Annotated in this window: 57 protein-coding genes (1 of these 57 cut by a window edge); 37 read left to right on the top strand and 20 right to left on the bottom strand. The window is 61.5% G+C overall.

Annotation, left to right across the window (positions count from 1 at the left end):
• Both ileS and AC1RO0_RS30085 read left to right on the top strand, forming a co-directional pair.
• A protein-coding gene (gene ileS, locus AC1RO0_RS30090) for an isoleucine--tRNA ligase (RefSeq protein WP_498596186.1) crosses the window boundary here: on the top strand, positions 1 to 387 show its end. Its footprint begins 2,496 nt before the window's first position; only the last 387 of its 2,883 coding nucleotides appear in the window; its start codon lies beyond the left edge, outside the window; its stop codon occupies positions 385 to 387.
• A gap of 133 nt (positions 388 to 520) precedes the next feature.
• Complete coding sequence (locus AC1RO0_RS30085) at positions 521 to 1,153, top strand: hypothetical protein (protein WP_498596185.1); 633 nt, start codon at positions 521 to 523, stop codon at positions 1,151 to 1,153.
• 41 nt (positions 1,154 to 1,194) lie between these two features.
• Here AC1RO0_RS30085 and AC1RO0_RS30080 read toward each other — a convergent pair whose 3' ends face one another.
• Positions 1,195 to 1,653: a nucleoside deaminase gene (locus AC1RO0_RS30080; RefSeq protein WP_007699793.1), complete on the bottom strand. Its 459-nt coding sequence runs from the start codon at positions 1,651 to 1,653 to the stop codon at positions 1,195 to 1,197.
• 72 nt (positions 1,654 to 1,725) lie between these two features.
• Between AC1RO0_RS30080 and AC1RO0_RS30075 the strand changes: the two genes are divergently transcribed.
• The 3 genes from AC1RO0_RS30075 to AC1RO0_RS30065 are packed head-to-tail and all read left to right on the top strand — an operon-like array spanning position 1,726 to position 5,223.
• A complete protein-coding gene (locus AC1RO0_RS30075; RefSeq protein ID WP_498596184.1) occupies positions 1,726 to 3,765 on the top strand; it encodes a pseudouridine synthase in 2,040 nt (679 codons plus the stop codon).
• Positions 3,766 to 3,771: 6 nt separating this feature from the next.
• Complete coding sequence (gene rsmD / locus AC1RO0_RS30070; protein ID WP_498596183.1) at positions 3,772 to 4,338, top strand: 16S rRNA (guanine(966)-N(2))-methyltransferase RsmD; 567 nt, start codon at positions 3,772 to 3,774, stop codon at positions 4,336 to 4,338.
• An 18-nt stretch (positions 4,339 to 4,356) separates the two neighbouring features.
• A complete protein-coding gene (locus AC1RO0_RS30065; RefSeq protein ID WP_498596182.1) occupies positions 4,357 to 5,223 on the top strand; it encodes a patatin-like phospholipase family protein in 867 nt (288 codons plus the stop codon).
• A 98-nt stretch (positions 5,224 to 5,321) separates the two neighbouring features.
• Here the strand turns inward: AC1RO0_RS30065 and AC1RO0_RS30060 are convergent, their stop codons facing one another.
• On the bottom strand, positions 5,322 to 7,142 hold the full coding sequence (locus tag AC1RO0_RS30060) for a monovalent cation:proton antiporter-2 (CPA2) family protein (protein ID WP_498596181.1): 1,821 nt from the start codon (positions 7,140 to 7,142) through the stop codon (positions 5,322 to 5,324).
• A gap of 150 nt (positions 7,143 to 7,292) precedes the next feature.
• Here AC1RO0_RS30060 and AC1RO0_RS30055 point away from each other — a divergent pair, with 150 nt between their 5' ends.
• The 6 genes from AC1RO0_RS30055 (at position 7,293) to lpxK (ending at position 13,239) form a co-directional block, all read left to right on the top strand.
• Positions 7,293 to 8,642 (top strand): TldD/PmbA family protein, encoded by a 1,350-nt coding sequence (locus AC1RO0_RS30055; RefSeq protein WP_498596180.1) that lies wholly within the window; start codon positions 7,293 to 7,295, stop codon positions 8,640 to 8,642.
• An 80-nt stretch (positions 8,643 to 8,722) separates the two neighbouring features.
• Entirely contained in the window at positions 8,723 to 9,532 is an 810-nt protein-coding gene (locus AC1RO0_RS30050) for a 3'(2'),5'-bisphosphate nucleotidase CysQ (protein WP_498596179.1), read from the top strand.
• Positions 9,533 to 9,593: 61 nt separating this feature from the next.
• Positions 9,594 to 9,833, top strand: coding sequence for a DUF4170 domain-containing protein (locus tag AC1RO0_RS30045; protein WP_007699772.1), 240 nt, complete (start codon positions 9,594 to 9,596; stop codon positions 9,831 to 9,833).
• Positions 9,834 to 10,013: 180 nt separating this feature from the next.
• Positions 10,014 to 11,333, top strand: a complete 1,320-nt coding sequence (gene waaA / locus AC1RO0_RS30040) for a lipid IV(A) 3-deoxy-D-manno-octulosonic acid transferase (RefSeq protein ID WP_498596178.1) — start codon at positions 10,014 to 10,016, stop codon at positions 11,331 to 11,333.
• Between the two features lie 14 nt (positions 11,334 to 11,347).
• On the top strand, positions 11,348 to 12,076 hold the full coding sequence (locus AC1RO0_RS30035) for an HAD family hydrolase (protein WP_498596177.1): 729 nt from the start codon (positions 11,348 to 11,350) through the stop codon (positions 12,074 to 12,076).
• Positions 12,077 to 12,171: 95 nt separating this feature from the next.
• Entirely contained in the window at positions 12,172 to 13,239 is a 1,068-nt protein-coding gene (gene lpxK, locus AC1RO0_RS30030; protein WP_498596176.1) for a tetraacyldisaccharide 4'-kinase, read from the top strand.
• A gap of 3 nt (positions 13,240 to 13,242) precedes the next feature.
• On the opposite strand, the gene AC1RO0_RS30025 is transcribed toward lpxK, so the two are convergent.
• Positions 13,243 to 13,473 carry a DUF2093 domain-containing protein gene (locus tag AC1RO0_RS30025; RefSeq protein WP_047463639.1) on the bottom strand — a complete coding sequence of 77 codons (231 nt, stop codon included), beginning with the start codon at positions 13,471 to 13,473 and terminating at the stop codon, positions 13,243 to 13,245.
• 83 nt (positions 13,474 to 13,556) lie between these two features.
• Complete coding sequence (gene mutL, locus AC1RO0_RS30020; protein WP_498596175.1) at positions 13,557 to 15,374, bottom strand: DNA mismatch repair endonuclease MutL; 1,818 nt, start codon at positions 15,372 to 15,374, stop codon at positions 13,557 to 13,559.
• 344 nt (positions 15,375 to 15,718) lie between these two features.
• Here mutL and AC1RO0_RS30015 point away from each other — a divergent pair, with 344 nt between their 5' ends.
• Together AC1RO0_RS30015 and AC1RO0_RS30010 are read left to right on the top strand one after the other, a co-directional pair.
• Positions 15,719 to 17,461: a response regulator gene (locus AC1RO0_RS30015; RefSeq protein ID WP_498596174.1), complete on the top strand. Its 1,743-nt coding sequence runs from the start codon at positions 15,719 to 15,721 to the stop codon at positions 17,459 to 17,461.
• Between the two features lie 115 nt (positions 17,462 to 17,576).
• Positions 17,577 to 18,902 (top strand): putative bifunctional diguanylate cyclase/phosphodiesterase, encoded by a 1,326-nt coding sequence (locus AC1RO0_RS30010; protein WP_498596199.1) that lies wholly within the window; start codon positions 17,577 to 17,579, stop codon positions 18,900 to 18,902.
• Positions 18,903 to 18,920: 18 nt separating this feature from the next.
• Here the strand turns inward: AC1RO0_RS30010 and AC1RO0_RS30005 are convergent, their stop codons facing one another.
• Complete coding sequence (locus AC1RO0_RS30005; protein ID WP_498596173.1) at positions 18,921 to 19,388, bottom strand: Lrp/AsnC family transcriptional regulator; 468 nt, start codon at positions 19,386 to 19,388, stop codon at positions 18,921 to 18,923.
• A gap of 136 nt (positions 19,389 to 19,524) precedes the next feature.
• Between AC1RO0_RS30005 and AC1RO0_RS30000 the strand changes: the two genes are divergently transcribed.
• Entirely contained in the window at positions 19,525 to 20,745 is a 1,221-nt protein-coding gene (locus AC1RO0_RS30000) for an argininosuccinate synthase (RefSeq protein ID WP_498596198.1), read from the top strand.
• A gap of 57 nt (positions 20,746 to 20,802) precedes the next feature.
• On the opposite strand, the gene AC1RO0_RS29995 is transcribed toward AC1RO0_RS30000, so the two are convergent.
• The 5 genes from AC1RO0_RS29995 to AC1RO0_RS29975 all read right to left on the bottom strand — a co-directional run bounded on the left by AC1RO0_RS29995 (position 20,803) and on the right by AC1RO0_RS29975 (position 24,997).
• The gene (locus tag AC1RO0_RS29995; protein ID WP_498596172.1) at positions 20,803 to 21,417 is read right to left on the bottom strand and encodes a PRC-barrel domain-containing protein; all 615 of its coding nucleotides are present in this window, start codon (positions 21,415 to 21,417) and stop codon (positions 20,803 to 20,805) included.
• Between the two features lie 350 nt (positions 21,418 to 21,767).
• A complete protein-coding gene (locus AC1RO0_RS29990; protein WP_498596171.1) occupies positions 21,768 to 22,655 on the bottom strand; it encodes an SMP-30/gluconolactonase/LRE family protein in 888 nt (295 codons plus the stop codon).
• Positions 22,656 to 22,659: 4 nt separating this feature from the next.
• A complete protein-coding gene (locus tag AC1RO0_RS29985; RefSeq protein WP_498596170.1) occupies positions 22,660 to 23,295 on the bottom strand; it encodes a 2-dehydro-3-deoxy-6-phosphogalactonate aldolase in 636 nt (211 codons plus the stop codon).
• Positions 23,295 to 24,227, bottom strand: a complete 933-nt coding sequence (locus tag AC1RO0_RS29980) for a 2-dehydro-3-deoxygalactonokinase (RefSeq protein ID WP_498596169.1) — start codon at positions 24,225 to 24,227, stop codon at positions 23,295 to 23,297. Before AC1RO0_RS29980 ends, AC1RO0_RS29985 begins: the two co-directional genes overlap by 1 nt.
• The gene (locus AC1RO0_RS29975) at positions 24,227 to 24,997 is read right to left on the bottom strand and encodes an SDR family NAD(P)-dependent oxidoreductase (RefSeq protein ID WP_498596168.1); all 771 of its coding nucleotides are present in this window, start codon (positions 24,995 to 24,997) and stop codon (positions 24,227 to 24,229) included. The genes AC1RO0_RS29980 and AC1RO0_RS29975 overlap by 1 nt, the downstream gene beginning before the upstream one ends.
• A 177-nt stretch (positions 24,998 to 25,174) precedes the next feature.
• On the opposite strand from AC1RO0_RS29975, the gene AC1RO0_RS29970 reads away from it, so the two are divergent.
• The 12 genes from AC1RO0_RS29970 (at position 25,175) to AC1RO0_RS29915 (ending at position 37,318) form a co-directional block, all read left to right on the top strand.
• Positions 25,175 to 25,960, top strand: a complete 786-nt coding sequence (locus tag AC1RO0_RS29970) for an IclR family transcriptional regulator (RefSeq protein WP_498596197.1) — start codon at positions 25,175 to 25,177, stop codon at positions 25,958 to 25,960.
• Positions 25,961 to 26,290: 330 nt separating this feature from the next.
• Entirely contained in the window at positions 26,291 to 27,028 is a 738-nt protein-coding gene (locus AC1RO0_RS29965; RefSeq protein WP_498596167.1) for a helix-turn-helix transcriptional regulator, read from the top strand.
• Between the two features lie 618 nt (positions 27,029 to 27,646).
• Entirely contained in the window at positions 27,647 to 28,804 is a 1,158-nt protein-coding gene (locus AC1RO0_RS29960) for an Mrp/NBP35 family ATP-binding protein (protein ID WP_498596166.1), read from the top strand.
• A 410-nt stretch (positions 28,805 to 29,214) separates the two neighbouring features.
• Positions 29,215 to 30,192, top strand: coding sequence for a magnesium transporter CorA family protein (locus tag AC1RO0_RS29955; RefSeq protein ID WP_498596165.1), 978 nt, complete (start codon positions 29,215 to 29,217; stop codon positions 30,190 to 30,192).
• Between the two features lie 53 nt (positions 30,193 to 30,245).
• Positions 30,246 to 32,111: a potassium transporter Kup gene (locus AC1RO0_RS29950; protein WP_498596164.1), complete on the top strand. Its 1,866-nt coding sequence runs from the start codon at positions 30,246 to 30,248 to the stop codon at positions 32,109 to 32,111.
• A gap of 171 nt (positions 32,112 to 32,282) precedes the next feature.
• Positions 32,283 to 33,461 carry a cell wall hydrolase gene (locus AC1RO0_RS29945; RefSeq protein WP_498596163.1) on the top strand — a complete coding sequence of 393 codons (1,179 nt, stop codon included), beginning with the start codon at positions 32,283 to 32,285 and terminating at the stop codon, positions 33,459 to 33,461.
• A gap of 312 nt (positions 33,462 to 33,773) precedes the next feature.
• The gene (locus AC1RO0_RS29940) at positions 33,774 to 34,118 is read left to right on the top strand and encodes an AtpZ/AtpI family protein (protein ID WP_498596162.1); all 345 of its coding nucleotides are present in this window, start codon (positions 33,774 to 33,776) and stop codon (positions 34,116 to 34,118) included.
• A 79-nt stretch (positions 34,119 to 34,197) separates the two neighbouring features.
• Entirely contained in the window at positions 34,198 to 34,950 is a 753-nt protein-coding gene (locus tag AC1RO0_RS29935) for a F0F1 ATP synthase subunit A (protein WP_498596161.1), read from the top strand.
• Between the two features lie 68 nt (positions 34,951 to 35,018).
• Complete coding sequence (locus tag AC1RO0_RS29930; protein ID WP_004109844.1) at positions 35,019 to 35,246, top strand: F0F1 ATP synthase subunit C; 228 nt, start codon at positions 35,019 to 35,021, stop codon at positions 35,244 to 35,246.
• A gap of 81 nt (positions 35,247 to 35,327) precedes the next feature.
• Positions 35,328 to 35,921, top strand: coding sequence for a F0F1 ATP synthase subunit B (locus AC1RO0_RS29925; RefSeq protein WP_498596160.1), 594 nt, complete (start codon positions 35,328 to 35,330; stop codon positions 35,919 to 35,921).
• Positions 35,922 to 35,924: 3 nt separating this feature from the next.
• The gene (locus AC1RO0_RS29920) at positions 35,925 to 36,416 is read left to right on the top strand and encodes a F0F1 ATP synthase subunit B (protein ID WP_498596159.1); all 492 of its coding nucleotides are present in this window, start codon (positions 35,925 to 35,927) and stop codon (positions 36,414 to 36,416) included.
• A gap of 143 nt (positions 36,417 to 36,559) precedes the next feature.
• On the top strand, positions 36,560 to 37,318 hold the full coding sequence (locus AC1RO0_RS29915) for a phosphotransferase enzyme family protein (RefSeq protein ID WP_498596196.1): 759 nt from the start codon (positions 36,560 to 36,562) through the stop codon (positions 37,316 to 37,318).
• Positions 37,319 to 37,337: 19 nt separating this feature from the next.
• Here AC1RO0_RS29915 and rnhB read toward each other — a convergent pair whose 3' ends face one another.
• Both rnhB and AC1RO0_RS29905 read right to left on the bottom strand, forming a co-directional pair.
• Positions 37,338 to 37,994 (bottom strand): ribonuclease HII, encoded by a 657-nt coding sequence (gene rnhB, locus AC1RO0_RS29910; RefSeq protein WP_498596158.1) that lies wholly within the window; start codon positions 37,992 to 37,994, stop codon positions 37,338 to 37,340.
• Between the two features lie 105 nt (positions 37,995 to 38,099).
• On the bottom strand, positions 38,100 to 39,257 hold the full coding sequence (locus AC1RO0_RS29905; RefSeq protein ID WP_498596157.1) for a PA0069 family radical SAM protein: 1,158 nt from the start codon (positions 39,255 to 39,257) through the stop codon (positions 38,100 to 38,102).
• Positions 39,258 to 39,488: 231 nt separating this feature from the next.
• On the opposite strand from AC1RO0_RS29905, the gene AC1RO0_RS29900 reads away from it, so the two are divergent.
• Complete coding sequence (locus AC1RO0_RS29900; protein WP_498596156.1) at positions 39,489 to 40,007, top strand: glycosyltransferase family 2 protein; 519 nt, start codon at positions 39,489 to 39,491, stop codon at positions 40,005 to 40,007.
• Between the two features lie 182 nt (positions 40,008 to 40,189).
• A complete protein-coding gene (locus tag AC1RO0_RS29895) occupies positions 40,190 to 40,504 on the top strand; it encodes a hypothetical protein (protein ID WP_498596155.1) in 315 nt (104 codons plus the stop codon).
• 43 nt (positions 40,505 to 40,547) lie between these two features.
• On the opposite strand, the gene moaB is transcribed toward AC1RO0_RS29895, so the two are convergent.
• From moaB to AC1RO0_RS29875, 4 genes are all read right to left on the bottom strand, one after another.
• Positions 40,548 to 41,102: a molybdenum cofactor biosynthesis protein B gene (gene moaB, locus AC1RO0_RS29890; protein ID WP_498596154.1), complete on the bottom strand. Its 555-nt coding sequence runs from the start codon at positions 41,100 to 41,102 to the stop codon at positions 40,548 to 40,550.
• Positions 41,102 to 42,016: a 4-(cytidine 5'-diphospho)-2-C-methyl-D-erythritol kinase gene (locus AC1RO0_RS29885; protein WP_498596153.1), complete on the bottom strand. Its 915-nt coding sequence runs from the start codon at positions 42,014 to 42,016 to the stop codon at positions 41,102 to 41,104. The genes moaB and AC1RO0_RS29885 overlap by 1 nt, the downstream gene beginning before the upstream one ends.
• A gap of 8 nt (positions 42,017 to 42,024) precedes the next feature.
• Positions 42,025 to 43,881, bottom strand: a complete 1,857-nt coding sequence (locus AC1RO0_RS29880; RefSeq protein ID WP_498596195.1) for a tetratricopeptide repeat protein — start codon at positions 43,879 to 43,881, stop codon at positions 42,025 to 42,027.
• Between the two features lie 124 nt (positions 43,882 to 44,005).
• Entirely contained in the window at positions 44,006 to 45,022 is a 1,017-nt protein-coding gene (locus AC1RO0_RS29875) for a polyprenyl synthetase family protein (protein WP_153366510.1), read from the bottom strand.
• Positions 45,023 to 45,130: 108 nt separating this feature from the next.
• Here AC1RO0_RS29875 and AC1RO0_RS29870 point away from each other — a divergent pair, with 108 nt between their 5' ends.
• The 3 genes from AC1RO0_RS29870 to AC1RO0_RS29860 all read left to right on the top strand — a co-directional run bounded on the left by AC1RO0_RS29870 (position 45,131) and on the right by AC1RO0_RS29860 (position 46,778).
• Positions 45,131 to 45,361 (top strand): putative signal transducing protein, encoded by a 231-nt coding sequence (locus AC1RO0_RS29870; RefSeq protein WP_498596152.1) that lies wholly within the window; start codon positions 45,131 to 45,133, stop codon positions 45,359 to 45,361.
• Between the two features lie 10 nt (positions 45,362 to 45,371).
• Positions 45,372 to 46,148, top strand: a complete 777-nt coding sequence (locus AC1RO0_RS29865) for a tRNA1(Val) (adenine(37)-N6)-methyltransferase (RefSeq protein ID WP_498596151.1) — start codon at positions 45,372 to 45,374, stop codon at positions 46,146 to 46,148.
• 264 nt (positions 46,149 to 46,412) lie between these two features.
• A complete protein-coding gene (locus AC1RO0_RS29860) occupies positions 46,413 to 46,778 on the top strand; it encodes a hypothetical protein (protein WP_368511787.1) in 366 nt (121 codons plus the stop codon).
• A gap of 98 nt (positions 46,779 to 46,876) precedes the next feature.
• Here the strand turns inward: AC1RO0_RS29860 and AC1RO0_RS29855 are convergent, their stop codons facing one another.
• Both AC1RO0_RS29855 and AC1RO0_RS29850 read right to left on the bottom strand, forming a co-directional pair.
• Positions 46,877 to 47,500, bottom strand: coding sequence for a helix-turn-helix domain-containing protein (locus AC1RO0_RS29855; protein WP_047463586.1), 624 nt, complete (start codon positions 47,498 to 47,500; stop codon positions 46,877 to 46,879).
• Positions 47,490 to 47,669, bottom strand: coding sequence for a hypothetical protein (locus AC1RO0_RS29850; protein ID WP_498596150.1), 180 nt, complete (start codon positions 47,667 to 47,669; stop codon positions 47,490 to 47,492). Before AC1RO0_RS29850 ends, AC1RO0_RS29855 begins: the two co-directional genes overlap by 11 nt.
• Positions 47,670 to 47,929: 260 nt before the next feature.
• Here AC1RO0_RS29850 and AC1RO0_RS29845 point away from each other — a divergent pair, with 260 nt between their 5' ends.
• A complete protein-coding gene (locus AC1RO0_RS29845; protein ID WP_498596149.1) occupies positions 47,930 to 48,790 on the top strand; it encodes a S49 family peptidase in 861 nt (286 codons plus the stop codon).
• 16 nt (positions 48,791 to 48,806) lie between these two features.
• Positions 48,807 to 48,998 carry an NfeD family protein gene (locus AC1RO0_RS29840; RefSeq protein WP_007695172.1) on the top strand — a complete coding sequence of 64 codons (192 nt, stop codon included), beginning with the start codon at positions 48,807 to 48,809 and terminating at the stop codon, positions 48,996 to 48,998.
• Positions 48,999 to 49,043: 45 nt separating this feature from the next.
• Here AC1RO0_RS29840 and AC1RO0_RS29835 read toward each other — a convergent pair whose 3' ends face one another.
• Positions 49,044 to 49,358 (bottom strand): type II toxin-antitoxin system RelE/ParE family toxin, encoded by a 315-nt coding sequence (locus AC1RO0_RS29835; RefSeq protein WP_498596148.1) that lies wholly within the window; start codon positions 49,356 to 49,358, stop codon positions 49,044 to 49,046.
• A gap of 8 nt (positions 49,359 to 49,366) precedes the next feature.
• Positions 49,367 to 49,651: a hypothetical protein gene (locus tag AC1RO0_RS29830; protein WP_498596147.1), complete on the bottom strand. Its 285-nt coding sequence runs from the start codon at positions 49,649 to 49,651 to the stop codon at positions 49,367 to 49,369.
• Between the two features lie 119 nt (positions 49,652 to 49,770).
• Here AC1RO0_RS29830 and AC1RO0_RS29825 point away from each other — a divergent pair, with 119 nt between their 5' ends.
• From AC1RO0_RS29825 to AC1RO0_RS29810, 4 genes are all read left to right on the top strand, one after another.
• A complete protein-coding gene (locus AC1RO0_RS29825; RefSeq protein WP_007695169.1) occupies positions 49,771 to 50,730 on the top strand; it encodes a glycine--tRNA ligase subunit alpha in 960 nt (319 codons plus the stop codon).
• Positions 50,731 to 50,816: 86 nt separating this feature from the next.
• Positions 50,817 to 51,368 carry a LemA family protein gene (locus tag AC1RO0_RS29820; RefSeq protein ID WP_498596146.1) on the top strand — a complete coding sequence of 184 codons (552 nt, stop codon included), beginning with the start codon at positions 50,817 to 50,819 and terminating at the stop codon, positions 51,366 to 51,368.
• Between the two features lie 87 nt (positions 51,369 to 51,455).
• On the top strand, positions 51,456 to 52,712 hold the full coding sequence (locus tag AC1RO0_RS29815; protein WP_498596145.1) for a 3-phosphoshikimate 1-carboxyvinyltransferase: 1,257 nt from the start codon (positions 51,456 to 51,458) through the stop codon (positions 52,710 to 52,712).
• 88 nt (positions 52,713 to 52,800) lie between these two features.
• Positions 52,801 to 54,771 carry a DUF2207 domain-containing protein gene (locus AC1RO0_RS29810; RefSeq protein ID WP_498596194.1) on the top strand — a complete coding sequence of 657 codons (1,971 nt, stop codon included), beginning with the start codon at positions 52,801 to 52,803 and terminating at the stop codon, positions 54,769 to 54,771.
• Positions 54,772 to 54,970 lie beyond the last annotated feature (199 nt).

Raw genomic sequence — 54,970 nt, 5'->3', positions numbered from 1 at the left:
GCCGAGAAGTGGAAGAAGATCCGCGCCGTGCGCAGCGCCGTCACCGGTGCTCTGGAAATCGAGCGCAAGGACAAGCGCATCGGCTCCTCGCTGGAAGCTGCTCCCGTTGTCTACGTCGCCGATCCGGAGCTCCTGAAGGCGCTGGAAGGGCAGGATCTGGCCGAGATCTGCATCACCTCCGGCATCACCGTCAATGCTGGCGAAGGGCCTGCCGATGCCTTCCGTCTGGATGACGCCGCCAAGGTAAGCGTCGTGCCGGCGCTGGCCGAAGGCCGCAAATGTGCCCGTTCCTGGCGCATCACCACCGATGTCGGGTCCGATTCGCAATATCCCGACGTCTCCGCGCGTGACGCCGCGGCCCTGCGCGAGCTGGCGGCCGTCAACTGAAGAAAATTGCCGGGTGAATTGCCTTCGAGGCGTTCATCCGGTAAAAGCTGCCTGAAAATGGCCCGATTTTTGCGGCAGTTGGCATGAATTGGGGTCTGCGATAGTTGCACCGGCATGGCTGGGAAGGGTTTTCATGAGAGCGATGCATAAGGTTCGTGTTGGCGTCAGCTTGGCGGCACTCGTGGTTGGCTGCGGTCTGATGTCCGGCTGCTTGAGCAGCCCGAGCTACGGCACGGACAAGACCGCCGGCGTGCAGCTCTTGGACGACCTCGGCGACATCGCCTCTGTTTCGGCGGCTACGCCGAAGGACAAGGGTGTTGTTTATCCGAACCGCCCCGGCCTGGTTCTCCCCGCTGCAAACCAGAGGGAAGCCTTGACCGCGCCGCAGCAGACGCTGGCGAGCAAGGATAACCCGGCCTGGCTCGAATCGCCGGAAGACGCGCGCAAGCGCCTGGCTGAAGAAGCCGACCAGAACAAGAACGACGTCAATTATCGCTCTCCGCTCGCTCAGGCCGACAGCGGCCGCAACCGCAAGACGGAAGTAGAGCAGACGGCAGCCTATCGCGCCGCGCGCCAGGATCAGGCCGGCACCTACGATCAGCGCCGTTATCTGATCGACCCGCCGCAGCAATATCGCCAGGTTTCCGACCCGGCTGCGCTGAGCGATGTCGGCACGCCCGAAAGCAAGAAGGAAAAGCAGCGCAAGAAGGACGCCGAGGCGGCGCAGCAGTCCAACAGCAGCAGCTGGTGGAAGCCGTTCCAATAAGTCTTTCCGAGCATGAAGCGGCGGCCTGAACCGCCGCTTTTTTAGTCTTCCTGCCGTTTCAGCTGGAAGAATTCCCTGAGAATGTCGGCCGCATCCCGTTCGGCAATGCCCGAATAGACCTCCGGCGCGTGATGGCAGGTCGGCTGGCGGTAGAAGCGCACGCCATTGTCCACCCCGCCACCCTTCGGATCTTCCGCGCCGTAGTAAAGGCGGCGGATGCGGGCAAATGAGATGGCCGCGGCGCACATGGTGCAGGGCTCCAGCGTCACATAGAGATCGGCGCCCGTCAGGCGTTCCTGGCCGAGCGCCTCGCAGGCGATGCGGATTGCGGCGATTTCGGCATGGGCGGTGACGTCGTTGAGCTCGCGGGTGCGGTTGCCGGCCTTGGCGATAACGGCATTGTCGAGCACGAGGACGGCACCGATCGGCACTTCACCACGCGCTCCGGCGCTCCGTGCTTCGGCGAGCGCCAGCTTCATGAAGTGATTTGTATTCGCCATTTAAGATTTTCCACTTAACCGCAGGGGCGTGACCTGATAGGAACACGCCTTAAAAATTCAGGCAAACAACAAATGACAATGAATGACAAGCCCAAGCGGCCTGGGCCAAAACCCTTTACCCGCGACACCAAGACGAAGCCGGCGATGAAACGCGACGACGCCAAGCCGATGAAGGCCGCGCCCACCAGGGTGGCAGCCGAGACCGAAGGCGGCGATGGAAAGGCCGAGCGCATTTCCAAGGTGATGGCGCGCGCCGGCGTGGCGTCGCGCCGCGACATCGAGCGCATGATCATGGACGGCCGCGTGCGGCTGAACGGCGTGCTGCTGGACAGCCCGGTCGTCAACGTGACGCTCGCCGACAAGATCGAAGTGGATGGCATGCCGATCCGCGGCATCGAGCGCACGCGCCTCTGGCTCTACCACAAGCCGGCCGGCCTGGTGACCACCAATGCCGATCCGGAAGGGCGCCCGACCGTTTTCGACAATCTGCCGGAAGAATTGCCGCGCGTCATGTCGATCGGCCGCCTCGACATCAACACCGAAGGCCTGTTGCTGCTGACCAACGACGGCGGCCTTGCCCGCGTGCTGGAACTGCCGACCACCGGCTGGCTGCGCCGCTACCGCGTGCGCGCTCATGGCGAGATCGATCAGGACGCGCTCGACAAGCTGAAGGAAGGCATCGCCGTCGACGGCGTGCTCTATGGCTCGATCGAAGCGACGCTCGACCGCACGCAGGGCTCCAACGTCTGGATCACCATGGGCCTGCGCGAAGGCAAGAACCGCGAAATCAAGAACGTGCTCGGCGCGCTCGGTCTCGAGGTCAACCGCCTGATCCGTATTTCCTATGGCCCGTTCCAGCTCGGCGACCTGCCGGAAGGCCGGGTGCTGGAAGTGCGCGGCCGCACGCTGCGCGATCAGCTTGGTCCGCGCCTGGTCGAAGACGCCAAGGCGAATTTCGATGCGCCGCTGTATAACGCCGCGACGCCTGCCGGCGAGGATGAGGCTGAGGCCAAGCCGGAGCGTGCCGCGAAAGAGGAACGCCCGAGGCGTGACCGCGAGCGTCCCGAGGACAAGCGCGAACGTGCCTTGGGCCGTCTGGACACCAAGCGCGACGATCGTCGTGACGAAGGACGTCGCGACGGCGGCCACAAGGAAGACGACCGTCCGAAGCGCCCGCCGCTCGGCGCGCGCCGCAACGCCAATGTCTGGATGGCGCCTGGCGCCCGCCCGCTCGGCGAGAAGGCTGCCGCAAAAGCCGCCAAGAATACCAGAACTGCCGCCAAGCGCGGTGAGCCCGAGCGCCCGCAGCGCAGCGGCTTCGACCGCCCCGATGAAGGCCCGCGCGTTCGCGTCAACCGCGTCGCCGAGGCGGATGGAGAATGGATCCGCTCGAGCGAGGAAGCCCCGCGCACGGGACGTGGCGATGACGACGGTTTCGACCGCAAGCGCTCCGACCGTCCCCGTGGCGACCGCCCTCAAGGCGACCGTCCTTTCGGCGGCAAGCCCCGTGGTGATCGCCCCTACGGTGACAAGCCCCGTGGAGATAAAGCGTTTGGCGATCGTCCTCGCGGTGAGCGTAGCGCACGGCCCGAGGGCGGCGACCGCTCCCGTGCGAAATCATTCCAGGGCGAAGCACGCTCGGAACGTCCTCGTGGCGATCGTCCGTTCGGTGATAAGCCGCGCGGTGACCGCCCTTATGGCGACAAACCCCGCAGCGACCGTCCGTATGGTGACAAGCCCCGTGGCGATCGAGCCTTTGGTGACCGTCGGCCGCGCGCCGAGGGTGACGAGCGTCCGCGCGCCCGGTCTTTCGATGGCGAACAGCGCGCCGAGCGTCCTCGCGGCGATCGCCCATTCGGTGATCGTCCGCCGCGTGGAGACCGCCCGCAGGGTGAACGGCCCGCCGGTGATCGGCCGGCCGGCAAGTCTTTCGGCAAGAAGCCGGGCGGCGGCAAGTCCTTTGGTGGCGGCAAGCCGGGTGGAAAGCCCGGCGGTGCACGCGGCTTCTCCGGCAAGCCCGGTGGCGCTGGACGTCCGTCCGGTGGCCCTAACCGGAGTGGCCCGAGCCGTGGTGGCCCCAGCAGGGGCGGCCCGAAGGGCGGAAAGGGTTAACGCGCGGTGCGGATCGTCGGCGGTGAGTTTCGCGGTCGGTCGCTTGCGGTTCCAAAGTCGAACGATATTCGTCCGACGGCGGACCGCACGCGCGAGAGCCTGTTCAATATTCTGACCCATGCCTATCCCGAGGCGCTCGATAGCACGCGGATGATGGATATTTTTGCCGGCACGGGTGCCGTCGGCCTGGAGGCCGCCTCGCGCGGCTGCCGTCATGTCCTCTTCGTCGAAAGCAGCGTCGAGGGCCGTGGCCTGCTCTGGGAAAACATCGATGCGCTCGGCCTGCATGGCCGCACGCGCATGATGCGGCGTGACGCGACCGATCTCGGCAGCGTCGGTAACCTAGAGCCTTTCGATTTTCTCTTCGCCGATCCGCCCTATGGCAAGGGTCTCGGCGAGAAGGCCTTTGCGGCTGCCGCTGCGGGCCGCTGGCTGGTGCCGGGCGCGCTGGCGATTCTCGAGGAACGCGCCGACGTCGCGGTAACCGTTGCGCCGGATTTCCTCTTCCTCGAAGAGCGGACCTTCGGCGACAGCAAGATGCATTTCTTCCGTTATCAGCCCCGGCAAGCCTAGCGGCGGAGGGAGACGAGCATGGGCGATTATGCTGATTTTGTCGGGAGCGACCATACGCTCGCGACATCAAGCACGCCGAGCGTCGCGGTCGCCTTCGGCTGCGGCGGCGCGCGTGGTCTTGCCCATATCCACATCATCGAGGCGCTGGACGAATTCGGCATTCGCCCGGTTGCGATTGCCGGCGCCTCCATCGGCTCGATCATGGGCGCGGCGATGGCGGCCGGCATGAGCGGCGCGGAAATCCGCGATTATACGCTCGCAACCGTCGGCAATCGCCCGGCCGTGCTCAACAAGATCTGGAGCCTCAGGCCGGCGAGTGTTCGTAAATTCCGGTTCGGTCAATTCAATCTCGAACGCATCCTGCGTGCCTTCATGCCGCCGGCCTTTCCGGAGGATTTCTCCGAGCTGCATATCCCGCTGAAGGTGGTTACGACGGACTATTACGACCAGACTGAAGTGGTGACCGAAAAGGGCGAGCTCTTCCCAGTGTTGGCCGCCTCCGCCGCCATTCCCGCCGTCTTCATGCCGGTCAAGGTGGGTGAACGGGTGATGATCGACGGCGGCATCATGAACCCGGTTCCCTACGAACATCTCGCCGGTCTTGCCGATATCATCATCGGCATCGACGTCGTCGGCGGACCGGAAGGCGACGGCACCCAGTTTCCGAACCGCATCGAGAGCCTGTTCGGCGCCGGCCAGCTGACCATGCAGTCCAACATCGCCCTCAAGCTGCGGCTGCTAGCGCCACAAATCTTCCTGCGGCCCTCCGTCGGCCGCACCGGCGTGCTCGATTTCCTGAAGGCCCGCGAGATCCTCGCCATGTCGGCGGGTGTCAAGGACGAACTGAAGTTCGCCCTTGACCGGGTGATTACGGCGAAGAATTAGAGCAATTCCAGGAAAAGTGTGCTGCGGTTTTCCGTCCGGAATTGCATCAAAATAAAGAGCTAGAGCGTTTCTGCGCTTCCGTGAAGCGTTGAAACGTTCTAGGCCCGTTCCGGCTCTTCCTCCGGCAATGCCGAGAGATCGTCGTCGTCGCTGAAGACGTCGGCGGCACGCTTGGGTTTGACCAGCGGTTCCGGCTTGACCGGCCGTGAATAGAGCATGTCGCGCCCGGCTTGCAGCCCTTCGCTTGCCTGCAGCACCAGCCGCTGTTCGTCACGCTTGCGGATATCCTCGCCGATCTCAAAGGCTTCGGCTTCGCTGACGCCGAGGGCTTCCAGTGTGCGGCGGCCGAAGAGCAGGCCGGATTCCAGCGTTTCGCGCAACTCGTAGTCGACGCCCTTGTTGCGCAGCTCGATCGAATGAATGCGGTCGTAGGAGCGGACGAAGAGGCGTGCGTGCGGATAGTCCGTTTGCACCAGTTCGACGATCTTGTCGGTGATCTCGCGGTGATGCGTGCTGACGACGACGATCTTGGCGTGGTCGATGCCGGCCGAGCGCAGCACATCCTTGCGGGTGCCGTCGCCGAAATAGATGCGGAAGCCGAAGTTGGAGGCCTGACGGATGCGGTCGGCGGAAAAGTCGATGACGGTGACGTCGCGACCGCCGGCCAGTAGGATCTGCGCGGCGATCTGGCCGAAACGCGAGAAGCCGATCATCAGCACGTCGGAGCCCGCGCCCTCGAAATCCTCGTCCAGCTCCTCACGGGTATCACCGGTCAGCAGCCGCTTGGAAAGCGCCGAGCCGAGCGGTGTCAGCGCCATGGAGAGCGTGACGATCGCGATCAGCATTGAGGCGGTGCTAGCCGAGAATAGGCCGCCGCTGGCGCTGGCCGTGCTGAACAACACGAAGCCGAATTCACCGCCTTGGGGTAGCAGGCAAGCGATGCGGATGGCATCATTGTGCGAGGAGCCGGTCACGCGGCAGAGCACGTAAATGACCACGCCCTTGATGACCATCAGGACCGGCACGGCGAGCACGATCAGCACCCAGTTCTCGGCAATGACATCCAGTTTCAGCGACAGGCCGACGGCGATGAAGAAGATGGCGAGCAGGATACCGCGGAAGGGCTCGATATCCGCCTCCAGCTCGTGGCGATAGGAGGATTCGGCCAGCATTACCCCTGAGAGAAAGGCGCCCATCGCCATCGAGAGGCCGGCGAGCTGCATCAAGGTCGCCGAACCCATGACGACCAAAAGGGCGGCGGCGATCATCGCCTCGCGCGCGCCGGTGCGGGCGATGATCTGGAACAGCGGCGTCAGCAGGTAACGCCCGGCAATGATCATCGCCGCGACAGCGCCGACCGCAATGGCAAGATCCGGTATCGGATTGGTCGCTTCCTTTGGCCCGTCGAGAACGGTGACGAGGGCAAGCAGCGGCACGATTGCCAGATCCTGCAGCAAGAGCATGGAGAAGGAGCGCTGGCCGTATTTCGTGTTGACGTCACCCTCCTGTTCGAGGATCTGCATGGCGAATGCCGTCGACGACAGCGCCAGGCCGAAGCCGACGATGATGCTGCCGCGCCAGCCGGTGATATTGGCGAGATAGGCGGCGAGCGTCAGCGCCAGTCCGCTGAGCACCACCTGCGCGGTGCCGAGGCCGAAAATGTCGCGCCGCATCTGCCACAGGCGCGAGGGCTTCAGTTCCAGGCCGATGATGAAGAGCAGGAAGACGACGCCAAGCTCCGCCACCGCCAGCACGGCTTCGCTGTCCCCGATGCCGTGCAGCACCGGGCCGATGACGACGCCGGCGGCGAGATAGCCGAGCACGGTGCCAAGCCCCAATTTCTTGAAGATCGGCGCGGTGACGACGGCGCCTCCGAGCAGCATAAGGGTTTCGGTGAAGAGGGCATTGGGCGCGGACATCGTCTGTTTCTTTCTGTGGGGCAGTCGGTGTTGTAGCGCATGATCGTCAGAAACAACCATGCGTGACGACATTCGGACAAGAATCGGCTTGGCCGCCCTTGTAGCTTTATGTAGTGCACAATAAATGGAACGCGAAGGAAAGGCCAAATCATGTCCTCAGAAATCGATTCCGCCACTCTGCTTTCCCGCGCCAGCCAGTTGATCGACCTCGCCCGGAAAGCCGGGGCGGATGCGGCCGATGCCGTCGTCGTGCGCTCGCGCTCGCAATCCGTCAGCGTTCGTCTCGGCAAGGTCGAGGGCACCGAATCCTCCGAAAGCGATGATTTTTCGCTGCGGGTCTTCGTTGGCAATCGCGTCGCCAGCGTCTCGGCCAATCCCGGCTTCGACCTGCAGGCACTGGCCGAGCGCGCCGTCACCATGGCGAAGGTCTCGCCGGAAGATCCCTTCGCCTGCCTCGCTGACGAAGCCGATCTCGCCAAGAGCTATCCAGATCTCGACCTCTTCGATCCGACCGAGGTTTCGTCGGCCGAGCTGCGTGAAGCGGCCCTTGAGATGGAAGAGGCGGCGCTTGCCGTTCCCGGCGTCAGCAACTCGTCCGGCTCAGGCGCATCCGCCGGCATGGGCGGCATGGTGCTTGTCACCTCGCATGGTTTTGCCGGTCACTACATGGGCTCGCGCTTCAGCCGCTCCGTCAGCGTCATTGCCGGCGAAGGCACCGGCATGGAGCGCGACTATGACTTCGACAGCCGCCTCTATTTCGCCGATCTGGATGCCTCCGCGGACATCGGCCGCCGCGCTGGCGAGCGGGTGGTCAAGCGCGTCAATCCGCGCCAGGTGCCGACCGGCAAGGACGTGACCGTTGTTTTCGATCCGCGCGTGGCGCGTGGTTTCGTCGGCCATATCGCTGGCGCGATCAACGGCGCGTCCGTCGCCCGCAAGAGCAGCTTCCTGCGCGACAAGATGGGCCAGCAGGTGCTGAAAGCCGGCCTGTCGATCACCGACGATCCGCTGATTGTGCGCGGCTCTGCCTCGCGTCCCTTCGATGGCGAAGGCGTTACCGGCAAGCGGCTGGTGATGATCGAGGACGGTGTGCTGAAGCAATGGTTCCTGTCCACCTCGACGGCGCGCGAGATCGGCGGTCTCAAGACCAACGGTCGCGGCGCGCGCGGTGGCACCTCGGTTTCTCCGTCTTCCACCAATCTGGCGCTGGAGCCCGGCGATATCTCGCCGGGAGATTTGATCCGCGATGTCGGCAATGGTTTCTACGTTACCGAGCTGATCGGGCAGGGCGTCAACATGCTCACCGGTGAGTATAGCCGCGGCGCCACCGGCTTCTGGATCGAGAACGGTGAATTGACTTTCGCGGTTTCGGAGGTGACGATCGCCTCCAACCTCAAGGACATGTTCATGCGCGTGACGCAGGCAAACGATATCGACCGCGATTTCAGCGTTGCCGCGCCGACACTCGCCATTGAGGGCATGACGCTGGCCGGGCGTTGACGATGATCCAGAAACGCGCGCAGCGGTTTTCGGACAGGATCATGGCCAGCACATAGCCAGCCGGAGATTGGAATCTGGGAATGAACGATAGCCGAAAGGGTGACGCTCTTGATGACCTGGACCTGATCGTCGAGGCGGCGCGTCAGGCCGGCGAAGTCGCCCTCGGCTTCTTTCGCCAATCTCCCGAGGTCTGGTGGAAGAACGAAGGGCGATCGCCCGTCAGCGCCGCCGATTTTGCCGCCAACGAGACACTGGCTTCCATACTGCGTCCGGCGCGCCCCGGTTACGGCTGGCTTTCGGAAGAGACCGATGACGACGCCGAACGGCTGTCGCATGAGACTGTTTTCGTCATCGATCCGATCGACGGCACGCGCGGCTTCCTGTCGGGGCTCGATCTGTGGTGCGTCAGCGTCGCCGTCGTCACCAATGGGCGCCCGACCGCGGGCGTGCTCTACGCACCGGCGCTGAACGAATTGTTCGTCGCAACCACAGACGGTCCGGCGCTGAAGAATGGCGAGCCGATCGCGGTCTCCGACCGAATGGGGCAGGACGTCCATAGGCTGGCGACCGCCGAGGACGCGCTTCACGGACTAAGCCCGGATTTTCGCAAGACGATCGAGCGGGTGAAGCATGTGCCTTCGCTTGCCTATCGCCTTGCCATGGTCGCCGACGGTCGGCTCGAAGGAACGATCGTCAAGCGCAACTCCCACGATTGGGATCTCGCCGCCGCCGATCTCATCCTGGAACGGGCGGGCGGGGCTCTGGTCGACCTTTCCGGAAAACCGCTCAATTACAATCGCGCCGATGTCACCCACGGCGAACTCTGCGGCGCACCGGCTGTCCACTTGCCGGAGCTTTTGCGCCAGCTTGCCCACAGACGAGACGGTTGACGTTTGGGTCAAAATCCCGCAGAGGAAGTGCGGAGGGGGACGACAGCAGAAAGAGACGAAAATGACTGTTACCAGCGATAAAAAACAGCTCCTGCACCTCGTATTCGGCGGGGAATTGGAGAATCTCGAAGAAGTACAGTTCCGCAATCTGAACGAGCTCGACATTGTCGGCATGTATCCCGACTATGCGACCGCGCTGACGGCCTGGAAGTCGAAGGCGCAGCAGACCGTCGACAACGCTCACATGCGTTATTTCATCGTCCATCTGCATCGTTTGCTTGATCCGGACAAGGCATCCTGAAGCCGCGTTTCGCTCCATTTTATATTTGATATTGCCGTCCGGAGGGGCGTTGTCGCTTTCAATCCGGTTATCACGCGGTATTTTTGACGCAATCGAAACCAAGAATCGGCCGATCTTTCGGCCGTTGAACAGTTGGGATTTGGCATCGATGACGATCAGCTTGGATCGGAGGCAGTCGAGATGAGCAGCCTCAGGGCGCGCCTCGCTTTGGGTGCCTACCGCTTTGGCGGCATTGCGATCTATCCTCTGATCGGACCTTATCTCGCGTTCCGTGCCGCCAAGGGCAAGGAAGACAGCTCCCGTCGGCTGGAGCGGTCCGGCTATGCCAGTGCCAACCGCCCACAGGGGCCGCTGGTCTGGTTCCATGCGGCAAGCGTCGGCGAGACCTCGGCTGTCGTTCCCTTGATCCGCGAAATCCGCCGCCGCGATATTCACGTCATTTTGACCACGGGAACGATAACGTCGGCCAAGGTGACGCAGGAACGTCTCGGCGACGAGGTCATCCACCAATATGTGCCGCTGGATCTGAAGCCGGCCGTCAGTCGCTTCCTCGAATATTGGCAGCCCGATTGCGCCATCTTCGCAGAATCCGAAATCTGGCCGGCAACCGTGCTCGAGCTCGAGCGCAGGCGCATTCCGCAGATCCTCGTCAATGCTCGCATATCGGATCGCTCCTTTGCCCGCTGGAGCGGACATCCGTCGCTCTCCGAGGCGATGTTCGAAAAGCTTGCACTGGTCGTTGCCCAATCCGATCTCGATGCCGAACGCTTCCGCGATCTCGGCGCGCTGCAGGTGATCAAGTCGGGCAATCTCAAGGTGGATACCGACGCGCCGCCCTATGATGCGCCGACACTCGCCCGCTACATGAAGCAGATCGGCACCCGCAAGACCTGGGCGGCGGTCTCGACCTTCGAGGGCGAGGAGCATGCCGCGGCCGTCGTCCACAAGACGCTGACGGAACATGACGGCCAGCTGACCATCATCGTGCCACGCCATCCCGAGCGCTGCGACGCGATCGAGGCGATGCTCGTCGAGCAGGGGCTGAAGGTCGCCCGCCGCACCCGCAACGATGTGCTATCGCCGGATGTCGATGTTTTCCTTGGCGACACGATCGGCGAGATGGGCCTTTATCTGCGCATGACTGACGTCGCCTTCATGGGCAAGTCGCTGCTGAACGAAGGCGGGCAGAACCCGCTGGAGCCGGCCATGCTCGGCTGCGCTATCCTGACCGGCGGTCATGTCCAGAATTTCCGCGACGCCTATCAATTGCTCGCCCGCCGTGGCAGCGCCCGCATGGTCCGCGACACCGAGATGCTGGCGCGGGGCGTCCACTATCTTTTGACCAACGACGCGGCGCGGCGCGGCATGATCGATGCCGGCTTCATCGCGGTGCATGAGATGCGCGGAGCGCTGGCCGCGACCATCAAGGGGCTGGAGCCCTACATCAATCCGCTGACCGTAAAGGCGCGGCTGATGCCGAAGACAATGGCGCAGGGGTAAGAGGGGAGCATTCCATGGGAGCGGTGAAGCTGGAGGCGATCGCGGGCATTCTGTTCGACAAGGACGGCACGCTACTGGATTATGACGCGAGCTGGCTGCCGGTCAATCGCGAGCTTGCCAGCATTGCCGCTCAAGGTGATGCGGCGCTCGCCGATCATCTGCTTTCGGCCTGCGGCATGGATCCGGTTACCGGCCATATCGTGCCGGACAGCCTGCTTGCCGCCGGCAATACCCGCCAGATTTCCGAGGGGCTCGTCGCGGCCGGCTCCAAGGTGGGTGTGACGGAGCTGACGGAAAAGCTCGATGCACTCTTTTCCCATGCCGCCGATTTCTCCTCGCCGGTCACCGATCTCGCCGCCTTCTTCCGCCGCCTGCACGAGCGGGGCTACAAGCTCGGCGTTGCCTCCAGCGACAATGAGCGTTCGATCCGCCAGACGGCCCGCCGCTTCGGCTTCCTGGATTACGTCGACTATATCGCCGGCTACGACAGCGGTTTCGGCACCAAGCCGGAGCCGGGCATGGTGCTTGGCTTCGCGAAAGCGACCGGCCTTGCCCCTGCGCAGATTGCCGTCGTCGGCGACAATAATCATGATCTGCATATGGGGCACAATGCCGGAGTGGGCCTGAAGGTCGGCGTGTTGACCGGCACCGGTTCGCGTGAATCGCTGGCTGCGGCATCCGATTATTGCCTGAACGACATCACCGAGCTGGAAAGCCTGTTGCCGGCCGCCCAGCCGGCGTGAGTTCGGCGAGGCTTGCTTTTTCATCTGATCTGCCCTTTCTTGCCGCCTTGCTGAGATCGTATGGGGCAACAGCCTACGCGAGACGGGATTAGAGCATGGTATCGGAAGCACCGCCGTTCTGGTGGCGGAAGCCGGATTGGCGGGCCTGGGGGCTTTCGCCCTTTTCCTTCCTGTACGGCCGCGTGGCCGGCCATCGCATGGTGCATGGCCGCCGCGCTTCCGTTCCGGTGCCGGTTATCTGCGTCGGCAATTTTACTGTTGGAGGCGCCGGCAAGACGCCGACGGCGCTGGCGCTCGCTCATGCTGCCAAGGCCAAGGGATTGAAGCCCGGCTTCCTCAGCCGCGGCTATGGTGGCTCGCTCGATGTGACGACCGTAGTCGATCCCAACGATCATCACGCGACCGCCGTCGGCGACGAACCGCTGCTGCTTGCCCGCGAGGCGCTGACGGTGATCGCGCGCCGCCGTGCCGATGGCGCGGAGCGGCTGGTGCGCGAAGGCGCCGATCTGATCATCATGGATGACGGTTTCCAGAGCGCTCAGCTCGCCATCGACTATGCCTTGGTCGTCATCGATGCCACGCGAGGTATCGGCAACGGGCATCTTGTTCCCGGCGGTCCGGTGCGCGCGCCGCTGCGGACGCAACTGGGCTACACCTCGGCGCTGCTGAAAGTCGGTGACGGCAATGCCGCCGACCGGATCGTGCGCCTTGCGGCTAGAGCCGGGAAGCCATTCTTCTCCGCCTCGATCAAGACGCTGGGACAGGAAGATCTGCGCGGGCGCAAGGTGCTCGCTTTCGCCGGCATCGCCGATCCCACCAAATTCTTCCGTACGGTCGAATCGCTGGGCGCCAGTATCGCGGTTCGCCGCACTTTCGGCGATCACGAGCATCTGGAAGAGGATGAGATCGCCGATATTCTCGATATTGCAGCCCGGGATGGTCTGGAGATCGTCACCACCTCCAAGGACTATGTCCGCCTGATCGGCCATCACGGCCGCGCCGACGAACTCTTGGCACGCTGCCGCGTCATCGAAATCGACATGATCTTCGATGACCCTCATGCACCGGAGCTGATCATCGACCGGGCGATCGCAGCGGCACGGGAACGCCGCCTGCGGGAAGGTTGGACCGGAAAAACCCTGCTCCCCAGCGGGGAGAAGTAGAGACTACCGCTTCTGGTTCGGAAGCACGCCGGCGCGTTTGTCGGCTTCAAGCGAGGACATCACGTCGGCATAGGGCTCCTGCCGAGCGACGCTCCAATAGCGTAGCTCATCGAGCGCGATATGGCGGCCGGTCATGGCGCAAACGACATAGGAGCCCGGCATGAGGATCTGGAAATCGCCGTCGAGATAGCGAACCTTCGCCTCGCGGTTTCCATGTCCCTCAAAAAGATTCATCTGCTGCCATCCTCAATATTAGCCACTTGTTTGCCATAACGCGCCAGGCCGGACTTTTCCAGCTCTTTTGACGATGTCGACGCTCAGCTTCGTCCGAACAGCCGTTCGATGTCCGAGAGTTTCAGCTCAATATAGGTGGGCCGGCCGTGATTGCACTGGCCCGAGCCTGGCGTTGCCTCCATCTGGCGCAAGAGGGCGTTCATCTCCTCCGGCCGTAGCCGCCGGCCGGAGCGCACCGAGCCGTGGCAGGCCATGGTGGCGGCGACATATTCGAGCTTGGCGGCAAGGCCGGAGGCCGTATCCCACTCGGCGATCTCGTCGGCCAACTGCCGGATCAGCCCTTGCGCATCCACCTCGCCGAGCATGGCCGGCGTTTCACGCACGGCAATCGCGCCGGGGCCGAAGCGCTCGACGGCAAGCCCGAGCTCACCCAGCTCATCGGCAAACACCATCAGCCGGTCGCAATCCTCTTCCGGCAGGTCGACAATCTCGGGGATCAGCAGCACCTGCGAAGACAGGCGCTTGGAATGTAGCGCCTTGCGCATCTCCTCGAACACCAGCCGCTCATGAGCCGCGTGCTGGTCGACGATAACGAGGCCGTCATCGGTCTGCGCGACGATATAGTTCTCATGCAGTTGCGCGCGGGCAGCACCCAGAGGAAAGCGTGCCGGCTCCTCGGCATGCACCGGCTCGACGGATGGTGTGCTCTCAGCGCGGGCAGTCGGCATGGTCAAGCCGTCAAAGGCGGCTTGCGGCCGTTCCCTAAAGCCATAGCCGTTGGCTGCGGGCTGATAGGGCCGCGATGGCGAAGCTTCGGGCGTCCAGGGCGTGCTCGGGGCGGTGGGCCGCCATCCCGGCTGGAAGCCGGGGCTGAAGGCGCGCAACATGCCGTCGGCGCCTGTCGTCGCGGCACGGTCGCCCTCGCGCGCCAAAGCCTCGCGGATGGCGCCGACGATCAGGCCGCGCACCAGGCCGGGATCGCGGAAGCGAACATCGGATTTCGCCGGATGCACGTTGACGTCGAGGAGGGCAGGGTCGAGCGTGATGGACAAAACGGCGATGGGATAGCGCCCGGACGGTATGGTCTCGGCATAGGCGCCGCGGATCGCCGAGAGGATCAGCTTATCCTGCACCGGCCGGCCGTTGACGAAGGCATATTGGTGCGCCGAGTTGCCGCGATTGAAGGTCGGAACGCCGGCAAAGCCGGTGAGGCGCACATCCTCACGCTCGGCATCGAGCTCGATCGCATTGTCCTTGAAGTCCTTTCCGAGCACCTGCGCCATGCGGGCGAGACGGTCGTCGCCGGTTGCCGGAAATTCCAGCGTCGAACGGTCGCTGCCGGAGAGCACGAAGCGCACCTGCGGAAAGGCGATCGCCATGCGCTTGACGACTTCGGTGATCGCCGCTGCCTCGGCCTTCTCCGTCTTCAGGAATTTCAGCCGTGCCGGGGTCGCGAAGAACAGGTCGCGCACCTCGACGATCGTGCCCGGATTGGCTGCCGCCGGGCGCAGATGCAGCACCTTGCCACCCGCCACTGCGATCTCGGCGCCGCCGGCGGTGCCGACCCTGCGGCTGGCGATAGACAGCCGCGCCACCGAGCCGATGGAGGGCAGGGCCTCGCCACGGAAACCGAGCGTGCGGATATCGTCCAGCGTGTCGAAAATCTTCGAGGTGCAATGCCGCTTGATGGCAAGCTCGAGATCCGCCTGCTCCATGCCGGAGCCGTTGTCGCTAACCCTCAGCAGCGCCTTGCCGCCCCCGGCCGTTGCGATTTCGATGCGGGTCGCGCCGGCATCGAGCGCATTTTCGATCAGTTCCTTGGCAGCACTCGCCGGCCGCTCGATGACTTCGCCGGCGGCGATCTGGTTGATCAGGGTTTCCGAGAGTTGTTTGATGGTCATCTTTGTATTTTCGTGGATTCGCGGCGAACTGGAAAGAGAAAACGCTCTTTGCCTTTCCTCATCCACCCGATTCAGCTCGAGGGGCTTTGTTCACAAATTTAATCAATGATTAAGGGAAAGATGACAGGTTGCCCTTGGAAAACTTGAAATGATTGCAGGTGGCGCGCTTTTTGCTCGCATACGGCTCTTGGCGGCAGGTTGGTGGCCGTCATCTCTTCATGAGCCGGCTTCCGCCTGTTTCAAGCACCCATGCCAGCATGATGTCTCCACAAATTGATCTCGAGAGCTATCGCGGCTCTTAAGCTTTGGTGTGCCGTAATCGGATAGATGTAGGAAGCGGACGAATGACTGCCGAGATTGGCAAGGCAGCCTTTGCAGTGATGACTGAAGATGTGCCGTCGGACGGCAATCTGCAGGCGGCGCTGTTCGATGCCGTCTGCGATGGGCTTTCCAGCGCTGTCCTCGTCTATGACAAGAACGACCTCTTGCTGTTTGCCAGCCGCCAGGTCCTGAATTTCTTCCCGATCCCGCCGCAATTCCTGCAACCGTCGACACGGCTGCGGGACTATCTCGGCGCGGTTTTCGATACCGGCGTGCGCCATCCGGACGGCCAGGCGAAATCGACGGTGACGCGCGACGATTGGATTTCGCAGCGCATTGCCTCCCATTGGCGCGAGCGGTTCGAGACGACGGAACGCCTCGGTGCGGATCGTTGGGTTCGCTTCGTCAAGCGCCGGCTGCCATCGGGGTTCGGCGTCTGCATTCTCTCCGATATTTCCGAGGTGAAGAAACGCGAGGAGCAGTGGCGCATCGATATGGAGCGCGTGCAGCTCACCGAGGATATTCTCGATAACCTGCCGTTTCCGCTCTTCGTCAAGGACTGCAACATGGTCTATGTCGCGGTCAACAAGGCGTTCAGCGACAAATATCAGACCACGCCGGAGGAGGTGCTGGGCCGTAAGGGCGCCGATCTCTTCTCCACCGACCTTGCCAACCGCTTCGAGGAAAGCGACCGGCACGTCATCGAGACCGGCGAAATGTCGATCACGCGCCAGCGGCAGATCTCCCGTGATGGCATCGAGCGCGATGTGGTCACGCGAAAGCATCGTATCGGCAAGCCCGGCCGCTATTTCCTCATTGCCACCATGCAGGACCTGCCGAAGGATGGAGCCGATTTCGACGAATTCGCGCTCGCTAGGGAGATCAAGGAGAATGGCGATCGCTCCTACCGGCGCGCCTATGTGCCGATGGCGGCGCTTCAGACTATATCGCGCCGCCCTCCGGCCATGGAGACCTTCGTTCCCGAAAATTTTTCCGGCCGCAAGATCCTGGTAGTGACCAGCGATCTCGCCGCCGAAACGGCGGCGCTGAAGATGCTTGCCAAATACGGCTTCGACACCTGCTCGGTCCACAATGAAAACGAGGAGGCGGCGTTCCTGGATGTTGCGAGTTCCCTTGGGGTCAAGATCGATCTGGTGATCGTTGACAACCAGCTCGGCAATCGCGGCGTCGAACTGGCGGAGCGGCAGAGTATCCCGGCGCTGTCGCTGGACGGCTCGCAGCTCGCCTCCGAACTCACCTTCCTGATTGCGCGGCACTTCAACCGCAATATCCGCCGCAAGCCGGGCGAGAGCGCCGAAGGCGGGGTGGAGGAGTGGCAGATCGCGATGGGCGGCGAAGAGCACGGTTTGCAGATCCTGGTCGCTGAAGACAACGACATCAACCAGATCGTCTTCTCGCAGATCCTGGAGGGGCTCGGTTACCGCTACATGATCGCCCCGAGCGGCGATGAGGCCGTGCGGCTCTGGAACGAGCATCGCCCGGAGCTGGTCCTGATGGATATTTCCCTGCCGGGTCTCAATGGTTTTGAGGCGGCGCGGCTGATCCGCCGCAGCGACAAGGAAAGCGGATCGCATACGCCGATCATCGGCGTACTGACCCAGGCTTTCGAGCGTGACCGCAAGGAATGCGCCGATGCCGGCATGGACGATGTCATCCTGAAGCCCGTCAGCCCGGATATTCTTGAAACAGTATTTCAGAAATACATGCGTGGCAGCCGTAAAGTTCAGGCCAGGCAAGTCTCATAACTGCCAGCCCTGATGCACAGATATCGCCCGTATGGAATGACCGAAGTCTTGCCATCCTTTGTTAAGACTTCGTTGTCATGCTCTTTTGCGGGTGGAGAAAATGTCGGGACTGAACATGAAATCGGCTGAAATACCGCTCGCGCCAGTCAGCCAGAACGAGCTGCAGGCGATGGCTTATACCGACCCGCTGACGGGTTTGGGTAATCGCCACCGTATGCGCGATCGGGCACGGCTGCTTTCGGTCGAACGTGCCAGCGATCCCGCGCCCTTCACCATCGGCATCGTCAATCTCGATTCCTTCAAGCCCATCAACGATCTCTTCGGTGTCGAGGCAGGCGACGAAATCCTGTGTCAGGTCGCCCACCGCCTCAAGGCCTGCATTCCCGACGGCGCCACCGTGACGCGTCATGATGGCGATGAATTCGCTTTCGTGCTGCCGCTGGTCTTCGAGCGCGTCGGTGCGGAGAAGTTCGGGCAGATGATCCGCGAAGTTCTGTCGGCGCCCTATGATCTCGGCGATCGCAACGTTCGCCTGTCCGCCTCTTTCGGCTTTGCCATCTACCCCTTCGCCGGCGAGGAATTCGACGATCTTCTGAAAAACACCGAGACCGCGCTCTATCGCTCCAAGCGCCGCGGCCGTGGCCAGATCACCGTCTATTCCAAGGAAATCGCCCAGGAGATGAAGCGCGCGACGCAGCTAGAGCAGGCGCTGCGCAATGCCATCATTTCCGACGCCATCGACGTGCATTTCCAGCCGATCGTCTCGCTTGCCAACGGTGCGGTTCTCGGTTTCGAGGCCCTGGCGCGTTGGAACGACGCCGATCTCGGCTTTGTCTCGCCGGCTGTCTTCGTGCCGCTCGCCGAGGAGCGCGGCTTCATCGACGCTCTCTCCGAGACCTTGCTGCGCAAGGCGGCCGAGGCGGCACTCTCCTGGCCGCGCGAACTGTTCCTCTCCTTCAACCTGTCCTCGGCGCAATTGATGGACCCCGGCACGAGCAGCAGCATCCTTGCCATCCTCGGCCGCGTCGGGCTGGATCCGCATCGCCTGGAGCTGGAGATCACCGAGACCGCCGTCATGAGCTCTGCCGAAACGGCAAACCGCATCATTGCCGACCTCCGGGCTGCCGGCGTCCGCATCTCGCTGGACGATTTCGGCACCGGCCAGTCCAGCCTCGGTCGCCTGCGCGAATTCATCTTCGACAAGGTCAAGATCGACCGCGCCTTCGTTTCGCGCATCAATTCGGATCGCGCCTCCGAACATATTGTCAAGGCGGTCCTCGCCATGTGCGAGGGGCTCGACCTTGAAGTCGTCGCAGAAGGCATCGAGGACCATGCCGAGGCGGCAAAGCTCAAATCGCTCGGCTGTGCAATGGGGCAGGGTTACTATTACGGCAAGCCCGCCGATAGCACCGCCACCCTGCGTTATCTCCACGGAAATTGATCACGAGCTGGGTGAAACCTATGGCAATGGCAGTTCGTGGCCCTGCTTGATGGTTTCCATTGGAACATCGGTCTTGACGCTCTGGACGCTGGGGATGCGTGTCAGATGGTCGGCCTGAAAACGCCAATAGCTGTGGAGATCGGCGGTAACGATCCGCATGATGGCGTCGCATTCACCGGTCGTCAGGTAGCATTCGACGACCTCGGGGAACTTTCTGACCGTCTCCGCGAACTGATGGGTAATCTCGGCGTCCTGCGTTTTGAACCAAACGCGAGCGAACACCGTAAGGCCCATGCCGACCTTTGCCGGATCGAGCACGGCAACATAGCGATCGATCACGCCCGATTCTTCCAATAGCCGTACTCTGCGCAGGCAGGGCGAGGGCGAGAGACCCACTTCCTTGGCCAGCTCCACATTCGCAATCCGTCCATTACGCTGGAGTGCGCGAAGTATGCGCCGATCGATGGCGTCCAGTGTTGGTGGCATTATCTGCTTCCATGTTCGATATCGACGCTATAATATGCCAATATTATGCAAGATCGCGACTGTCTTCGCAAGCCAATTGCGCCATCTTTGGCCTATCGTTCCAAGACGTCAACATTGGGAACGAAAATTACTCATGATCAAAGATATCAAGAAGATCGTGCTCTCCTATTCGGGCGGCCTGGACACCTCGATCATCCTCAAATGGCTGCAGGAGACCTATAAATGCGAGGTGGTGACCTTTACCGCCGATCTGGGCCAGGGCGAGGAGCTTGAACCGGCGCGTGCAAAAGCCGAACTGCTCGGGATCAAGGACATCCGCATCGTGGATGTGCGCGAGGAATTCGTGCGTGACTTCGTGTTCCCGATGTTCCGTGCCAATACGGTGTATGAAGGCCAGTATCTGCTCGGCTCCTCCATCGCCCGCCCGCTCATCGCAAAGCACCTCGTCAGGATCGCCCAGGAAGTGGGCGCCGATGCCATTTCCCATGGCGCCACCGGCAAGGGCAACGATCAGGTCCGGTTCGAACTGGCCGTCAACGCGCTCGACCCATCGATCAAGGTCATCGCGCCGTGGCGCGAGTGGGACATTCAGTCCCGCACCCAACTCATCGAATATGCCGAACGGAACCAGATCCCGGTCCCAAAGGACAAGCGCGGCGAGGCGCCGTTCTCGATTGACGCGAATTTGCTGCACACCTCGTCCGAGGGCAAGGTCCTGGAAGACCCAGCCGATATTGCCCCGGACTACATCTATCAGCGCACGGTCGATCCGGTGGACGCGCCCAACGTGCCGGAGATCATCACCATCGGCTTCGAGAGGGGCGACGCGGTTTCTCTCAACGGCGTCAAGCTGTCACCGGCGACGCTGCTGACCAGGCTCAACGTGCTGGGTGGCAAGCATGGCATAGGGCGGATCGATCTGGTCGAGAACCGGTTCGTCGGCATGAAATCGCGCGGAGTCTACGAGACGCCGGGCGGCACGATCCTGCTTGCGGCGCATCGTGGGATCGAGTCGATCACCCTCGACCGTGGTGCGGCTCACCTGAAGGACGAGATCATGCCGCGCTACGCCGAGTTGATCTATAATGGGTTCTGGTATGCGCCGGAGCGGGAAATGCTGCAGGCGCTGATCGACCGAAGCCAGACCCATGTTGCCGGCGAAGTAACGGTAAAGCTCCACAAGGGCTCGGCTAGCGTCATCGCGCGTAGCTCCCCCAATTCGCTCTATTCAATGGATCTCGTAACATTCGAGGAGGGCTCGGGCAGCTACGATCATCACGATGCCGAGGGCTTCATCAAGCTCAACGGGCTGCGACTAAAGACCTTGGCGGCGCGCAATAAGAGGTTGGGATATTAAACGCCAAACGGCGGCCCATGAGGGCCGCCGTTTTTCATTGTTGCGCGAGAACCTGCGTTATTTATTGGTCGTCGACGAGGTCGTCGTGCTGTCAGTACCGGGTACCGCCGCCGGCACCCGTGCCTCCTTTTCGGAGGCCTGCGCAGCGAGCGTCTTGAACTCGGGCGCTGCCTTCAACGCATCTGCTGTTTCGGTGGTCGTCAGCTTGACGCTGCCGTCCTCGACATTCTGCGTTGCGGTGATCTTGTCGAAGGGAACGGCGACGTTTTTCTGGCCCATACCAAGGAAACCGCCAACGCCGACGACTGCGGCGACAACACCGCCCTGCTTCAGCAGGACAAGGTCGTTGATGCTGCCGATGCTTTCATTCTGACCATTATAGACCGACTGGCCGATATAGGTCTTGGCGCTGATCTGATCCGCCGATTGCTCGGTCAGATAGCCACCGGCCTGCGCCGTCGTTGTCGTCGGTGCCGTGGCTGGGGCCTGGGCATCACTCTGCGGCATCTTAGGCGCCGGCTTGGTGGTGTCGGACGTTGCCGGGGCAGTCTGCGTCAGCGGTGCGTCACCGGTCGACGGTTGCTGTGCCTGGGCGAAGGCCATGGGTGAGAGGACAGATGCTGTGGCAAAGACCGCGCCAGCAGCGACGGAGGTGAATAGTTTGCCGGTCATCGTGAACCTACCTTTCATTCAGATGGGCATGCTCCCCGGCTCGGGCGGCGCCACGTTTTTGGCTGACCATCATCGTGCCGGTTCGGTAGGGGAACAGGTCGAGGAGAGGTTTGGTTCCGGAAAAAGTTGTAGAAAACGGCGTTGGGCCACCATGACGTGGAAAAAATATAATGGGAAATCAATTATTTATAGAAAGATGGGTGCAACCAAACGAAGTCGGTCCGATGGGCCGGTTGCGGGGGGTGCCTTGGCTCCCGGCGCAGGGCGGCTCTATCCGAGCGCCCTGGCCTGCGTTTTCCTGCGTACCATCCTCGTGGTGATCGCCACCGCCGCAGAGACGGCAAACGCGATCAGATCTTGTAGGGCGGATCGAAAACGCCCTTGACCGTCGGGCCGAGTTCAAGAAGCGCTCCGGCCTGCGGCTGTGTCGAGCGGGCGTCTTCGTCGAGGCCCTCCCACGCTGTCGTCACCGCCAGGCGATCGGCATCCTTGCCGACAAAGGCCGGGCAGGAGGGCTGCGCGGCCGGGACGCGATAGCGCTCGATGCGCAGGCCATCCGGGCTATAACGATCGACGAAGCCGGAACCCCAGCGGGCGTTCCAGATATAGCCGTCGGCATCGCAGACCGAACCGTCAATGCCGCCTGGATCCTCCATACTGTCGACCAGAACGATGGGCTCGCCCGTCGGAAGCCCTGTCAGCGGATCGACCGTCACCCGCATCAGCTGGCTAATACGCGTATCGGTGAAATAGCCCATCGTGCCGTCGGGAGAAAAGCAGATCGAGTTCGGAATGCTGATCTGATCGAAGATCTTCGTCACCTTGCCGCCGGCAACGTGATAGATGGCGCCCGCCTGCATTTCGGCGCGCTTGCCCATGGTGCCGATCCACAGCGAACCGGAGATATGCGTGCGCCCGTCATTGGAGCGATTTTCCGGCTTGTCCGCCTCGATGGCGGCATAGAAGGTCAGCTCGCCGGTTGCGACGTCGCGCAGAAACAGGCCCTCTTCGGTGGCGATCAACTGGCGTCCGGCGTCGATGCGGGCAAGCACGCTCGCCATCATCGGCAGGTCGTGCACCTGCTTCTTGCCGGTCGCAAGATGCAGCTCATGCAATTCTTTGCCGAGAATGTTGAACCACCAGACCGTATCGGTATCCGGATCATAGGTCGGCCCTTCACCCAGCACCGAAGCGGTGTCGGAAAGAATGGTGCCCTGGAAATCGTGAATCGCGGTCATATGCTCAAGCTCCTATGGCGGCGTCATAGGCGTAAATGGTCACCTTGGCGCGTTCGGCAACCTCTGCCGTCGTCATTCCCGGCTTGTAGAGGCTGGTGCCGAGACCGAATGCGAGGATGCCGGCCTTGGTGTAATCGGCGAAATTCTTGTCCGAAACACCACCAACTGCGGCGATCACGAGCTCCGGCGGCAGCACGGCGCGGATGGCGGTGATGCCCGATGCGCCGAGCACGCCGGCCGGGAAAAATTTAAGGCCTGTCGCACCGGCGCGGGCGGCGGCCAGCGCTTCCGTTGCGGTGAAGACGCCGGGCATCGTCACCATGCCCTTGTCACGGCCACGGCTGATGACGGCTGGTTCGACATTCGGCGTCACCAGCAGTTTGCCGCCGGCGGCATCCAGTCGGTCGACGTCTTCGACCGTCAGCACCGTGCCGGCGCCGATCAGGCAATCGGCGGGCGCCAGCTTGGCTGCGATCTCGATCGAGCGGAAAGGCTCCGGCGAGTTCAACGGGATCTCGATGGCCGTCAGGCCAGCTTCGATCAGTGCGCCGACGATATCAGCGGTTTCCTCCGGCTTGATGCCACGGAGAATGGCAATGAGGGGGCGCTTCATGGAAGGGAAGGGGACGCGGGTCGTCATCAGCGTGTTCTTTCATTGTTCGGCCAGATTGCCTTGGCGGCGGCGGAAAGCCCGCGGCGGACAGCGGCATCGGCGTCGACAGTCGTATAGGTGAGGGACAGGGTGCGGAAGGCATCCTCATAGAGCGCCTGCAGGCGTCCCGAGGCGACAAGAGTGATCGTCGCCCCTTGGCCGGCGGATGACAGGGCACCGGCGATTTCGGCGCCAATCAGCGTGCCGGAAATCAGCGCCTGCGCACCGGCTGCCGTCAGGCCATGCAGAAGCTGGCCGGCTCGGGCGGTGAAGAGCAGGTTGGTGGCGAGCGCAGGCTTCTTGAAGGTGGTCTTGATCGCGGTTTCGAAGGTGGCACTATCGGCCGGCAGGTCGCCGGCGCCGGCAACGGCGTGCGAGAGGATGCTGTGCTTGGTGATGACGTCGAACAGCTCGCCGGTCATGAAGGTCGAAAAGCCGATGACCTGGCCATTGACCACGCGCACCCATTTCGAATGCGTTCCCGGCATGCAGACGATCTGCTCGCCCTTGGCATCGGCAGGGATCGCGCCGAGCAATTGCGTTTCCTCGCCACGCATAACGTCCGGCACATCCTTGGCGCGCTGCGCAAGGCCTGGCAGGATGCGGACATCGCGCGCTTGACCGGGGACGGAGACTGCGCCGGTGAGGATGGCGGCAAGCGAGGTCGGCGTGTCGATATAGCCGGCTTCCACCCAGCCCTGGCGTGCGCCGGCCATGCCGCAGACGATAACGGGAAGAGTATCAGGTGCGGAGAGGGCGGTCAGATGCGATTGCAGCACTTTGGCAAAGCCGGTCTGCGCCGCCGATGTCATGCCTTCGCCGCTGCGGCGCTCGCCGAGAACGCTGTCGTCCTCGCCGATCAGCCACAGCCGAAAACTGCTGGTGCCCCAGTCTACCGCTACATATGCGGGCCTTGTCATTAGAATATGCCTCCGTCGACAATGATGGACTGCGCGGTGATGCTGCCCGAGCAGTTGGATGCGAGAAAGAGAGTGGGGCCGACCAGATCGGCGGCCTTAAGGACATGCTTGAGGCATTGGCGCTCGATCGTCTTGGCGATGCCTTCCTCGGTGAGCCAGAGTTCCATCTGCCGCTCGGTGACAACCATGCCCGGCAGGATGGCGTTGACGCGGATGTTTTCCGGGCCAAGACGGCCGGCGAGGCTCTTGGTGAGGCCAATGACGCCGGCCTTGGCGGTCGCGTAGGACGAGAGCAGCGGCTGGTTCATCTTGATGACGATCGACGAGAAATTGATGATCGATCCGCCGCCGGTAGCCCGCATGCCGGGCGCTGCCGCCTGGGAGACGAAGAAGACTTGCTTGAGGTTGATCGCCTGGCTGTTGTCCCAGTATTCCTCGGTCGTCGTATCGAAGTCGTGCCGGTCGTCCCAGGCGGCATTGTTGACGAGGACGCCGATCGCGCCGAGATCGGATTCGACGGCGGCAACCGTGCTCTTGATATTGCCGACATCGCGCAGGTCGGCATGATAGAAGGCGACGGGATGCGGCGATTGCACCGACAGCCGGGCGGCAAGCGCCTTGCTCGGCTCCTCGGCAATGTCGATGAAGGCGACCTTGGCGCCCTGTTGCGCGAAAGCCTCGACAAGCGCCGCGCCGATGCCGGAGCCACCGCCGGTGATCAGGATGGTGCGATCCTTCAGATCGGGAAATTGTGCCTGTGCCTCGGTCAAATTCCTCTCCCTCCCTGGATCGGTGATAGATTCTGATGTTTCTTTGGTGGTGGTTCCATTATTTGGAACCAAATTTGACTATGTGGAATTATCGGATTACCCTTCGGCCATGTCAAGGACGTGACGGAGCGCCGCTGACACAATGAGGCGATCGTGAATGTGAAGCAGGAAGATACTATGGGCAATGCCCGCCGCGTCCGGGAGACCGGCACGCTCGGCAAGCTCATGGCGCTGCTCGATCTCGTTGCGCTCTCTGATTATCCCATGCGCTTTACAGACATCCTCTCGCTGTCCGACCAGCCGCGCGGCACGCTGCACCGGCAATTGTCGCACCTGGTCGAGGAGGGGTTGCTGGAGATCGATCGCGACGGGCGTTATCTCCCCGGCATCCGGCTCTTGAGCCTGGCCTCGCGCAGCTGGGCGCGCAATGAATTCCGTGCGATCGCCGAGCCGCATCTGCGGCTTCTGCAGGAGCGGACTGGCGAGACCGTGCATCTCGGCGTCCTGCGGGGCATCGAGGTCATCTATCTCGACAAGGTCGAGGGCCGGCAGTCCGTGCGAATGTATTCGCAGATCGGCAACGCCTCGCCAGCCTATTGCACCGGCGTCGGCAAGGCGGCGCTTTCCGTGCTGGACGATACCACCATCGAGGCCAGCCATGCCGGTCTTCAGTTTCACGCCTATACCGAGCATACCCATCGCGGCGTGGCGGATCTTCTTGCCGATATCGCCGCCATCAGGAGGCGCGGCTACGCCTTTGACCGCGAGGAACACGAGAGCGGCATATGCTGCGTCGCCGCGCCGATTCGCTCGGACGACGGCAATATGCTGGCCGGCGTCTCGGTGACTGGGCCTGCTTATCGCGTCACGCCGGAAAAGCTGGAGGAATGGGCGCCGCTGGTCAGGCTTGCCGCGGCCTCGATCATGCAGGATATGCACAGTCGCTTGGGTCCGAAGCGCTAGTTTTGCCGCTTTTTCTCGACAGTCATGCGAAATACATTGATTTTACGTTTACGTGCACTGGACCTTGGGCGGGTTACACGTTTATTCTGTATTCTCTGTAGAGAAGCGCCGATGAACTGTACTTCTTGACGAATACCTGGGCCATCTTCGGGGGGAGTTTGGCGAAATGCTTTGCCGGGCGTCGTCGTGGTGAATGCCGCAGTGGGCGAGATCTTTATTTATATTTCATCGAGCGCCGATGTTTCGACGTTCGTGTGATGGCCCGGAGGCGTGGGGGCAACGAGTTCGAACTTCTTCCCCTGTCTCTCCTTTACGTAAAGAAGACTGACGATGGCAGCATTGGTGCAGGTGGGACGGTCCCCTCGCGGTGAAGATTACATTGACGAAATTGCCGGTCTGAAAACTCAGTTCGACGTTTTTCGCTTCATGAAGCGCGTGACCGATGCCTATCGTTGCCGGGCTTTCATGGTCGTGAACCTGCCGTCGCTTACCTCATTCGAACTGCAGAGCAATTCGGTGATCAACAACTGGCCGGCAGAACTGCTGACGGTCTACGACCAGGAAGGTCTGTTGCGCAACAGCACCGTGTCGCGGCGCCTGCGCGTTTCGACATTGCCCTTTGTCTACGACACCGCGGCAAACACCAATCGCGATGACAGCAAGATTCAGCTCAGGACTTCTTTGTTCGAACGTTTTCGGATGGCGCGGAGCATCTGTTTGCCGACCCACGATGCATCCGGTATTCGCGGCGCTGTCATCCTCTCGGGCGATCGCGAGCTCTTCACGGCAGAGGAGACCAAGGACCTCTGCTATATCGCGATCCATGTCTTCGACAGGCTCGCCGAAATCCGCAACCTTGACGTCCGTATCGTCGATACGCTGACCGACCGAGAGCTCGATTGCCTGAACTGGACGGCGGCTGGCAAGACCAGCGCCGAAATCGCCGAAATCCTCACGCTCTCGGAACATACGGTCAATCATTACCTGAACCGTGCCACCAAGAAGTTGGATACCGTCAACCGCACCCAGGCGGTCGCCAAGGCGTTGCGCGTCGGGTTGATAAAATAGATAGCATGCAGACAAGTATGAGGCCGGACGGAATTCGGGCAGTTTTCTGCGCGAATTTTGTGCGCTGCCTATAAAGTTTGCTTGCGCTGTTTGCGGTGCCCGGTGGGCCGAAATTGACGATTTCGTGTCAACCGTCTGAAAAAGAATGATTTTTCCAATTCATTGAAACTGGCATGCTTTCTGCATTGCAATATGCAGAGGTCCAGAGGGGACTTTGATAACAGCGCCAATGAATGTGCGCGGATCAAGCAGCCGTCGTCGATACCATGGTCGTTGCTTCTCCCGGCGACAGGTGTTGACGGCGGCTGTTGCTTATTTGGCACGTCCTTGAGTTCAACGGACATTGCGACGCGATTTTTCGCGGACTTGCCCTATTCCTTTCCAGACTTTGCTTTATCTCGGCCCCCGCAAATCTTTTGCGTCTCCAAGCGAGCGTTGCGGCTGGTAGGGTTATAAAACCCGGCGGACCTGCCGGCCGCAACGAACTCAGCCACTTTTGTCGATCCTCCCCTCAATTTTGTTTGGCGAAGCCCCGTCACTCCACTATCTAAGCCTTGAGAGATCCTGAGTGTTTGCCCGACGCGGCGCTAAGGATGGAAATTGCGCAGTGAGGATGGAATGGCTGGCATCACCAAGGAACAGGTTCTGGATACGCTGAAGACTGTTCGCGGACCGGACCTGGAGCACAATATCGTTGAGCTCGGCATGGTGTCGGATGTCTTCATTTCCGACGCCAAGGTGTATTTCTCGATCACCGTTCCGGCCGAACGCGCCAAGGATCTGGAGCCGATGCGTCTTGCGGCCGAGCGCGTCATCAAGGAGATGCCCGGCGTCAAAGGTGCCATGGTCGCGCTGACCGCGGACAAGAAGGCCGGCGGCGCACCGACTGCGCGTCCCGCTCCACCGCAACCACAGCCGCATGCCCATCCTCATTCTCACGCGCCTGCTCCGCAACAGCCGCCCCGCGCTAGTAAGATCGGTGTTCCCGGTGTTGGCGCCATTATCGCGGTCGCTTCCGGCAAGGGCGGGGTCGGCAAGTCGACCACGGCGGTCAACTTGGCGCTTGGATTGCTGGCCAATGGCCTGCGCGTCGGCATACTGGACGCCGATATCTATGGCCCGTCCATGCCGCGCCTCCTGAAGATCTCCGGCAAGCCGTCACAGATCGATGGCCGCATCATCGTTCCCATGGAGAATTACGGCCTCAAGGTCATGTCGATGGGCTTCCTCGTCGAGGAGGAAACGGCGATGATCTGGCGCGGGCCGATGGTGCAGTCGGCGCTGCTGCAGATGTTGCGCGAAGTGGCCTGGGGTGAGCTTGACGTTCTCGTCGTTGACATGCCGCCGGGCACCGGCGATGTGCAGCTGACCATGGCGCAGCAGGTGCCGCTTGCTGGCGCGGTCATCGTCTCGACGCCGCAGGATCTGGCGCTGATCGACGCCCGCAAGGGCCTCAACATGTTCCGCAAGGTCGAGGTTCCCGTCCTCGGCATCGTTGAAAACATGAGCTATTTCATCGCTCCGGACACCGGCGCCCGCTACGATATCTTCGGCCATGGCGGCGCGCGCAAGGAGGCCGAGCGCATTGGCGTGCCTTTCCTCGGCGAGGTGCCGTTGACCATGGGCATCCGCGAGACGTCCGATGCCGGCACGCCGTTGGTTGCTTCCGATCCCAATGGTATCGTCGCCGGCATCTATCGCGATATCGCCGCCAAGGTCTGGGCGCAGGTCAGCAACACGCCTTTGCGCGCGGCACCCTCCATCGTCTTTGAATAATTCGTGAAGGTTCGTGCCGGCGACGATCGGCATGATTGCCTTGCCCGCGCCATGTGCTATGACTTCGCAAATCGAAAAGCTGCGGTGAAAACGCGCATTGAAGGGGTTGTGGCTTGATTCTTTGCGCGCTTTGCTGCATATGCGCCGCCGGCGTGAATTTGGCCGGGCATATTGGATGATGGCCGTCCGCCGCATGATGTCTTCGTCTCGCCCGAGCGATCGGCGTTGTTTATGACGAGCGAAGAATTGGTACAGCAGCGCAATCAGCATGGACACGGATTCCCAGCCGGCTTGGCGGGATACGCCCGGAGTTTTATGAGTTTTCTTCATTGGCCATTGGTAGGATCGCAGCCGGAGCGCATAAAGCGCCGTGGCTATAGCTTTGCCTGCGCCGTGCCGGGAGCGATGCGTTGATCACGGCCTACTGTTCCGACTGTACCTCGCTCGAACTGGCGAACCTTTCGACGCTTGCCCAATTGCCGGACAATGCCGTCTGGATCGACATGGTCGAACCGTCTCGCGAAGAGGAAACGAATATCGAGCGCCTGCTCGGGCTCGAGGTTCCGACCCGCGAGGATATGAAGGATATCGAGCCATCCGCCCGGCTCTATGTCGAGAATGACGCGGTCTTCCTGACGGCCTCGCTGCTGTGGAAGGCCGATACCAATTTGCCGGCGCTGACCGATGTCGCCTTCATTTTGACGGGACACCGCCTGGTCACCATCCGTTATGCCCGTCCGAAATCCTTTGCGCTGTTCATCGCCGCCCTGCAGCGAATTCCACAAGACCGGCTGACCGGTATCTCGCTGCTGGCGAAACTTCTCGAAACAATTATCGATCGGACGGCCGAGGTTCTTGAACAAACGGTTGCCGGCATCGATATATTGTCAGCGCATGTATTCGGCGACCGCGTGAAGAAAATCCGTCGTCCGGCAAACTATCTGGAAGAGAAGCTGAAGGATATTGCAGGCTACCATCGTACGATCAGCAAGGTGCGGGATAGCCTGAGTTCATTGTCGCGGCTTTTGGTCTTCCTCAATACCATACCTGCCATGCAGCAGGATCAAGAGGCCAAGGAATTGTGCCGTAACGTCTCGCGGGATGTGCAGTCTCTATCCGAGCATGCCTCTTTCGTGGCGGGCAACATTACCTTCCTCTTGGATGCTTCGCTTGGCCTGATCAATATCGAGCAGAACTCGATCATCAAGATTTTCTCGATCGCCTCCGTGGTCTTCCTGCCCCCGACGCTCGTGGCATCGGTCTATGGTATGAACTTCGAGCTCATGCCGGAATTGCATTTTGCCTACGGATACCCGGCATCGTTGTTGCTGATGGTGGTGTCCGCCATCGTTCCGTTTTTCTTTTTTCGCTGGAAAGGCTGGCTCTGAGAGTCTAGTGATCCTGAATGTCTGACGAAACCCATCATTCTCCCGACGGGAAAATGAGCATACGCAAGCTGTCCTACCTCGCCGTCGGGTCCGTCGGCGTTGTGTATGGCGATATCGGTACGAGCCCACTCTACGCTTTTCGCGAGGCGCTGAAGCCGGTGGCCGCCGATGGTCTGACGCGCGGCGAGGTCATCAGCCTCGTGTCGCTGATGTTCTGGGCGCTGACGATCATCGTCACCATGAAATATGTCCTTTTTCTGCTGCGCGCCGACAATGACGGCGAAGGCGGCACGCTGTCGCTTCTGGCGCTGCTGATGAAGACGGCGAACGGCCACACCGCCGTTCTCATGCTGCTCGGACTTCTGGGCGCGGCGCTGTTTCTCGGCGATGCGATGATCACGCCGGCCCTGTCGGTTCTTTCCGCCGTCGAAGGTCTGAAGCTGGTCACGCCGAGCCTCTCGGATTATATCGTGCCGATCTCGGTCGCGATCCTGGCACTGCTCTTTGCCATCCAGTCGCATGGGACCGGCGCGGTCGCGCGCTTCTTCGGCCCGATCACGGCGATCTGGTTCATCGTCATGGGCCTTGCCGGCATCATGCATATCGCTGATGACTACGGCATCCTCGCCGCTCTTAATCCCTGGTATGCGGTCAACTTCCTGATGAACGAGGGCTTCCTCGGCGTTGTTGTGCTCGGCGCGGTCTTCCTGACGGTGACAGGCGCGGAAGCGCTTTATGCCGACCTTGGCCATTTCGGCCGGCGGCCGATCCAGTGGGCCTGGTTCGTTCTGGTCTTTCCGTCGCTGACGCTGAATTATCTCGGCCAGGGTGCGCTGGTGCTGCGCGAGCCGCTCGCCATGTCCGACCCGTTCTTTCTGATGTATCCGCATTGGGCACTGCTGCCGGTGGTCATTCTCGCCACCATGGCAACGATCATCGCCAGCCAGGCGGTCATTACCGGCGCCTTCTCGCTGACGCGCCAGGCCATCCATCTCGGCTTCCTGCCGCGCATGGAAATCCTCATCACCTCCGAGACCAATACCGGCCAGATCTTCCTGCCGTCGGTTAATGCCATACTCTTCTTCGGCGTCATCTTCCTGGTGCTGAGCTTCAAGACCTCCGATGCGCTGGCAACGGCCTACGGTATCTCGGTGACCGGCGCGATGGTCGTCACCTCGATCATGGCCTTCGAATTCGTCCGTGTTCGCTGGAACTGGACGCTGCCGATGGCGATTGCCGTGCTGACGCCGCTGCTGCTGCTCGAATTCGTCTTCCTCGGCGCCAACCTGCTGAAGATCCACGACGGCGGCTACGTTCCGGTGCTGATCGCCACGGCCTTCACGGTGATCATGTGGACCTGGCGTCGCGGCAGCGCGATCCTGATGGAGAAGACGCGGCACACGGATATCCCGCTATCGTCCTTCGTCAGCTCGATCGAGCGCAAGAGCGATCACTCCCCGGCGCATGTGCCGGGCACGGCGATCTTCCTCACCAGCGATCCGGAATCGGCGCCCGCGGCCCTTCTTCACAATCTGAAGCACAATCACGTCCTGCACGACAAGAATGTCATCCTGACGATCCGCACCACCAACAAGCCGCGCGTGCCCCAGGAAGACCGCTATTCGGTCGAAAAGGTTTCCGACCGCTTCTCGCGCGTCGAGCTGCGCTTCGGCTTCATGGAATCGCAGAATGTCTCGCAGGCGCTGGCGACCTTGCGCAAGACCGGGCTGAAGTTCGACATCATGTCGACCTCCTTCTATCTCGGCCGCCGCAAGCTTGTGCCCGACGCCAAGTCCGGCATGCCGCACTGGCAGGACCGGCTCTATATCGCGCTCGCCAACGCCGCGACCGACCCCTCCGACTACTTCCGCCTACCAGCCAATCGCGTGGTGGAACTGGGCTCGCACGTCATTATCTGATGCAGGCATAATCGCTGTTTTATCGAAGGCCCGGTGAAAATTCGCCGGGCCTTTTGCTTGCGGACTTTCAGAATGCGCGCGCGGCCATGCAAAAGCCTAAATTAACCATCCATCAAGGTTAATGGGAGATTATTCCGGCTCCTAGTCTCGAGTGCCGTTTGGAGTCCGGTATTGCTTCGTCCGCGTCGTGCTTTCCGCAAGTTTGGTCTATTGCCGAAGAACTGGACGTCTCCTGCCGTCTTCGGGCTCTGCGCATGGATGATCTTTCCGTCGACCGCGGCCTATGCCGACCTTGCCGGTCTGCTGTCGGGTATCGATAGGGGCGGCAGCAACTGGCGCATGGTAATCACCAATTCGCCGGCCGGCTCGACGCATCAGGCCGAGCTTGCCTTTGGGGACACATCGACCGCGGCTGCCATCGGCGATGGCGGCCTCGTTCTGCCGGATGGCCGCCGCGTCGCCTTCCTGTCGGAACAGAAGGGGAGTGACCCCAAGCCGGACGAAGAGCGCATCAATCGTGAGGACAAGAAGGGCCGGGTGGTCGCCGTCGCGCCGATGCAGCCGCCGAAGGATTTCTCCGCCGGTTCCGTGCTGCAACGTCAGAGCATGTTGCTCCGTCCGGAACTGGACAGCAAGGACAGGACCGCTTTCCTGAAGCCCAGGATCGGCGGCAAGGAAATCCAGATCGCCACGGCTTTCTACAAGACGCAGCCGCCGAAGCCGGACAATAGCGTGCCATCCTATCTGGCGAGCCTGGTGACCAGTCAGGATGCCGACGTTCTCGCCGCCGCCTATGCATCGCCGGCGCCGGATTATGCCCGTGTCTCACCGTTCGATACCATCCTTGCCAAGGACCAGGACAATGACGGCCGCTTCGTGCCACAGATCGGGCCGCAGGATCATGCCTGGGCCGCGAGCGTCCTGCCGCCCTCGGTGTTTTCCTCCGACGAACAGCAATGCTTAGCGACCGGTATCTATTTTGAGGCGCGTGGGGAATCGGTGAAAGGGCAGGCGGCCGTCGCCCAGGTCATCCTCAATCGCGTCCGCAATCCGGCCTATCCGAAGACCATTTGCGGCGTCGTTTACCAGAACGAAGATTGGCACAATGCCTGCCAGTTTTCCTTTGCCTGCGACAACGTCAAGGAACGGGTCAACTCGCCGGAACATTGGCGGATTGCCCGTCAGGTCGCCATGGCCGTGACCGCCGGCAAGATCTGGTTGCCGGAAGTCGGCTCCGCCACGCACTACCATGCCGTCTATGTCAGGCCGAAATGGGCGGCCGAGATGGTGAAGGTCGGCCGCATCGGCATGCACATCTTCTATCGCACCTATGGCGGCGGCTGGAGCTGACGCGGTTGCCGGAGCAGGTTGCCCGCCACCGCAGGTGACGGGCGGCAGGCAAAAAAGCCACGCTAATGCACGGCCTGAAGAGGATTCTTCGGCTCAGATTTCGCCCGGTACCGCTCATTCGCGCTAAGGTTATGATTTAATTCGGCTAATTTATGGCTGGACAGATGACGTCTACGCCTTGACTATGCTTTTTCCTAAAACTATGTTGCGCGCGACTTCAAAACGGGCTGAAAGGTGGCGAAACCTCCTGTTCGTTTACGCGTTGACCGGGGAAATGGGACTGCGCGCGACGAAAAGGGGGAGGATATCACCATGACGGATGACCGCGACGAGGGTCTGGAAGAGCGACGGGCGCATTTGGGAGCCGAATTGGCGAGCAAGCGTGCCGAGATGAAAGATGATGAACGCGCGGAGGTTCGCGCCGAGGTCAGCCGCAAAGGCTATGCCCAGGCGATGAAGCTTTCCAGTGAATTTATCGCCGCAATCATCGTTGGCGCTGTTTTGGGCTATGTTTTCGACCGTTTTGTTGGTACGGCGCCGTGGGGCATGATTATTTTGCTGCTTCTCGGATTCTGTGCCGGCGTGCTGAATGTTCTGCGCTCCGCGGGCAAGGTGGCGACACCGATGCTCGAGAAGCACGGGCTCGATAAAAAATGAGGCGGAAGCGGCGCTGAGGCGCGGTTTCCTGGTGAGAGGCATCCGCTCGATCGAGCGGGAAAATGAAAGAGAACAAGCGGTGGCAAACGGTCCTACCCATCAGTTCCTGATCTTCAAGATTATCCCGATCGATATCGGCGGAATTGATTTTTCGTTCACCAATGCTTCGCTGTTCATGGTTGCTTCGGCAGTGCTGTCCGCCGGCTTCCTGTATTTCGCGACCTCGGCGCGCAGCGTCATTCCGGGCCGCTCCCAGTCCGTCGCTGAAATGGCCTACGAGTTCATCGCCTCGATGCTGAAAGAAGGGGCGGGAACCAAGGGGATGAAGTTCTTCCCGCTGGTCTTCTCGCTCTTCATGTTCGTGCTGACGGCTAACCTGCTCGGCATGGTTCCCTATTTCTACACCGTCACCAGCCAGATCATCGTCACTTTCGCGCTGGCACTTCTGGTTATCTTGACGGTCATTCTTTACGGCTTCATCAAGCACGGTTTCGGCTTCCTCAAGCTCTTCGTGCCGCAGGGCGTTCCCGGCATTCTCTTGCCGCTGGTGGTGATCATCGAAATCATCTCCTTCCTGTCCCGGCCGATTTCGCTCTCCGTTCGTCTTTTCGCCAACATGCTCGCTGGCCATATCACGCTCAAGGTGTTCGCAGGCTTCGTTGCCTCGCTCGGAGCCCTTGGCGCGCTTGGTATCGGCGGCGCCATTCTTCCCCTCATTATGACCGTCGCCCTCACCGGTCTCGAGTTCCTCGTAGCCTTCCTTCAGGCCTACGTCTTTGCGGTACTGACTTGCATGTACCTCAACGACGCAGTCCATCCGGGCGGCCACTAAGGATTAAGACATTGGCGTCTGCAGGGCGTCAGTCATTCACCGCAACAACCATTTCAAAGGAGTTCAACATGGACGCGGAAGCAGCAAAGTTCATCGGCGCAGGTTTGGCTTGCTTTGGTATGGCCGGCACGGCTCTCGGCCTCGGCAATATCTTCGGCAGCTACTTGTCCGGCGCACTGCGCAATCCGTCTGCCGCTGACAGCCAGTTCGGCCGTCTGGTATTCGGTTTCGCCGTTACGGAAGCTCTGGGCATCTTCTCGCTGCTCATCGCTCTCCTCCTGCTCTTCGCCGTCTGATTTCAGCGGCGTCTAATAGATCACGGTTCGCGAGACAGCGAGCCGTGATTCTTTGTATTTGCAGACCACCTGGAGGTGAGCATGTTTGTGACCCCGGCTTACGCTGACGAAGCACCGCCGGCAGCCGGCGCGGTGCATACGGAAACCGGTGCGCCCGAACAGGGCCATCACGCAGGCGTATTCCCGCCGTTTGACCATACGACCTATCCGTCACAGCTGCTTTGGCTGGTGATCACCTTCGTCATCTTCTACCTCGCTATGCAGAAGATCGTTATTCCGCGCGTTGGCGGCATTCTGGAAAGCCGGCATGACCGTATCGCCCAGGATATCGAAGAAGCTTCGCGCCTGAAGTCCGAGGCCGATGCGGCTGTCGCGACCTATGAAAGCGAATTGGCTGCTGCTCGTGCCAAGGCGAATACGATCGGTGCGACCGCTCGCGATGCCGCCAAGGCCAAGGCTGAGGAAGATCGCAAGGCGATCGAAGCGAGCCTTTCGCAGAAGCTGAAGGCCGCTGAAGCGCGCATCGGTGAAATCAAGACCAAGGCCTTCGCCGATGTCGGCGCGATTGCGGAAGAAACGGCTTCCGCCGTTGTCGAGCAGCTCGTCGGCAACGTTGCCGGCAAGGCTGATGTTGCTTCGGCCGTTGCCGAAGCATCCGCCAAGCGGGAGGGTTGATCCATGTCATTTGCTCTTGACGAAACTTTCTTTGCTTTCGTTGCGCTGCTGCTGTTCATCGGCCTCGTCGTCTATCTGAAGGTTCCGGGCATGATGGCGAAGTCGCTCGACGACCGCGCCGATCAGATCCGCAACGAGCTGGCTGAAGCCAAGCGCCTGCGCGAAGAGGCTCAGCATTTGCTGGCCGAATACCAGCGCAAGCGCAAGGAAGCCGAAGCGGATGCGGCGAATATCGTCGCCGCCGCCGAGCGCGAAGCTGAAATGCTGACGACGGAAGCACGGAAGAAGACGGAGGAATTCGTCGCCAACCGCACCGCGCTCTCCGAGCAGAAGATCAAGCAGGCGGAAGCCGACGCGATGAAGGCGGTTCGTTCCGCCGCCGTCGATCTGGCAATTGCCGCGGCTGAATCCGTCCTTGCCAAGAAGGCCGGCGGCAAAGTTCAATCCGAGCTGTTCAACACCGCTGTTAGCGAAGTGAAGACCCGGCTGAACTAAACGCGTAAGCGATTATTTTTGAAAGGCCCCGCTTCGGCGGGGCTTTTTTGTTTTCGGGCGGTTTTGCGTTTCTCCAGCGTTTGACGCCCGCCGGCGATCGAAACTAGATTGTAGGCTTGGCAGGGGAGGTGGCGGTGCTGACAATGGAGGAAGGCGAGCACCCGTTTCGCAAGGGCGATGTCATCTTTCGGCCCGCTCGCACATGGACGGCGAGCGTGCAGGCATTGCTCGCGGCGCTCCATGCACATGGTTTTACACAGACGCCAGTGCCTGCCGGTTACGACGCCGAGTGGGAGAAGGTGAGTTTCCTTCCCGGTTTGACCGGCGATCTGGATGACAGTGAAGAAATGAGATCCGAGATGGCCTTGCGGTCGGCAGCGTCCCTGTTACGGCGCTATCACGACTGCACGGCGCTGTTGCTGCCGGAGATGGCAGCGCAACAGGAATGGCAACTATCGCCTCGTGCGCCGGTCGAGGTAATCTGCCATGGTGATTTCGCGCCCTACAATGTCGTTCTGAATGAGGGCGTCGTAACAGGCATTATCGATTTTGAGACGGCCCATCCCGGTCCACGCTGCTGGGATCTGGCCTATGCCCTCTATCGCTGGGCGCCTCTGTCCACCGGTATCGCGTCGGAGAGCCTCGGCGGGCTGGACACGCAGATTGGTCGTGCCCGCATCTTCCTCGACGCCTATGGCTTGGAGGTGGAGGGACGCCCGGCGTTGCCGGACATGGTCATCGAACGGCTGGCTGCCCTGGTGGGGTTCATGGAAAGCGAAGCAGCGCGGGGCGTGGAGAAGTATCGTCACGATCTTCAGGAAGGCCATGACCGCATCTACCGGGACGATATTGACTACATCAGCGACACTCGGGAGAGGATCACCGCTGGCCTTGTCGGATGAACGAGGCGGTCGACAGCCGTCAGGCCTCGTCCCTTCGCAGCGGCCGAAAGCTCATGCGATGCAGCGGGCAGGGGCCATGCTTCTCGATGCCGGCGCGATGCTGGGCGGTGCCGTAGCCGGCATGGGCTGCAAAGCCATAGGCTGGGAAGACGTCGCCGGCCCGCGTCATCATCCGGTCACGTGTCACCTTGGCGACGATCGAGGCGGCTGCGATGGAAAAGGAGCGGGCATCGCCCTTGACCACGGCCTTTCCCGGGCAGGTAAGCCCGGCAGGCACATCCAGTCCGTCGGTCAGGACATAACTTGCTGGTATGGCGAGGCCGCAGATGGCGCGGCGCATGGCATCAAGGCTTGCCTTGCGGATATCGGTGACGTCGATGCGGGTAGCGCTCGATGAGGCGATGGAGACCGTCGCGGTGGCAAGAATCTCGATGAATAGCGCCTCACGTCGGGCAGCCGAAAGCTGCTTGGAATCATTCAATCCCTGGGGAATGCGCTCGGGGTCGAGAATGACGGCGGCGGCAACGACCGGCCCTGCCAGGGGGCCGCGCCCGGCTTCATCGGCACCGGCAACAGGCCAATGTCCGGCACGGCGGGCAATCAGCTCCAGCTCGAAGCTTGGAACGATCGGGCCTTCGTCAAAAAGCATGGGAGAATCGGGTGGTCTGCGTGGCATGCGGCAACGCTCGCACACCACCCGATCTCCTGCAAGCCCCCGGTGGATCATGGCGGCGAACCGGGGGGCTCTTCCAGCGGGCAGGGAAACCCGCGAGGAAAGGGGTCAGAGCAACGAGAGCTGCACGCCGCTGCCATCCGGCGGCACGAACAGGTCGTCGCGCAATGCAATATTACGGCGCGTCAATTCCAGCCGTTTGGTCGCCATTTCGAAGCGGCGGCTGATCTGCCAGGCATAGGGGCCGGCGCCCTTCATGCGCTTGCCGAAATCGGCGTCGTAATCCTTGCCGCCGCGCATCGAACGGATCAGCGACATGACGTGGCGATAGCGATCCGGATAGTGCTGCAGCAGCCAGTCGCGGAACAGCGGGCTGACCTCCAGCGGCAGGCGCAGAATGACGTAGCTCGCCTCCATGGCGCCGGCCGCCTTGCCGGCATCGAGGATGCGCTCGATCTCATGGTCGTTGAGGGCAGGGATGATCGGGGCCACCATGATCGCGGTCTGGATGCCAGCCTCGCTCAGCGCCCGGATCGCTTCCAGCCGCCGCTGCGGCGTCGCCGCGCGCGGTTCCATGGTGCGGGCCAGCTTGCGGTCGAGCGTTGTCACCGAGAGGCCGACACGCACCAGATTCTTGGTGGCCATTTCTTTCAGGATATCGATATCGCGCATGACCAGCGCCGATTTGGTGACGATCGCCACCGGATGGTTCGCCTTGTTCAGCACTTCGAGGATCTGGCGCATGATCCGCCATTCCTTCTCGATCGGCTGATAGGGGTCGGTATTGGTGCCGATGGCGATGACGCGCGGCTTGTAGCCGGGCTTTGCAAGCTCCCGTTCCAGAAGCTTCGCGGCATCCGGCTTGGCAAACAGCTTCGCTTCGAAATCCAGCCCCGCCGACAGGCCCATATAGGCGTGCGTCGGTCGGGCGAAACAATAGATGCAGCCATGCTCGCAGCCACGATAGGGATTGATGGACCGGTCAAAGGGAATATCGGGGGATTCGTTGCGGGTGATCGCCGTGCGCGGCTTTTCAATCTGCACTTCGGTTTTGAAGGGCGGCAGCTCTTCGAGGGTCTGCCAGCCGTCATCGAATGTCTCGCGCTGACGCGGCTCAAACCGGCCGCTCGGGTTCAGCCCGGCACCGCGGCCGCGCCGGCGGTCGATCTCGACCCTGAGACCGGTGTCGGCGATCAAAGCATTGGCAATATCTGCCGTATTGGCAGGCGCAAACGCGGCCTGCCCTGCAAGGGACTGCTCGTTCATCGGTAACTCCGGGGGCGGTTTATGACATTGCATGCCGCGTCTAGGCTGATTAAATTCCTATCCGACAAATGAGAACAATGCAAGAACAAAAATCCAGAGAGTTACCCTCATTCGAGGCAAGAGCAGAGGCTGGAACGGCATTTTTCAAGTTGCATATGATTCTTTTCTTAAACGCTCTGGTTTTCGGCTTGGCCGCTGGCAATAAATTGTGCGGCGCTCTATAAATGGGCAATGTTGACGGTCATTATTGAATGCCAGGATCAGGAACCTGAGCTGGCGCAGACATTGGCGGCATTGGTGGTGGGCGCGATCGAAGGGCTCGTCTCCGATGTCGTCGTGCTTGATCACGGCTCGCGTGACGGCACCTCGCGGGTTGCCGACGCCGCCGGCTGCCGTTTTTATTCGCAGTGGGATATCAAGGACATATTGCGCTCGGCGCGGGGCGAGTGGCTGCTTCTGGTCGAGCCCGGCGCGCGCCCGCAGGCGGGCTGGATCGATGAGATCGCCGAATATGTCTCGCTGAACAAGGTGCCGGCCCGCTTCACCGCGTCGCGCGGCTATCGGCGGCCGCTGTTGCAGCGCATCAGACGCAGTTCACCGCCGCTGGAGCTCGGGCTGCTTCTCTCCAAGCGCCAGGCCATTGCAGTCGCAAAGTCCGGTATGCGGCTTGCCGAATTCGCCAAGGGGCAGAAGGGGCGCCGCCTGTCGAGCGAGATCATTCCCTCCTGGGTCGCGCGCGCGGCACGGTAGGCTTGGCCCTGCCGCCAACCCAGATTCCATTTGTAAATACTGGAATAGCTGTCATAATTTTCTTGTGGCGGCCGCTCTCGCGTGTCGCGTCGGGCGGTCGACCATGAAGATGCCGGTATACGGCAGAGCAGGTCAGCAGAACTCTCCTCTTCTGCCGGATTTCCGGCGAAAGGAGGTGCGTCATGGAACGCACGATGTTCAACCGCCTTATCGGAACGGCCGTCTTGGCAACGGCAATCCTTCTCCCCAATGTCGCCGCCGCGCAGGCGACACTCGCTTGCGCCAAGCGCGCCGAAATCGTCGCTTTCCTTGCTGGGAACTATTCCGAGAAACCCTCGGCCATCGGTCAGCTCGATTCAAAGACGATCGTCGAAATCTTCGCGGCTGAAAGCGGCAGTTGGACGATGATGATCACCGATGTCTCCGGTCGCAGCTGCGTCATTCTCACCGGTCAGAATTGGGATTCTATTCCTGTTCTTCCCGGGCCGAAGGCATAGCAATCCAGAAGGCCGGCCGCGTTATCTCAGCGAAACGCCAATCTCAGTTGGAGGCGGAGCCACGTTTCAGGTGCTCGTCGAGGCGCGGCATGATCTCTACGAAATTGCAGGGCATGTGCCGATAGTCGAGCTGTGCCTTTAATATCCCATCCCAGGCATCCTTGCAGGCGCCGGGCGAGCCGGGCAGCACGAAGATGAAAGTGGCGTTGGCGACGCCACCGGTTGCCCGCGACTGGATGGTTGCCGTGCCGATCTTGTCGTAGGAAATGCGATGAAACACCTCGGAAAAGCCGTCCATCCGCTTTTCGAACAGCGGCTCCAGCGCCTCGGGCGTCACGTCGCGGCCGGTAAACCCGGTGCCGCCGGTGGTGATGACGACGTCGATGGTCTTGTCGCGTGTCCAGGCTTCCACCTGGCTGCGGATACGCTCCTTGTCGTCGGGAACGATGGCGCGGGTGGCCAGCCTGTGGCCGGCCTCCGCGATGCGGGCGACCAGCGTGTCGCCGGATTTGTCGTCGGCCAGCGTGCGCGTATCGGAAACGGTCAGCACCGCGATGCCGACGGGAATGAAGGGTCTTGCTTCACCTGGGCCAGCCATCATGCATCTCCCTTGAGTGTTTCCGTCGCCTGGAAATACCAGTCCGGCCGCAGCCTGTGAAGCGATGTGGCCGCCGCAGTTGCCTGCTCAAGATCATGAAACAGGCTGAAACAGGTGGCGCCGGAGCCGGACATGCGGGTCACAAGCGCTCCTTCATCGGCGATCATCTGTGACAGCGTGGCGATTTCACCGCAGAGCGACCGTGCCGGCGGTTCCAGATCGTTGCGCAACTTGCTGATCGCCGCGATCCATGGCGCATGATCGTTCGACGTTTGCGAGGCGAATGCGAAAGGTGGATTGTCCTTGCGGGCAAGGCGGCGAAATACCTCTGGCGTCGAAACGCCGACCAGGGGATTGCCGAGGACCATGGCGAAGGACGGGAAATCCGGCAGCAATTCGATCGCCTCGCCGATGCCGCGCGCGATCAGCGGCCGGCTGGCAAGACACATGGGCACATCGGCCCCGAGCTTGAGAGCGATGGCTGTCATCGTGTCGGAGGGCAGGGCAAGGTTCCAGAGCCGTGCCAGGCCGCGCAGGGTCGCCGCCGCGTCCGCCGAGCCGCCGCCGATGCCCGAGGCGATCGGCAGGTTCTTTTCCAGATGGATATGCACCGGCGGGGCTTCCAAGCCGGCATCGTGGGCGGCCTGCCGCAGCAGGTCGCGCGCTTTCAGCACCAGATTGCCGCCGACATCCGCATCAGCGGCAAGAAGAGGGGAGAAGCGTCCGGAAAGGCTGAATTCGTCGCGCTCACTTGCACGGAAGCCAAGCCGGTCGCCATGCTGCGTAAATGTCACCAGCATGTCGAGCAGGTGATATCCGTCGGCCCGCCGGCCGGTGACATGCAGCGCCAGATTGATCTTGGCGGGCGCTTCCTCCGTGAGGTCGAAATCACCCGCCGCTAAGATCATGGTCATCGGTGGTCTTAGGACTTCTTATCGACTGGTGGCGTATTTGTATTGGGGTCGGTTGCCGGCGGCGGAGTCGGGTCCGGCTGCTTGCTCTTGTCGACCGTCTTGGGGTCGGTGTCGAGCGCCGGCAGGCCTTTTTCGACCTTCTCCTTGATCTTCGGAATATCCGCTTCCTCCGGCTTGGAGGCGAGCGCACGGTTCCACTGGTAGACCGCTTCCAGCTTGCGGTTGACGCGCCAGTAGGCATCGCCGAGATGGTCGTTGATCGTGGGGTCGCCGGCCTTCAGCTGTGCGGCACGCTCCAGCTCGGTCACCGCATCGTCGAAGCGGTTGAGGCGGAAATAGGCCCAGCCGAGCGAATCGACGATGTAGCCGTCATCCGGCTTGAGATCGACAGCCTTGCGGATCATGTCCAGGCCCTGGTCGAGGTTGGTGTTCATGTCGACCCAGGAATAGCCGAGATAGTTCAGCACCTGCGGCTGATCGGGGTTCAGCTCCAGCGCCTTCTTGAAGTTCGGCTCCGCCTGCGGCCACTTCTTCAGTCGCTCATAAGCAATGCCGCGCTGGAAGAACACGGCCCAGTCGCTGCGCTTCGGCACGGGACCGATGACATCGACGGCCTTGTCGTAATTGTCGGCCATGCCCTGGAAGTCCTTGGCGTCGGAAAGAACGCTGCCATAGGCCAGGTAGCTGCGGACATCCTTCGGGTCGGAATCGATCAGCGCCTTCAGGTGCTTGCGCGCGTCGTCGACCTTGCCGGCCTGTGCCAGCGCAAGGCCGAGCTGCAGCTCGGAGATGCGGGCCATCGGCGAATCGTCGGGCACCTTCTTGTAGAAGGAGATGGCGCGGTCGACCTGCTCCTGCTTTTCGGCGAGCCCGCCGAGGAGAACCAGTGTATCGGCGCTCTTGGGATCAAGCGTATTGGCGATCTGCAGATAGAGCGAGACGACATCTTCGGCGCCGTCGCGGTTCAGCGCCGCGCCGATGGTGAAGAGCACGGAGGCAGCGCCTTGCGTGGCGTCGGTCACCTGCTGCTCCGGCTTTTCGCCCTTGTTGATGCTGTCGCGCAGTGCGTTCAACGGCGCGTAGTTGTTGATCAGGTTGTCACCGACCGAAACCGTGTCGAGCGCCTTCTGCTTGTCGCCGGCCTTGCTTTCGAGGCGTGCCAACGCCATGACCGCGCGCATGAAGGTGTCGGGAGCGGTTGCGCCGCCGGCCTTGTCGAGAATGGCGTCGTTCAGGTGCGAGCGGGCGGATTTCACGTCGCCGATGGTGATCGCGATGGCGCCTGCATGATAGTTCTTGAAGATGTTGAACCAGTCCGGGCCCTTCATCTTGTCGATCATGGCGATGGCTTCCTTGCCACGGCCAGCGCCGGCGCGCGCCCATGCAAGCAGCAGATTATTCATCATCCGGTCGAGATCGTTCGGACCGTTATATTTGAGAATGTCCTGCGCGGACTTGTATTCGTGCCGGCGGATGGCGTCCATGCCGCGTACGATCGTGGTGACGCGCTCGACGGAGGGGTCGCTCTTCAGTTCGTTGGCGTATTTCACGCCCTCTTCGAGATTGCCGTTGAGCAGCAATGAGATCATCAGGCGCTGACGGATTTCCAGATTGCCCGGCTCGAGCATCAGGGCCTTTTTGTAGAGCGCGATCGCCGTATCGTAATCATGATCCACATCGGCGGTACGCGCAGCGAGGAAGGCACCCGCGAAGGTGTCGACGGCTTCCGCGTCGAAGACCACCTCGTTCTTGGTGTCTGGCGTTGCCGGAGCATCCTCCGCGCGCACGCTATTCAGCGCCGACATCGAAAGGATCGCCGCCAAGGCTGCGCCCGAGAGGAAACGGATGGCAAGTCTCTGCCGCATTAGAATGCCTTTCATCAAGGGATTGCCAGCGAAGGCGCCGGCGACACAAAGCGTTCGTGTCAACTGATTCACAACAGGATGGCTTTTTTGAAGCGGCGGCGCAAGAAATTCGGGCCGCTGCCGATCAGTTCACCCGTTCGATGCAGAAATCGATCACTTCCATGAGGGCCGATTTCCACGGCGTTTCCGGAAGCGGCGCCAGCGCGTCACGAGCGATGGTGCCGTAGTGAACGGCGCGGGCAATCGTGTCGGTGAGCGCGCCATATTTGGTGATCAGACCCAGTGCCTTTTCCAGGTTCTCGTCGCTGTTGTTGCCGGTCTCGATGGCCTCGCGCCAGAAGGCGCGCTCCTTCTCGGTGCCGCGGCGATAGGCGAGAATGACGGGAAGGGTGATCTTGCCTTCACGGAAGTCGTCGCCGACATTCTTGCCGAGATCGGCGGCCTTGCCGCCGTAATCCAATGCGTCGTCGACGAGCTGGAAGGCGAGGCCGAGATTGGTGCCGTAGGATTTCAGCGCATTGCGCTCGGCCTTGCCGGCATTGGCGACGATCGGGCCGACTTCGGCGGCGGCGGCGAAAAGCGCTGCCGTCTTGGCGCGGATGACGGAGAGATAATCGTCTTCGGTGGTCTCCATGTTCTTGGAGACAGAGAGCTGCAGTACCTCGCCCTCGGCGATGACGCAGGCGGCCGACGACAGCACGTCGAGCGCTTCGAGCGAGCCGACCTCGACCATCATGCGGAAGGCCTGGCCGAGCAGGAAGTCGCCGACGAGAACGCTGGCCTGGTTGCCCCAGATCATGCGGGCCGTGGATTTGCCGCGGCGCAGATCGCTTTCATCCACCACATCGTCATGCAGCAAGGTCGCCGTGTGCAGGAATTCGACCGAGGTCGCGAGCTTGATGTGATTGTCGCCCTGGTAGTTGTAGAGTGCTGCGGAGGCGATGGTCAGCATCGGCCGCAGGCGCTTGCCGCCAGACGAGATCAGGTGCTCCGCCACTTCCGGAATCATCTGCACGTCGGAACCGGCTTTCGACAGGATAAGCTGGTTCACGCGCTCCATATCCGCCTTGGTCAGGTCCACCAATGGCTTGATGGATGCCTGTTTATTCTTGCTTTCTTCAAGCGGTATCACGACGCCCAACTGTCCGGACTCCTGTTCATTTTTCACAAAGCACAATAAGAAGGGGCGCAAGGGGCGGCAAGAGGCGAATTGTCTCGTCGCGTAAATTTGACAGGAAACCCGAGGCTTATGCACGAACTCATCCGTACGAATGATCCCGTTCTACTCTCCTTCGCCGAGAGCTTGATGAAGGATGCCGGGATTCATTGCTTTGTCGCGGATCAGGCCATGAGCATTCTCGAGGGTTCGCTCGGCATGCTGCCGCGCCGTTTTCTGGTGGAGACGGCCCGCGCCGATCAGGCCCGGCGCATCCTCACCGATGCCGGCCTCGGCGACGAGCTGCGCTCCGCGGGCGGCTGAGGTTTTCGTCATGACCGGCCATTCTTCCGAGACGATCGACGCTTTCCATCGCGGTGCCTTCCATGTCGTCCAGCCGAAGGGCAGGGGGCATCGTTCCGGCATGGATGCCATGCTGCTCGCGGCGCTGGTCGCCGATGAGCGCGGCATCAGGGTGGCCGATCTCGGCGCCGGCGCGGGTGCGGCCGGAATGGCGGTGGCCTCGCGGTTGGAGCAGGCCGAGGTGGTGCTGTTCGAGCGTTCCGCGGAAATGGCCGAGTTTGCCCGCAAGAGCCTCGCCCTTGCGGAAAATGCGCGCTTCTCGGCCCGTGTCTCGGTGATCGAAGCCGATGTGACGCTAATCGGCAAGGAGCGCAACGCCGCCGGCCTGATCGACGATAGTTTCCATCATGTCATCATGAACCCGCCCTTCAACGATGCTAGCGACCGGCTGACGCCGGACGCGCTGAAGGCCGAGGCGCATGCCATGACCGACGGCCTGTTCGAGCGCTGGGTACGCACGGCGGGCGCAATCATGATCCCCGGCGGCCAGCTGTCGTTGATCGCCCGGCCGCAATCGATTGGCGAGATCATCGCCGCCTGCGGCCGCCGCTTCGGCGGCATCGAGATCACGCCCATCCATCCGCGCGACGGCGAAAACGCCGTTCGCATTCTGGTGACGGCAATCAAGGGCTCGCGGGCGCGGCTGGCGTTGCGGGCGCCGCTGATCATGCACGGCGAAGGGACGCACAAGTTCTCAGATTTCGTCGATGATCTCAACAATGGCCGTGCCGCCTACGCGCGGAAATGACTGCCATTCCTAGCGGACCGATGAGCCCGCGATTCGTTTGCGGCAAGAATAACCATTCCCGGTTTTACTCATTTCGATCAAAGCGTTGGTATAATCCGCGATAACGGAGGAATATCTGAGATAGCGGCCTTTGCTCGACATCAAGCGGACATGTTTCCATTCTGTTGGAGGAAAGATTATTGGAACGTTTTTTACCTTGAACGTTATTTTTAGTCGTTCTACCTCAATTCTCATTGAAAGCCGAAATACGGCCGAGCACCGGAGATGACCCAGATGAACCCCGCCATGAACATGATGCCGATGATGAACCCGATGATGGGTGGTATGATGAATCCGATGATGAACGGCATGATGATGCCGATGATGAATCCCATGATGGGCGGTATGATGAACCCGATGATGATGGGTCAGATGCCGATGATGAACGGCATGATGCCCATGATGCAGATGATGATGAGCAAGATGACCTGCAAGATGACGCCGAAGGGCATGGTCTGCGAAATGATGCCGATGGAAGGCATGGACAAGGACATGTTCATGGAATGCTGCAAGCGCATGATGTCGTCCGGCATGCCGATGATGATGATGTGCGGCAACATGATGATGTGCTGCATGATGGAAGCAGCCTAATTCCTAGGGGCATCCACTCCCTGGAATAGCAAGCAGACCTCCATCTGCCTCAGGCCGTCCGCAAGGGCGGCCTTTTTGCTTCTCCGGGCAAGAGTTTATTAGCCGCGAACTTCCTCGACATAGGTCGAGACCAGATAGAGCACGGCTTCGCTGCTGGTCATGTTGCGATAGCTGTGAGCGACGTCGGCATCGAAGATCACGGCGTCGCCTTCGCCGAGGATCTGCGGCGGATGCTTGCCAGCGACGATTTCGACCGTGCCCCGTGAGACCACAAGATTTTCGATCGTGCCGTGATGATGCGCCTCGGCGATCTCGGTATGATAGGGCGCGATGCGCAGCTCGTAGAACTCGACCTTGCGCTCGCTTTCATAGGGAAAGAGCGCCCGCGTCTGGAACTTGCCTTCGGAGGCGGACAGCACCTTCGCCTTGGCATGGGTCAGCACCTGCAACGAAGTGTCGTGCGGCTGGGCGATCAGTGAGCCGCAGGGGACATCCAATGCGGCGGCAATCTTCCAGAGGATGCTGATTGTCGGGCTGCTTTTGCCGGTTTCGACCTGTCCGAGCATGGCGCGGCTGACGCCTGAGATTTTTGCCAGCCGATCCAGCGAATAGCCGCGACGCGTGCGCAGTCGGCGAAGGTTTTGGCCCGTCAAAGCCGAGATTTCGTCAACCGACTCGGCTCTCGAGAGCACATGCAGCGGTTCAACGAATTCAAGCGCCATAGTTCGGGTTGCCAAGCGGCATCACCGGGACGAAACCCATGAAAGGGACCCACATCAGGAAAGGCTGCGAAGGCCACGCGGAAGCGGGAGCCTGCTCGACCGGCACGCTCTTGGCGCGGGCGTCACGATAGGCCTGGAAATCGATAATGTTGGCAGCCTGGCTGGACATGCAATGCTCCTGCAGTTCGATGGAATAAATCTATTTTTTTGATCGACGGATGTAGAGGGCGCAGCGCCCAATCTTGAGGGACACGGAGGAATGTTTTTCCGGACCTCTGCGCTAGCGGCGAATGCGCGTCCTCTTCTGTGTCATCGATGAAAAACATGGCCCCCGGAGCAATCCCGCCGTGAAAATGCAATGATCGATGTTGCGTTTGCCGTTTCCATGCATACATCACGGCAGCAAACATCATGATTTAGGGACGTCGAATGGCTGGTTTTTTCAGGCGCATGCTTCCGAAGCGGTTTCGCAAGGAAAGAGTGGTCATCCCGGTCGTCCGGCTGAGCGGCGTCATTGCGTCCGGCGGCGGACCTCTTCGGCAATCGCTCAATCTTGCCGGCATCTCGCAGGCATTGGAAAAGGCTTTTGAGATGAAAGCCGCGCCGGCGGTTGCCCTCGTCGTCAATTCGCCCGGCGGCTCGCCGGTGCAGTCGCGGATGATCTATAACCGCATCCGCGATCTCGCGCAGGAAAAGCAGAAAAAGGTGCTGGTCTTCGTCGAGGACGTCGCGGCATCCGGCGGCTACATGATTGCGCTGGCCGGCGATGAGATCATTGCCGACGCCACCTCCATCGTCGGTTCCATCGGCGTCGTCTCGGGTGGCTTCGGCTTTCCGGAGCTGTTGAAGAAGCTTGGCGTCGAGCGCCGCGTCTATACAGCCGGCGAGAACAAGGTGATCCTCGATCCCTTCCAGCCGGAAAAGGAAAAGGACATCGAATATCTGAAGAGCCTGCAGCTGGAGATCCACAAGGTCTTCATCGATATGGTGCGCGAGCGCCGGGCGGGTAAGCTCACCGACGACGAGACGGTGTTTTCCGGCCTCTTCTGGACCGGCGGACGCGGTCTGGAACTCGGCCTGATCGACGGGCTCGGCGATATGCGCCAAGAGCTGCGGAAGCGCTTTGGCGACAAGACGAAACTCGAGCTGGTTACCACGCCGCGCAGCCTTTTCGGTCGCCGCGCACCCGGCGTTTCGCTTTCGGGCATAGATAACATCGGCGCCGGCCTCGCCTCCGGACTTGCGCAAGCGGCGGAGGAAAAGGCATTGTGGGGACGGTACGGATTGTAATCGGGAGCGCTGCGTAATGCCGCAGATCATATTCTTCGCCGTCGTCATCGGCGGCATCTGGTGGCTTTATCGACGCTTCGTGCGGGATGCGCAAAAGCTCACCGAGAAGTCACGCAGGGCCGAAAACGAACGGCGAACGGGTGCCGTCGGGACGCTGGTGAAGGATCCGAAGACGGGGGAATATCGCGTGAAGCGGGATGACGAGTAGTCATGGACGCAGGGTTGTTCGACAGGATTAAGTCGCTCACCCACCCTAACGCCGCTCCTTTACCCGAGACATCCAATCCGCGCCCGCATAGCTGATGCAGATAATACGGACGACCTTGGTGGCATCATCCACGGTGAAGCACACGACCGCTTTTTCTGAAGCGGGAATTGCCCTCAACGGTGGCGCCATATCGGTGCGTATTGTGCCTATGTGCGGAAAGTCGGCGAGCCTATCGATGAATTCCGTGATTTCATCGGTCTTGGCTAATCCAACGTCGATGCCTGCATAGTTGGAAATGAAGTCGACGATGTCGAAGAGATCGTGTTCGACAAGCGGATGCTTGGTTATCACATAGCGCATGAGCTAACTTATTTGGCGTATTTCTGGCGCAGCTTGTCTTTCACCCTAGCGGCCATTTCCTTGCCGTCCCAGGGTATCCACTGATCTTCGGGCAATTCCATACGCCGCCGAATTTCATCCGCCATGCCGGACACCGCATCATCCGTCGTGCCGTCATGATGCGTCGCCTGGTCAATCTGCTCGATTGCCGCTTCAACAAGGCTGGAGATCGAAGGAAATGCACCTTCCTCGACCATCTTTTCCGCAAGGCGGAGATGGTGCTCGGACAAGGTAATTTCGGTTTTGACGTTCATGATCCTTCTCCAGGGCGGTGCGGAGACACATAGCCATATCTATACGTCATCTCTTGACCCTTGTCTTCCATCGTGGCACCTGTCCGCCAAACCGTTTGTTACCTGAAGAAATCAATCCCATGACCGCCACCGTGCCCGACCATATGAACCCGAAGCGCTCCTTCCAGGCGTTGATCCTGACCCTGCATAACTATTGGGCCGACAAGGGTTGCGCGGTTCTTCAGCCCTACGATATGGAAGTCGGCGCCGGTACGTTCCATCCGGCGACCACGCTGCGCGCGCTGGGGCCGAAGCCGTGGAAGGCCGCCTACGTGCAGCCGTCCCGCCGCCCGTCCGACGGTCGTTATGGTGAAAACCCGAACCGCATGCAGCATTACTATCAGTATCAGGTCATCCTGAAGCCCAATCCGCCGAACCTGCAGGAGCTCTATCTCGGTTCGCTGGCGGCGATCGGTCTCGATCCGCTGGTGCATGACATCCGCTTCGTCGAAGACGATTGGGAAAGCCCGACGCTCGGCGCCTGGGGTCTTGGCTGGGAGTGCTGGTGCGACGGCATGGAAGTGTCGCAGTTCACCTATTTCCAGCAGGTTTGCGGCATCGAGTGCTCACCGGTCGCCGGCGAGCTGACCTATGGCCTCGAGCGCCTTGCAACCTACGTTCAGGGCGTTGACAGCGTCTACGACCTGAATTTCAATGGCCTCGAAGGCGACGAGAAGATCACCTACGGCGATGTCTTCCTGCAGGCCGAGCAGGAATATTCCCGGCATAATTTCGAATATGCCAACACCGAGATGCTGCATCGTCACTTCATCGATGCCGAGAAGGAATGCCTGGCGCTTCTGGCCGCCGGCGCGCCCGGCGACAGCGACAACCAGCGTCTGCACAAATGCGTCTTCCCGGCCTATGACCAGTGCATCAAGGCGAGCCACGTCTTCAACCTGCTCGACGCGCGCGGCGTGATCTCCGTCACCGAGCGCCAGAGCTACATCCTGCGCGTGCGTACGCTCGCCAAGGCATGTGGCGAGGCTTTCCTGCTGACGGATGCCGGCGGTATCAATTGGGGCAGGCAGGCCGCCTAAGCTACTGCCCTGACAGCGAAAGCGGGTGACAATAGTCGCGAAGCCGCATAGTGTCCCCTTGATTGTAATCGCAATGGGGGTTCGCGATGTATATTATCCTGGCGATCATTGTCCTTGCCGCGCTCTATGCGGTTTTCGTCTATAACGGCCTCGTCCGCGCCCGGCAGGTGGCCGAGGAGGCATGGTCCGGCATCGACGTGCAGTTGAAGCGCCGCGCCGATCTGATCCCCAACCTGATTGAAACCGTGAAGGGCTATGCCTCTCATGAGCGCCAGACGCTGGAGGAGGTCGTCGAGCTACGCAACAAGGCGCAGGCTGTGCCGGCCGGCGATGTCGCGGGCCGTGGTGTGGCCGAAGGCCTTCTCGGCCAGGCGCTTGGCCGCGTGATCGCCCTTGCCGAAGCCTATCCGGATCTGAAGGCCAACACGAACTTCCTCGAATTGCAGCGTTCGCTGGAGGGCATCGAAGGCGAGATCCAGATGTCGCGGCGCTATTACAATGGTGCTGCCCGCGACCTGAACGTCAAGGTTGAGAGTTTCCCCTCCAATCTCATCGCCGGCCAGTTCGGTTTCGCCAAGCGCGCTTTCTTCGAGATTACCGACGAGGCCGACCGCGCCGTTCCGACCGTCAAGTTCTGAGATTCCCGCTATCGGTTTTGCATGCGAGGCGGTAAAGGAAGCCGACCGCAGGCCATCGGCCGCTTTCCTGACTGACCAAAGAGAATGATGATGGGTAGAGCCAAACTCACGATTATCCCGCCTGGCAAGCCGTTGACCGGCCGCGCCATGCCGCCGGGATCGAAGTCGATCACCAACCGCGCGCTGCTGCTTGCTGGCCTCGCCAAGGGCACCAGCCGGCTGACCGGCGCGCTGAAGAGCGACGATACCCGCTATATGGCCGAAGCGCTGCGTGCCATGGGCGTGACCATCGATGAGCCCGACGACACGACCTTCATCGTTACCGGCAGCGGCAAGCTTCAGCCGCCGGCCGCACCACTTTTCCTTGGCAATGCCGGCACCGCGACGCGCTTTCTGACGGCCGCCGCCGCGCTGGTCGACGGCAAGGTCGTGGTCGATGGCGATGCCCATATGCGCAAGCGGCCGATCGGCCCGCTGGTCGACGCGCTGCGCTCGCTCGGCATCGATGCATCGACTGAGACCGGCTGCCCGCCGGTCACGATCAACGGCACCGGCCGCTTCGAGGCGAGCCGCGTTCAGATCGACGGCGGCCTCTCCAGCCAATATGTCTCCGCCCTCCTGATGATGGCCGCCGGCGGCGACCGGCCGGTCGATGTCGAACTGCTCGGCGAACATATCGGCGCGCTTGGCTATATCGATCTCACGGTTGCTGCCATGCGCGCTTTCGGCGCCAAGGTCGAGCGCACCAGCCCGGTCACATGGCGCGTCGAGCCAACCGGCTACCACGCGGCGGATTTCCTGATCGAGCCGGATGCCTCGGCTGCAACCTACCTCTGGGCGGCGGAAGCGCTGACCGGCGGCAAGATCGATCTCGGTACGCCGGCGACCGAGTTCTCGCAGCCGGACGCTCGCGCCTACGACCTGATCTCGCAATTCCCGCATTTGCCCGCCGTCATCGACGGATCGCAGATGCAGGACGCCATTCCGACGCTCGCCGTTCTCGCCGCCTTCAACGAGACGCCGGTGCGCTTCGTTGGCATCGCCAACCTCCGGGTCAAGGAATGCGACCGCGTCCGCGCGCTGTCGAGCGGCCTGTCGCGCATCGTTCCCGGTCTCGGCACGGAAGAGGGCGATGATCTCATTGTCGCGTCCGACCCGAGCCTTGCCGGCAAGGTGTTGCCCGCCGAAATCGACAGCTTCGCCGATCACCGTATCGCTATGAGCTTTGCGCTCGCGGGCCTGAAGATCGGCGGCATCACCATTCTCGATCCCGATTGCGTCGCCAAGACCTTCCCGGCCTATTGGCGGGTACTGGCGTCGCTGGGTGTCGCCTACGACGACTAATGCCTCGCTCCCTGGGAGCGTGGATCTACGTTCAAGTCATGCGGCGCCCTCCACCGGGCGCTGCGGGGATCACATGGGGGGTGTGATGATGCGTTGGCTTTCCGGGCTTTTCCTGGCCTTGATCCTGCTATTCTCCGCAACGGCGGCCTTGGCCGCCGAAGCCATCACAAACTTTGCCCAGGCGATTGCCGTCAATCGTGACGGCTCGATGAACGTCACCGAGACCATTGCCGTGAATGCCGAAGGCCGCGCCATCCGTCGCGGCATCTTCCGGGATTTCCCGCTGACCTTCCTTGATGCCGATGGCGGCCGGGCTCAGGTGGATTTCGATGTCGTCTCCGTCGAGCGCGACGGGCAGCCGGAGGAATGGCGGCTTGAGCGGATCGAAGGCGGTGAGCGCATCTATATCGGCAAGGCCGACCAAGGCTCGACGCAATTCCTCCTCAGTCCCGGCCCGCACATCTTCCGCATCACCTACACGACCAACCGGCAAATTCGCTATTTCAACGATCACGACGAACTTTATTGGAACGTCACCGGCAATGGCTGGCTCTTCCCGATCCTGCGGGCCTCGGCCACCGTCACTCTGCCGGATGGGGTGATGGCGCAGCAGCTTGCCTATTACACCGGCCCGATTGGCGGGAAAGGCCAGGATGCAAGCGCCAGCCAGCAAGCGGGCAAGGTCACCTTCGCCACGACGCGCCCATTGGTTCAAGGTGAAGGGCTGACGATTGCCATCAAGCTGCCGAAGGGCGTGATCCTGCCGCCGAGCAGCGGCCAGCAATGGCGCTGGTTCATCGCCGATCATCTCGACGCGATCATCGCTATTGGCGGTCTGATCCTGCTGTTTGCCTATTATCTCAGGAGCTGGCTCGCCGTCGGGCGCGATCCGCCGCGGGGTGTCATGGTTCCACGTTGGGATCCGCCGGATGGCGTCTCGCCGGCGCTGGTCAACTATATCGACAACAGGGGTTTCTCTGGCGCCGGATGGACGGCGCTGTCGGCGACGGCGATCGATCTTGCCGTGCGCGGCTACGTCATCCTCGACGATCTGAAGGACAAGGTGATCCTCAAGGCCACCGGCAAGACGGCCGGCCGCGATCTGGGCAGTGGCGAGAAGGTGTTGTTCGGCGCAATCGGTCCGTTCGCGCCGCTGGTGATCGACGCGACGAATGGCGAGGCCGTCCAAAAGCTTGGTCAGCAATTCCGCAGCGCCATCGAGCGCGACCATCGCGACGAATATTACAAGGCCAATCGGCTTTATATCGTCATCGGCATTGCTTTGTCGGTCTTGATCCTGGCGGCCATCGTCATCTTCGGTCGCCTGCATGAAAATGCGCTGCCGTTGATCATCGTCCCCGGCTTCCTGTCGATCGTCGTCACCGTCTTTGCCGGCACCATCGGCCGGATGTTCCTTCGCCATGACGCTGGCCTCGGGCGGCGGATTTTCTCGGTCCTCGTCTTCGCCTTCATCGGCTTCGTCATCGTCTCCATCGCCGCCAGTCTTTTCGCGGCTGTCGTCGTGCCGCTGTTGGAAGCGGGAGAACTTCCGTTGCTAGTCGGCATCGTCGGCATCTTCGCCCTCAATGTCGTTTTCTTCTTCCTGATGGGCGCACCGACGCCGATCGGGCGAAAGATGATGGATGGCATTGCTGGCCTGCGGCAATATCTGACGCTTGCCGAACGCGACCGCATGAACATGCAGGGCGCGCCGCAGATGTCGCCGCAGCATTTCGAAAAGCTGCTGCCCTATGCCGTCGCGCTCGGCGTCGAAAAACCTTGGTCAAGCGCTTTCGATGCATGGCTGGCAACGGCCGCGGGTGCCGCGGTCGCCGCAAGTTACGCTCCCGGCTGGTATGTCGGGAATGTCTACGGTGGCAACCTTGGCGGCCGGATCGGAGAATTCTCCTCCTCCATGGCCTCGACCATTGCCTCCACCATTCCAGCGCCAGTCTCCAGTTCCTCCTCCGGCTTTGGCAGCGGAAGTGGCGGTGGTTTCTCAGGCGGGGGTGGCTTCTCCGGTGGCGGCGGCGGTGGTGGAGGTGGTGGTGGGTGGTAATCAAACACCTCCCCCTTGAGGGGGGAGGTCGCCGCGAAGCGGCGGGTGGGGGTGAAAATTGGCTGGCTGCAGAGGCTGCCGCGATCACCCCACCCCGGCCTTCGGCCGACCCTCCCCCTCAAGGGCAGGGCTATCGCATATGAGCGAGGAGTTCGGTTAGGAATTGGTCATCCCATCCGGCCTTTTTGATTTTGCGTCG

Source organism: Rhizobium sp. GW821-FHT14E12 (assembly GCF_058803745.1).
Note: the sequence above shows the minus strand (reverse complement) of the source record. Positions and strands in the feature narration are given on the sequence as shown.

What these genes read in the sequence shown, in the direction of transcription:
- AC1RO0_RS29985 (WP_498596170.1), bottom strand. Translation starts at nt 23,295, where the DNA reads ATGACGACCCGCGTCCCCTTCCCTTCCATGAAGCGCCCCCTCATTGCC.
- AC1RO0_RS30050 (WP_498596179.1), top strand. Translation starts at nt 8,723, where the DNA reads ATGAACGATAGCCGAAAGGGTGACGCTCTTGATGACCTGGACCTGATC.
- AC1RO0_RS29820 (WP_498596146.1), top strand. Translation starts at nt 50,817, where the DNA reads ATGTATATTATCCTGGCGATCATTGTCCTTGCCGCGCTCTATGCGGTT.
- AC1RO0_RS30085 (WP_498596185.1), top strand. Translation starts at nt 521, where the DNA reads ATGAGAGCGATGCATAAGGTTCGTGTTGGCGTCAGCTTGGCGGCACTC.
- AC1RO0_RS29880 (WP_498596195.1), bottom strand. Translation starts at nt 43,881, where the DNA reads ATGCGGCAGAGACTTGCCATCCGTTTCCTCTCGGGCGCAGCCTTGGCG.
- AC1RO0_RS29920 (WP_498596159.1), top strand. Translation starts at nt 35,925, where the DNA reads ATGTCATTTGCTCTTGACGAAACTTTCTTTGCTTTCGTTGCGCTGCTG.
- AC1RO0_RS29865 (WP_498596151.1), top strand. Translation starts at nt 45,372, where the DNA reads ATGACCGGCCATTCTTCCGAGACGATCGACGCTTTCCATCGCGGTGCC.
- AC1RO0_RS30065 (WP_498596182.1), top strand. Translation starts at nt 4,357, where the DNA reads ATGGGCGATTATGCTGATTTTGTCGGGAGCGACCATACGCTCGCGACA.
- AC1RO0_RS29855 (WP_047463586.1), bottom strand. Translation starts at nt 47,500, where the DNA reads ATGGCGCTTGAATTCGTTGAACCGCTGCATGTGCTCTCGAGAGCCGAG.
- AC1RO0_RS29925 (WP_498596160.1), top strand. Translation starts at nt 35,328, where the DNA reads ATGTTTGTGACCCCGGCTTACGCTGACGAAGCACCGCCGGCAGCCGGC.
- AC1RO0_RS30005 (WP_498596173.1), bottom strand. Translation starts at nt 19,388, where the DNA reads ATGCCACCAACACTGGACGCCATCGATCGGCGCATACTTCGCGCACTC.
- AC1RO0_RS29885 (WP_498596153.1), bottom strand. Translation starts at nt 42,016, where the DNA reads ATGACCATGATCTTAGCGGCGGGTGATTTCGACCTCACGGAGGAAGCG.
- AC1RO0_RS29995 (WP_498596172.1), bottom strand. Translation starts at nt 21,417, where the DNA reads ATGACCGGCAAACTATTCACCTCCGTCGCTGCTGGCGCGGTCTTTGCC.
- AC1RO0_RS30035 (WP_498596177.1), top strand. Translation starts at nt 11,348, where the DNA reads ATGGGAGCGGTGAAGCTGGAGGCGATCGCGGGCATTCTGTTCGACAAG.
- mutL (WP_498596175.1), bottom strand. Translation starts at nt 15,374, where the DNA reads ATGACCATCAAACAACTCTCGGAAACCCTGATCAACCAGATCGCCGCC.
- AC1RO0_RS29835 (WP_498596148.1), bottom strand. Translation starts at nt 49,358, where the DNA reads ATGCGCTATGTGATAACCAAGCATCCGCTTGTCGAACACGATCTCTTC.
- waaA (WP_498596178.1), top strand. Translation starts at nt 10,014, where the DNA reads ATGAGCAGCCTCAGGGCGCGCCTCGCTTTGGGTGCCTACCGCTTTGGC.
- AC1RO0_RS30055 (WP_498596180.1), top strand. Translation starts at nt 7,293, where the DNA reads ATGTCCTCAGAAATCGATTCCGCCACTCTGCTTTCCCGCGCCAGCCAG.
- AC1RO0_RS29860 (WP_368511787.1), top strand. Translation starts at nt 46,413, where the DNA reads ATGACCCAGATGAACCCCGCCATGAACATGATGCCGATGATGAACCCG.
- AC1RO0_RS29815 (WP_498596145.1), top strand. Translation starts at nt 51,456, where the DNA reads ATGATGGGTAGAGCCAAACTCACGATTATCCCGCCTGGCAAGCCGTTG.
- AC1RO0_RS29990 (WP_498596171.1), bottom strand. Translation starts at nt 22,655, where the DNA reads ATGACCGCGATTCACGATTTCCAGGGCACCATTCTTTCCGACACCGCT.
- moaB (WP_498596154.1), bottom strand. Translation starts at nt 41,102, where the DNA reads ATGGCTGGCCCAGGTGAAGCAAGACCCTTCATTCCCGTCGGCATCGCG.
- lpxK (WP_498596176.1), top strand. Translation starts at nt 12,172, where the DNA reads ATGGTATCGGAAGCACCGCCGTTCTGGTGGCGGAAGCCGGATTGGCGG.
- AC1RO0_RS30015 (WP_498596174.1), top strand. Translation starts at nt 15,719, where the DNA reads ATGACTGCCGAGATTGGCAAGGCAGCCTTTGCAGTGATGACTGAAGAT.
- AC1RO0_RS29915 (WP_498596196.1), top strand. Translation starts at nt 36,560, where the DNA reads ATGGAGGAAGGCGAGCACCCGTTTCGCAAGGGCGATGTCATCTTTCGG.
- AC1RO0_RS30080 (WP_007699793.1), bottom strand. Translation starts at nt 1,653, where the DNA reads ATGGCGAATACAAATCACTTCATGAAGCTGGCGCTCGCCGAAGCACGG.
- AC1RO0_RS30025 (WP_047463639.1), bottom strand. Translation starts at nt 13,473, where the DNA reads ATGAATCTTTTTGAGGGACATGGAAACCGCGAGGCGAAGGTTCGCTAT.
- AC1RO0_RS29810 (WP_498596194.1), top strand. Translation starts at nt 52,801, where the DNA reads ATGCGTTGGCTTTCCGGGCTTTTCCTGGCCTTGATCCTGCTATTCTCC.
- AC1RO0_RS29905 (WP_498596157.1), bottom strand. Translation starts at nt 39,257, where the DNA reads ATGAACGAGCAGTCCCTTGCAGGGCAGGCCGCGTTTGCGCCTGCCAAT.
- AC1RO0_RS29830 (WP_498596147.1), bottom strand. Translation starts at nt 49,651, where the DNA reads ATGAACGTCAAAACCGAAATTACCTTGTCCGAGCACCATCTCCGCCTT.
- AC1RO0_RS29980 (WP_498596169.1), bottom strand. Translation starts at nt 24,227, where the DNA reads ATGACAAGGCCCGCATATGTAGCGGTAGACTGGGGCACCAGCAGTTTT.
- AC1RO0_RS30010 (WP_498596199.1), top strand. Translation starts at nt 17,577, where the DNA reads ATGAAATCGGCTGAAATACCGCTCGCGCCAGTCAGCCAGAACGAGCTG.
- AC1RO0_RS30060 (WP_498596181.1), bottom strand. Translation starts at nt 7,142, where the DNA reads ATGTCCGCGCCCAATGCCCTCTTCACCGAAACCCTTATGCTGCTCGGA.
- AC1RO0_RS30045 (WP_007699772.1), top strand. Translation starts at nt 9,594, where the DNA reads ATGACTGTTACCAGCGATAAAAAACAGCTCCTGCACCTCGTATTCGGC.
- rnhB (WP_498596158.1), bottom strand. Translation starts at nt 37,994, where the DNA reads ATGCCACGCAGACCACCCGATTCTCCCATGCTTTTTGACGAAGGCCCG.
- AC1RO0_RS29825 (WP_007695169.1), top strand. Translation starts at nt 49,771, where the DNA reads ATGACCGCCACCGTGCCCGACCATATGAACCCGAAGCGCTCCTTCCAG.
- AC1RO0_RS30075 (WP_498596184.1), top strand. Translation starts at nt 1,726, where the DNA reads ATGACAATGAATGACAAGCCCAAGCGGCCTGGGCCAAAACCCTTTACC.
- AC1RO0_RS29970 (WP_498596197.1), top strand. Translation starts at nt 25,175, where the DNA reads ATGGGCAATGCCCGCCGCGTCCGGGAGACCGGCACGCTCGGCAAGCTC.
- AC1RO0_RS29850 (WP_498596150.1), bottom strand. Translation starts at nt 47,669, where the DNA reads ATGTCCAGCCAGGCTGCCAACATTATCGATTTCCAGGCCTATCGTGAC.
- AC1RO0_RS29870 (WP_498596152.1), top strand. Translation starts at nt 45,131, where the DNA reads ATGCACGAACTCATCCGTACGAATGATCCCGTTCTACTCTCCTTCGCC.
- AC1RO0_RS29900 (WP_498596156.1), top strand. Translation starts at nt 39,489, where the DNA reads ATGTTGACGGTCATTATTGAATGCCAGGATCAGGAACCTGAGCTGGCG.
- AC1RO0_RS29940 (WP_498596162.1), top strand. Translation starts at nt 33,774, where the DNA reads ATGACGGATGACCGCGACGAGGGTCTGGAAGAGCGACGGGCGCATTTG.
- AC1RO0_RS29840 (WP_007695172.1), top strand. Translation starts at nt 48,807, where the DNA reads ATGCCGCAGATCATATTCTTCGCCGTCGTCATCGGCGGCATCTGGTGG.
- AC1RO0_RS29965 (WP_498596167.1), top strand. Translation starts at nt 26,291, where the DNA reads ATGGCAGCATTGGTGCAGGTGGGACGGTCCCCTCGCGGTGAAGATTAC.
- AC1RO0_RS29950 (WP_498596164.1), top strand. Translation starts at nt 30,246, where the DNA reads ATGAGCATACGCAAGCTGTCCTACCTCGCCGTCGGGTCCGTCGGCGTT.
- AC1RO0_RS29895 (WP_498596155.1), top strand. Translation starts at nt 40,190, where the DNA reads ATGGAACGCACGATGTTCAACCGCCTTATCGGAACGGCCGTCTTGGCA.
- AC1RO0_RS29930 (WP_004109844.1), top strand. Translation starts at nt 35,019, where the DNA reads ATGGACGCGGAAGCAGCAAAGTTCATCGGCGCAGGTTTGGCTTGCTTT.
- AC1RO0_RS29960 (WP_498596166.1), top strand. Translation starts at nt 27,647, where the DNA reads ATGGCTGGCATCACCAAGGAACAGGTTCTGGATACGCTGAAGACTGTT.
- AC1RO0_RS29845 (WP_498596149.1), top strand. Translation starts at nt 47,930, where the DNA reads ATGGCTGGTTTTTTCAGGCGCATGCTTCCGAAGCGGTTTCGCAAGGAA.